Here is a 47,075-nt window from a genome sequence, read left to right as displayed (position 1 = left end):
CCGAGCGCCACACCCGAGCACTAATGCCCAGGTCAGAAGCTATTCGGCCCCTCAAGCGCCGTCGCTTCCCAAGCTGAGAGTGCGAGTTCGATTCTCGTCACCCGCTCCAGAATTCACCCCCAGGCCAGCGGCCTGGGGGTTGTTTGTTGTCTAGTCCAATTTGGAGGCGGCGTGCCCTCCGTGTGCCCTAAGAGGGCATCTGATCATTCTTCATGCGTAGGTGCCACCGGCGGCGTGCACTGTGTCGAGGACACCCAGGTCCTCGAAGATCTCCCGGGTGCGGGGCGGCAGGCCCGCGCCGCGGGAGCCCTGGAATCCGGGTGCGCTCCGCTCCACGATCCGGCAGTCGACACCGCGCCGTGCCAGGTCGCGGGCGAGTGCGAGGCCGGTGGGACCGGCTCCGGCGATTTAAGACGTCCGTGTCGGAACTGATCACCGAGGGTCCTTCCTCGAGGTCGCCGTGTCGGGTTGCTGACGCGGCCCGGCCCGGCAGGCCGGGGCCGCTCGCTTGGGTGCGTTCCGCCTACGCGGGCTGCACGTGCCGCCGGTGCGCGGTCAGGCGGTCGGGGCGATGTTCTTGTTGAAGCGGAGCAGGTTGTCCGGGTCCCAGGTGGCCTTGACCGCCTGCAGCCGCCGGTACTTGGCCTCGCTGCCGTGGACTCCGCGGCGCCACTCCTCGCCCTGGTCGTCGGTGAGGTTGGTGTAGCCGGCGGTCAGTGCGTGGGGCCGCATCGCCTCGGTGACGTGGTTCGCCGACTCCTCGTACTGCGAGTCGTGCTCGGGGGCGTCCCACATGCTGACGGCCTCCCACAGCCAGGCGGCTCCCTCGCGGGAGAAGGCGGTGGCGTCCTCGGCGACGTCCTCGGAGATCGCGCCGCCCATGCACCACAGGTTGATGACGGTGGCGGCGCCGGGGTTCGACAGCGCGGTGGCCGCGTGGTGCAGCAGAGTGTCGACGGCGTCGGCGGACAGCTCCGGCAGGTAGCCGCCGCGCAGGTTCATGCGCTTGCCGTACGGCGCTACGGCATCGAGCATGCTGTTGGCCTGCAGCCACGGCATCTTCGTGACCAGGTTGGTGACCGGCCGGCCGAGTGCGGCGAGCGGCTCGATGGCCTCGTCGGCGGTCGCGGGATCCCCGGTGAAGACGGGGACGAGGACAAGCACCGGCTTGCCGTGCGCCTCTGACGGCAGCGTCGGCAGGGCGGGGGCGGGAGCGATCGCGGCCAACAGGCCCAGCTCGCGGGGTGCGGTGGCCATATGCGCGGGGAGCTTGGCCAGCACGTCGGCGGCCTGGTCGAACGGGAAGATCAGCTGTCCGGCGATGACGTCGGGGCCGAGCGGGTGCGCGCGGTACTCGAAGGCGGTGACGACCCCGAAGTTGCCGCCTCCGCCGCGCAGCGCCCAGAACAGCTCAGGGTTCTCGACCTCGTCCGCGCGGACCTTGCGGCCGCCAACGGTGATCATCTCGCAGGCGAGCAGGTTGTCGACGGTCGCGCCGAAGCGGCGCATCAGGTGGCCGATACCGCCGCCCAGCGTCAGTCCGGCAACACCGGTGCTGCTGACCGTGCCGGCGGGCACGGCGAGCCCGTACTCCTGCGCGGCGGCGTCCAACTCGCCGAGCAGGACACCCGGTTGGGCCCGCACGACCCGCGTCTCGGGGTCGACGTCGATCGCCTTCATCGCCGAGAGGTCGACGACCAGCGCGCCGCCTGGCATGGCGTACCCGTCCGAGCCGTGCCCGCCGCCGCGCACGGCCACCGGGATGCCGTGAGCGGAGGCGTGCCGCAGGACGGCCGCGACGTCCTCCTCGTCGGCGCACTGCGCGATCAGCGCCGGGCCCTCGTCGGCAGCGCGCCCCTGGTACAGCACGCGGGCGGCGTCGTACCGGTCGTCGTCGGGCCGTAGCACGGCGCCACGGAAGTCGGTGGGGAAGTCGGCGAAGGGATCTGCAGAAACGGTCATGGTGGGGGGCCTCCTCAGGAGTCACACGGCTAACCGGAAATTCAATTTCCGGTTAGCTTGGAGGCTAACATCGGAGGCACATGAGCCCCTCCACACCCCCTGCCGACCGCCCGCTGCGCGCGGACGCCCGCCAGAACGTCGAGCAGATCCTCCAGGTTGCCCAGGACGTCTTCGCCGACCTCGGTTACCAGGCGTCGATCGCCGAGGTCGCCCGGCGGTCCGGCCTGGGCATGGGCACCATCTACCGGCACTTCCCGAACAAGACCGCCCTGGTGGAGCGCATCGCGATCAAGGTGATGCAGGAGAGCCTGGACGAGGTGCGGCGCGCCCTGGCCGAGGAACCGGCCACGTGGACCGCCTTCACCCGGGCGGTGCGCCACATGGTGCGCCTGCGCAGCAGCCAGCTCTTCCCCGTGTCCCGGGGGCGTGCCAGGGAACCGGGCCCTGAACTGGCCGGCATCCGCACACACCTCCTGACCGCCTTGGAGGATCTGGTGGCCCGGACCCAGGGTGCGGGGGCCATGCGTGATGACGTGACCGCCTACGACGTCGTACTGATGCTCAACTCGATCCCGCCACGCCTACCCGACGCGGGGGATGACAGCCCCACGGCGGACCTGACCGACCGCTATGTCGGCGTGCTCCTCGACGGGCTGCGCGCCCCCGGCTCCGAGACACTGGCTCAACCGGCCCCCGGCCGCCGAGAGATCGACCAGTTCTTCCAGACCGTGCACGGCCTGTGACGAACTTCCGCACCACGCCCGCCTCGGGGGAGGTGGGGACATTGGTCCTAGTGCTTTGTTCCGAGGCGCGTTGCGCCGAGAGACCGATTCCCGCCCCGCCGGCCGACAAATAGCGTGAAACTCATGAGCGATGGAGCGCAGAAGTCCCCCGGCCGCCGCGCGGTGGACGTCGTCCGCGGCTACGCGGACCGCGACGCCATCGCAGTGCAGGACGCGCTGGCCGGTCTGGACGCAGTCGCTTGGATGGAGATGTACGCCGTCCTGAGCGGCCTGCTGCGCTCCACCGTCAGCATCATCGAGGTGACCGGCGAGCGGTGGACGGCCGGCCAACTGGTCGAACATGCCGACGAAGCCGCCGCTGCGGCCCCACCCCACTACGAGTTCGCGATTGCCGAGGCAGCGCGGGCATGGTCCCGCGGGGACCAGTCGACACTGAGCACGCCGCCGGGACGGGACCCACTCGGGGCTGTGCACGTGACGGCCGTGTTCGTCGCCGCTCTGGGACTGGCGCTGTGGGGCAGAACCGGATTCCTCGGCGTTCTCACGGCGTACGACGACACCGTCACCGCGATCGTGAACGGTCAGTCGTCCGGTCTCTGACCACTACCCCGCCCGTCGGCACGCGACCAGGGCCCCTCAAAGGGAGCTCCGGTCCGCAAGGGGATCCAAGAGAGTCGCCCTGGATGTCACAGGAGTCAGGAAGCCTTGAGGGCCGCTGGGACGCGACAGGCGGCCGGGAATATGCGGCGGCCGCTCAGAGCGCAGACGAGGCCGTGCTTCGATCCACCTACGGCAGGTGCCTCTCCGCCCACGCGGCCAGCTCCTTCAGAGCCGGCTCGAGTGCCCCGCCGGTCTCCGTCAGGCGATACGAGACGCGCGGCGGCGGCCCCTCGGCCACCTCACGCACGACCAGCCCCGCCGCACCCAGCTCGGTCAGCCGGGCCGAGAGCATGCGCTCGCTGATGCCCGGGATGGCGCGGTGCAGGTCGGCGAAGTGCACCGGGTGCTCCATCAGAACGGCCACGATCGGGCCGGTCCAGCGCTTCCCCAGCAGCGCGAAGGCGCGCGTGATCGCGGCGTCGACCGTCTTACAGGGCTCTGCGACCGGTTCCGTGCCGTTTCGCTCTCCGGATCGAGGAGCGCCGGGTGGAATCTCGACGATTCGGATCTCCAAGGTTCACACTCCGTCGGCTCGGATCGTCCGGCGCACCAGGTCCACCCACGTGGCCTGGAGGCGTGCGACGGGGGTCCCGCACCCGACGTGCAGGTAGTCCGCCGTCTCGAAGTTCGCGAAGGCGAGCAGGGCGTGGGCGAGCATGTCGTGGTCCCCGTCAACTCCCGCTTCCCGCAGGAGAGTCGAGACGTGGCGGTGAAAGGCCCTGCCGGTGTCGGAGGCGTGGCGGCGTTCGTGGAGTACCTGGCGTCCCAGCGCGGCGCCCAGGTCCGCGTCGGCGGCGATGCGCTCGATCAGCGCACCGCCGAACGCCTCCAGCCGGTCCCGCGCGGGTGCGCCCGGTCCCAGCGGCGGGGGACCTTCCGTGTACGCCTCCTCGAACTCGGCCTCCGCCTCACCGAGGAGGGCAAGCAGGAGCCCGTCGCGGTCGCCGAACCGGCGAAAGAGCGTGCCTTTACCCACCCCGGCGACCCTCGCGACCTCGTGCATCGTCACGTGCTCGGCCCCACGCTCGGCCACCAGCCGGGCCGCCGCCTCCAGCAGCCGGGCACGGTTGCGGGCGGCATCGGCCCGCTCGGCGGCGGTGTCGTACGGTGCGTCCATCACGGTGTTCCTGTCACTTGTGCGTACACGCTTCCGTCCTCGACTCGGAGAGCGAGACGGCGCTGTGCGAGCACACGTCGTGGATCGCGAAGACCCCTCGCTCGGTCAGGACGAGCGAGACGGGCATGCCCTCCACCTCGAAGCGCCGCGGGACGCCCACCTCCAACGCGTCGGGCTTGCCGACGTACGTGTATCCGCTCCGGGACATCGCTCTCCTCGGGTGCGTCCATGGCGCCGGCGGTGTGCCATCCGGTTCACTGGGGTGCATCGGGCGGGCTACGGCTTCCGGCCCTGAGCGGCACGTGTGAGTGGGGCTGATCGCCGAGGCCGCCGAGGCGGGGGCGAGTCGGGACCCGGCCCCGGTCCGAAGCGACCTCGGCAGATGGGTCTGGGCCTCGTCAGGGGGTGAGCTGCTGGTGCCCTATGACCGAGAGCAGTTCCAGCTTGCTGTGGCTTTCCGTGCCGGGGCGGGTGGTGAGCACCACCAGGGTCTGGGCACGGTTCTCGGTGAACAGGACCTGGCCGTCGACGTCGATGCGGCCGAGTTCGGGATGGAGGATGGTCTTGCCCTCGTCGTAGCGCTGGGCGACCTCCTGGAGTTCCCACAGGCGGACGAACTCGGGACTGTGCTCCTGGAGTTCGGAGAGGATCCGGGAGGCCCGGGGGATGTCGCTGCCGGCTGTCAGCGCGACCCGCAAGCGCGCTGCCTGAGCGCGGCCGTGGCGTTCGTGGTCTTCCCCGGGGTACACCAGGCGCTCGGCGGGGTCCATGAACCAGCGGTAGTAGGCGCTGCGAGCCAGGCCGGTGTGGCGCGTCTGGTCGCCGAGCAGCGCGATGGCCAGCGGGTTCATCGCGAGGGTGTCGGCCATGTCGGTCAGCACCAGGGCCGGCGAGTCGTCCAGCCGGTCCAGGACCCGCATCAGCGTCGGGCTGACGTGCTCGGAGCGGTGGAAACGGGCCGGGGCGTTGTGGCCGATGAGGACGAAAAGATGGTCGCGCTCGTCCAGGGTCAGCCGCAGCGCCCGGGCGAGGGCAGTGGTGATCTGAACGGAGGGCTGCGGAGCGCGCTGCTGTTCCAGGCGGGCGTAGTAGTCGGTGGACATGCCGGCGAGCTGGGCGACCTCCTCGCGGCGCAGCCCCTGGGTACGCCTGCGCGCCCCCTCGACCAGCCCGACGTCACGCGGGCGCAGTGCCTCACGCCGGTGGCGCAGGAATTCGGCCAGTTCCTTCTTGTCCATGCCCACCATCCTCACCGCTTCCCGCCCGGCTATCCAGAGACCGCCAATCCATGGCTGAGCACCTGGCCCAGCGTGACCTCCGGAATGCCCAAGGCCGCAGGCACGGACCGTCGATCCATGGATGAACCGTCCTCTCCCACCCTCGCGAAGACGCTCATACGGTCGACGCCGAGGGCGTTCACAGCGGGACGAGCCACATCACGCCGCTGCTGACGAGCATGGCCACTCCTCGGTGTCTCCGTCACCGGAATCCACGACGAATCACAGCGGTCGAACGAAGCGTTGAAGTCCGAGCCGCCGGCCAGCTCGATGGAGTTCAGCCGTGAGCACCTCTTGCGGTTCATGTACGGACCTGAGGACACGTACGACCCGAGTGTGCTCGGCATCCGACCCGAGTGTGCTCGGCATCGCGAAGCACGCCGAATCGCCCGTTCCCATAGCGGAGCTGGTGGAGGTGGCGGGCCAGTGGTGCATGGATTTCGCAGGGATCGCCGCGAGGATCGAGGTACCCGTCCACTATGGGCTGGCCGAGCATGAAGGGTTCTGGCACAGCAGCGACGAATCGGTCGCCGCCTTCGGGAACGCTTTCACCGCCGCACCCTCGGTGACCGCTCGGCGCGTCCTGGGCGGTGGCCACAACATCGATCACGGCTGTCCTGAAGATCCACTCTCGGGTCGGCCACCATGTTGTGATGCCAGGCCGGGTGCTCGGGGACTCCTCCCGCGGAGGCGACCACGGCGTGGAGAGGCAGGCTGCCCGGACCCGTGCTGTCGGCTCGGTTCAGAACATGGTGTTGTCGTTCGCGGACGTCTCCGGGACGTCCTGGATGACGTCCCAGTGCTCGACGATCTTGCCCTTCTCGAACCGGAAGATGTCCATCACCGCGGCGCCACGGTCGGCCGAGTCGTAGGTTCTCTTGTAGTGCACCGCCACCAGGTCCTCCTCCCCGAGAACTCGCTTGAAGTCGAACTTCAGCTCCGGGGACAGGGCCGTCCGCCACGTCACATACGCGACGAACGGCCCCGTACCGTCGGCCGACAGCGGGTTGTGCTGGATGAACTGCGCGCCCACGTACCGGTCCGCGGCCGCCTGGGGTTGCTTCTTGTTGAAGGCCAGATCCAGGAAGGCGACGGCGACACGCTTGTTGTGCTGCACCTGGCTCTCCGACCGGTAGCTCCTGCCATGGGACTCCGGATGGGCGGAAGTGGTACCCGCAGTGGCGAGTGCGGCCGCGACAGACGCGCCGAGAGTCGCGACGACGGCGGAGCGGCGAGAAATAGGGGTCTTCATGGTCGTCTCCCGAGGTACGGACAAAATTGATTCGCGCGGGGGCGGCCAGTACGAGGCCACAAGGACACGCTCGGACGACGTTGTCGAGCACGGCCAGGCCGTCGTCACACGTGCCGTTGACCTACGCGAAGAAGGAGTCAGGGTCTCGGATCGGGGCCGCAGCAGACGACCCGAGGTCGTAGCAGGTGGCCCTGATGGTCACTTGACCTGTATGACCCGCTTGGAGATGCGCCAGCCGTCGGCCGTGCGGCGCAGCTCGTCGGCGTAGACGGCGCTGACGGCGGTGCCGCCGACGAGTCCCAACGCCTTGGACCGGACCCGGACCTCGTCGCCCGGCCCCTCCGACACGACGATGTTCGTCGTGTGATGAGCGCTCGCGTGCCCGTCGGCGCTGAGGACAGAAGTGATCGTCTCCAGCCCGACGACCGGGGCGAAGCCGAAGACGCTTCCGTCCCATTCCGCGTCTTCCGTGAGAACCTCGCCGAGACGGCCCAGCTCACGGTCGTCCATGAGGTGGCCCCACAGGGCCAGCACCCGTGCTGTCTCGACGGTGTCTTCATTGGTGGGTTGCATGCCGGATCTTCCTGTCTCCATCGCGCAGGGGGAAGCGAGTGACTGGGGAGCGACGTCACTCAGACGCCGCTGAGGATGGCGAGGACGTTGTCGTAGGAGCCGTTGGCCTCCGCGTCGCGCACGAACCGGGCGCGCTCCACAACAAGCTCCTTCGCGTCGGGCTTCTCGCGCAGCAGGTCGAGGGTCTCGGTGAGGAACTCGTCCAGCGGCATGGAGTTCTCGTCGTCCTGCTGGCCCAGCAGGGTCGTGCGGACGCCCGGCGGGGCCACCTCGATCACCTGGACGCCGGCGTCAGCCTGCGCGAGCTGCACGCGCAGGCTCTCGGAGAAGGAGTGCAGCGCGGCCTTGGTCGCGTTGTAGGTGGGAGTGATCGGCAGGGGCACGAACGCCAGCGCCGAGGTGACGTTCACGACGGCCGCGTCCTCCTTGCCCACGAGCAGCGGTAGGAAGGCATACGTCACCCGGATCGTACCGAGCAGGTTGACCGTGACGTGGTCCTCGGCGACCGGAAGCGAGGCCGGGTCGAGGAGGTTCTCCCGCAGCATGATGCCGGCGTTGTTGACCAGGATGTTCAGCTCGGGGTAGCTCGCCGCCACGGTCTCACGGACCCGGGCGATCGAGTCGGGGTCCGTGACGTCGAGGACGAGCGCGTCGATGCCCGGATGCTCGGCCGTGATCTCGTCGAGCAGCTCCTTGCGCCGGCCGGCGACGATCACCTTGTTGCCGGCCTGGTGCAGGCGCAGGGCCAGGCCGAGCCCAATTCCCGAGGTGCCGCCGGTGATCAGGATCGTGTTGCCGGTCATCTTCATGGGGGTCTCTCTCCTTCGCTGCGGCGGGCCGGTGAGCGCCCGCGGCTTCGACCGTAGGAGCGCCCGCGAAGGCGCGGGAGAGGAAGGCTTATCCATGGATCGGCGGTCTCTGCCTGGTGGAGGCCGTGTTACCGGCTGCCGCGCCGACCCAGAAGATGAGACGAGACCGCCGGCTCTTGCGAAACGGGCACACATGAACACCTCGACGCACATCGACATCGACATCGGCTCGACTTCGACATCGGCTTGGACGGCCAGGAGTTGAGCCCTCATCTGGACGGATGACCCATCGCACGGATCAGGGGCACAGGGGCACCGGTGCGTGACAGGCGCGGCTCCGTTTCCGGGGCGGCAGGCCCTACTCTGATCCCCGTGAGGCAGGCATGCGCTGGGAAGGATGATCGGCGATGACGCCCCTGAGCACCGGGGACCCGGAGTCCATAGGCGGGTACACCCTTCTCGGTCGGCTCGGGGCGGGCGGCATGGGAGTCGTCTATCTGGGAGTCTCCCCCTCGGGACGGCAGGTCGCGGTCAAGCTCGTGCGCGGGCCGTACGCCCAGGAGGAGGAGTTCCGGACGCGCTTCCGGCAGGAGATCGAGGCAGCGCGCAGAGTGAGCGGCGCCTTCACCGCGCCTGTCGTGGACGCCGACCCGGACGCCGACCGGCCGTGGATGGCGACGCTCTACGTGCCGGGGCTCAACCTTGCCGAAGTCGTGGAGAAAGACGGCCCGTTGAGCCAGCGGGAACTGCGCGCGCTGGGGCTGGGGCTCACCGAGGCGCTGCGCGACATCCAGCGGGCGGGCCTGGTGCACCGGGACCTCAAACCGCGCAACGTCCTGATGACCGCGGACGGGCCGCGCGTCATCGACTTCGGCATATCGCGCGCTTCTGACCACCAGAGCATCACCACGACCGGGCGGATGATCGGCACTCCGCCCTTCATGTCGCCGGAACAACTGGCCTCTCCCCGGGACGTCACCCCGGCCTCGGACGTGTTCTCGCTGGGGTCGCTGCTGGTGTTCGCGGCCGTCGGCACAGGGCCGTTCGACGCCGACAGCCCATATATAACCGGCTATCAGGTGGTGTTCGGGACCCCGGACCTCGGCGGCGTGCCCGAAGCGCTCCTGGGCATTGTCGAGCGCTGCCTGGACAAGGACCCGGCCGCACGGCCGGAACTGACGGACATACACCGCATGCTCCAGGCGCTGCCGGAATCCGACGCCACCGGGTCCCCGAAGACCGGGCAGTCCGCGAAACCCCGGCGCCGCCCCACTTCTCGGAGCGCGGCCACCACCTCCGCGGGCGCCGCGACCGGCATCCGTACCGGCAAGCGACGCCGAGCCCGGATGCTGCTGACCGGCCTCGGTGCGGTGCTGGCCATCACGGGGCTGTGTATCGGGGTGGGTGTCTTCGTGTCCGATTCGGACACCGCCACCGCCACCGCCACCGCCACCGCCCATGCCGCGTCACTGCCCGACGGCTGGCGGCCGTGGCAGACGAAGCTGCGGTACGACGTGAAGGGTGTCCCTCTCGACTACGACAGCCCTGGATGCGTGGCGGAGGGAAGCGCCCTGTTCTGTGGCGGTACGGGTTTCACGGCCGCCAGGATCGACGCGGCCTCCGGCCGCACCCTGTGGCGGACCGGCACCCGCCCTCAGGGGACGCAGCCGATCGGCGTTCGCGACGGGCTGGTCTACATGTACGAGGAACCGGACGACAAGACCAGGCGCCTGGTGGCCCTCGACGCCGGTACCGGGCACCGGCGGTGGCAACGCGACATCAACCCGTCCGAGGAGGCGGTCCTGTACGACGGCGGACTACTGACCCTGTCTCCCGACTACTCGTCGTTCGTGGCTTACGGGCCTTCCGGCAAGGAACTGTGGCGGGCGCCCTCGCTGGACGAGTACTGCACTCCGTCGGCGCTGGGAGGCGTCCCCTACGCCCTGTGCTCGGAGGGCAACGAGCCCGGCCAGGCCCCGGTCGAGCTGATGAAGCTCGGACCCGGCAGCCTGACCGAAACGGCCACACTGCCCAAGAAGGCGGAAGCGCTCGGCGCTGTCGGCGGGCAACCCCTGTTCCTCGCCCCCCAGACCGCGAAGGACGTGTACGAAGCCGGGTACGAACGGCCGTACAACGCGCTGCTGCGGGTGGCCTCGGAAACCGGGCAGGTCAGACGGATACCGCTGGCACATCCGCTGACCGGCGCGGCCACCCTTGTGGACGGCGTCGTCTACTTCGTCCGGTCCGACGGGTCGGTCACCGCGGTGTCGGCGGACAGCGGCAAACAACTCTGGCAGAAGATGACGGACGTGGAGAGTCTGTCCGCGCCCGCGGTGTCGGCAACGTACAAGCGGGTCTATTTCTCCAACCGCTTCGGCCGTCTGCTGGCACTGGACAGCCGCACCGGAGCGGAGGTTTGGCGCACCTCCGCACTGGACGACCCTGGGGACAAGGTGCAGAGCTACCCGCCGCGAGTGCTGCTCGTCAAGGACGCGATCGTGGCGATGGCCGGCGACACGGCCTTCTCCCGGAGCCCTGACGGGCCCACCTGACCGGCCGAGGCAATCACCGCGCACCGTGCGGATCATCCCTCAGACCGCCTACGCTGCCATAGGGGTGTGCATCTGCAAGCCGATGTAAACAGCGGCGCGAAACCAGCCCTTCGAACTGCACCCCCAGGCGGCGTACCCGCAGGTCAGAAGCTGTGCCGCCATCCAAGCGCCGTCGCTTCCCAAGCTGAGAGTGCGAGTTCGATTCTCGTCACCCCCTCCAGAATTCACCCCCAGGTCAGCGGCCTGGGGGCTGTTTGTTGTCTAGTCCAATTTGGAGGCGGCGTGCCTTCCGCGCGCCCTAAGCCCAGGTGGGACGCACCGCCAGAGTCTCCTTAGGGGCCGATGCCCAACGTGGTCCCCGTCAGCCGACAGCGACTGTCCGCCGGTGGAGCGGGCCCGTGCCCCGGGCGAGCGGCAGTCCCGTGCCCCGGTAGGCATGGGCGATGATCTCCGCGGTGATGGAGACGGCCGTCTCCTCGGGCCTACGCGCTCCGAGGTCCAGGCCGATCGGGGAGCGCGGCCGGGGCACTTGGCGTCGCGGGTGAGGACGCAGACAGCGGTACGCGCGTCCACCTCGGCGCGTTCCAGGTGGCGGTGGGGCCAGTCAACGACCACCTCGTTGGCGTACGGGAAAAAATGCGGGCGTGGCGAAGACGAGGCGGGCGTCGCACACGGTGACCCCGCGGCGTGGCACCGCGCGGGCCGGGACGCCGACCGCGATCACGTCGGTGGGGGCCATGGCCGCACCGAGCACCCAGGCCGGCTCCACGGCAGCCCGAGGGCGTGCCCCGCCGCCGCGACGGCCCACGCCGTGAGGATCACCAGCACGGTGCTCATCAGCACGATGCCTCGCAGGTTGGTGGGGTGATCTTTTAGTGCGGAACTGAGCCGGTATTACGGCGTAGGGGTGCGGGAAATCGCGTCGCGAAAACGGAAAGCCAAATTCTGAGCAGGCTCTGATGCGGGCTCTGAATCAGGTTCTGATTCAGGCGGCGAGCGCTGTCCGGGCGGCGTGAAAGACGGCGGCGGCCTGGCGGGCGACACGGGCGCCCAGGTGCTCCGCGGTGGCGACGTCCGACTTGGACGGCCTCGGGGCGGCGTCGGTCGGGCTCTGCGCGCCAGCGCCCAGGAAGGAGCGTGGAAGGCGGCGAAGGCGGTGCCCATGTAGGTGGGCGCGCCGAAGGTGATCGCGTCCGCGGCGTCCAGCTGGGCCCAATGCTCCTCGGTGATCGTGTCCACCGGAATGGAGATCACCTCGACACCCGCCTCCACCGCGCCGCGCGCCACGGCTTCGGCGATGACAGCGGTGTGGCCATAACCCGAATGAAAGGCGACGGCGACACTGGGGCGGTCGGAATGGGACATGATGACGGTGCTTCGGACGTACGGCTTCAGCGGTCGGCCGGCCGACTCGGCTCCGGGAGATGGGCCTTCGCCCACTCCGCAAGTTCTTTGAGCGCGGGCTCCAACGCCGCACCTTCTTCCGTCAGTTGGTAGGACACCCGCAGCGGCGGCCCCTCGTCCACCTCGCGCACGACGAGTTCCGTGGCGGCAAGCTCGGTCAGGCGGTTGGAGAGCATGCGCTCGCTGATTCCGGGGATCGCCCGGCGCAGGTCGGCGAAGTACGCCGGTCCCGTGATCAGCACCGACATGATGAGGCCGGTCCAGCGCTTTCCGAGGAGTTGGAAGACGCGTGTGATGCCCTCGTCGACCTGTGTACGGGTCTCCGCGTCGTGACGGGCTGCGCTCTCGTGGGCCCGGAGCGTCGGCCGATTCATACGCCGGGTGCGGCGTAGAGGTATCCATGGGCGGTGCACCGGCGGCGGCCCTCGCCAAGGCCGCGGCCCCAACTGGTCTGTGTGGCAACGCGGTTCCGCATACGAAATGCCTCCGCACCCGGCGTGCGCGGTGCTCGGACGGCGGAACGTGGCGTGCTCAGGAGCGGCGGAAGCCACGGTGTGATCTCGCGGTCGCACGCGTAGGTCATGGCGTCTCCTCGGCGGGCAGGTGCTGGGACGACTTGGGGTGTGGTGCTCCTGGCAGGACGATCAGTCGTGGGTCAGCCTCTGAAGATTCGCTCGGCCTGGTCGCGGTTGGTGATGTGCAGGTCCCAGTAGAGGAGGGAGAGTTGGCCGGCCGTGGCCTGTGGCTGGCCGTAGAAGGTGGGGGTGCCGATCGTCGCGTCGAGGCCGATGTGGGCGGCCTGGATGCCGGTGTCGGCCAGTTCCTTGTGCAGGTTGATCGTCCAGTTGCGCAGCGCGGCCATGGCAGTGCTGATGTGGGCGCTCGCCGGCTGGGGGTTGATGGAGCCGGCACTGGTGGTGAACAGCAGGGTGCCGGTTCCGGCTTCACGCATCGCGGGCAGCACCGCCTTGGTGGCGGCGATGGCGCCGTAGAGGTGGAACTCGATCTCGTGCTCCACGTGCGCGGGTTCGGTCCCGGCCGGGGTGGTCACTGCGCTGGTGCCGAGCCCGGCCGACGGGGAGTATTCCAGGACGTCGATCCCGCCGAATTGTGCGGCGGCGTCCTTGAGCGCCTGGATGAGGGCGTCGCGATCGAGTACGTCCGCGGAGAACGCGGCGGCGGTGATGCCCTCGGCGGTGAGGGTGCCGACGAGGTCGTCGAGCTTAGTGCGGTTGCGGGAGATCAGGGCGACGTCGTAGCCCTGGGAGCCGAAGGTACGGGCGATGGCCAGACCCAGCTGGGGGCCGGCTCCGACAATGGCGATGCTGGTCACAGCGATCCTTTCAAAGAGGGGTGGGGGCCTTTGCTGCCATACCGCCACCACCACCTGGGTTCCGGTTTCGTCAGGACGGATCGGCAGGTTGCCGGGCTGGACGTGAGAGGGAACGTTGGCTCTCCGAGGCGGCGCCGCCGTCCCGACCGCCCTGGAAGACCTCCCTGAACAGCGGCATGACTTCAGCCGCCAGAAAGTCGCCTTTGGTCGCCTGCACCATCTGCAGTAGATCGGCTGCCGTGTCGAGGTCCTCGACGGTCAGGTCCTCTCCGTCGCGCATGCGGACCAGAGCGTCTCTGAACGCCTCGACGAGACATGCCGAGTGGGGGTCGAACGACATCGCGTCAATGTCTGACAGGTCGGTGGCTGTGGTCATGTCTGTTTCCTTGTGAGTGGGGAAGAGCCGAAGGCGGGTATGGAGCCGGCATCTCATGGGGCTGTTGGCCACCAGCGCCCCGTGATGGGCCGGTCAGAAGGCGCGGGGTCCGAAGCGGCCCCACATGACGATGGCCGCGGGGATGAGCAGGATCGCGTTGAACGCGATACCCGAGGGCTTCTTGAGGCGGGCGTGGAAGCCCATGGCCAAGACCATGATGACCGCGATACCGGTGGCGGCCAGGGGTGTGAGCACGGCGGCGACATCGAGGGCGGCCGGGAGGATCAGCCTCAGGGCTGCGGTGAACTCAGCCAGGCCGATCAATCGCACCACCGCGGCCGGGACATCGCTCACCCACGGCAACTGTGAGCGGAGCTGCTCACGGAACTTGGTGGTCTTGACGACACCGGAGGCCGCGAAGGCCACGGCCAGCAGGCTCTGCACGATCCACAGGCACACGTGCATCAGAACGGAAGCCCTCTTCTGGGATCGCGACGCGGCGTGGCGGGCCGCGGCGCGATCAGAATTCGACGAGGGAGCTGGTGCGGTGTCAGCCGCGGGGGAAGCCCTCGGCATCGAGCTTGAAGACGAGCTCGTCCTCGTCGCGCTTGGTGGTGTGCAGCTCCCAGTACATCGGTGAGATCTGCTCGGGCCGGGCCGCCTCCACGCCAGGGAGGACGGAGACGCCGATCGACGAGTCGATGCCGACGTGGGCTGCCTGGATGCCGGTGCCGACCAGCTCCTTGTGCAGGTTCATCGCCCAGTTCCGCAGCGCCGCCGCGGCGGCGTTGACGTTGGCGACCCGCGGGTCAGGCCAGATCGAGCCAGCGCCGGTGGTGTAGAGCAAGGTGCCCGCACCAGCCTCGCGCATCGCGGGCAGCACTGCCTTGGTGGCAGCGATGGCCCCGTACAGCTGGAAGTTCATCTCGAACTCCACATGGGACGGTTCGGTCCCGGCCGGAGCAGTCAGCGTGGTGATGCCGAACGTGCCCACTGGGGAGTATTCCAGGACGTCGATCCCGCCGAATTGTGCGGCGGCGTCCTTGAGCGCCTGGGTGAGGGCGTCGCGATCGAGTACGTCCGCGGGGAACGCGGCGGCCGTGATGCCCTCGGCGGTGAGGGTGCCGACGAGGTCGTCGAGCTTAGTGCGGTTGCGGGAGATCAGAGCGACGTCGTAGCCCTGGGAGCCGAAGGTACGGGCGATGGCCAGACCCAGCTGGGGGCCGACTCCGACAATGGCGATGCTGGTCACAGCGATCCTTTCGTAGAAAGTCGTCGAGGAGGCACGAGCGGCGCCGAAGAGATGGTGGATTCGGAAAGGGTTATCCGTTTCGAGATCCGGATAACCCTTTCCGGTTCACTGCCACCACCGTAGCACGTGAAATGGATAGGCCTTTCCGATTGCTAGACTGCCCCCATGAACCCCGGCGACCAGCACTCCGACGCCCCCGCAGCCCAGCCTGTGCGCAGTGACGTCGAGCGCAACCGGGGGCGGATCCTCGCTGCCGCGCGCACCGTGTTCGGACGCGACGGACTGGGCGCCTCCATGGCCTCCGTGGCCCGCGAGACAGGCGTCGGGATCGCCACCGTCTTCCGTCACTTCCCCACGAAGGAGGCGCTGGTCGCAGCCGTCTTCTCCGACCGCATGGACGCCTACGCCGACGCGGTCGCCACCGCCCTCGAAGACCCCGACCCCTGGCACGGTTTCACCGGCTACATCGAGGCCGCCTGCGCGATGCAGGCCGCCGACAACGGCTTCGCCGACGTCCTGACCATGACCTTCCCCACCGCCAAGGCCATGGAGAAGCGCCGGAAGGAGGCATACGAGGGCATGGTGCGGCTCATCGGCCGCGCCAAGGCCACGGGCCGGCTGCGCGAGGACTTCGACCCCTCTGACCTGGTGCTGCTGCACATGGCCAACCTCGGCGTCGTCAACGCCTGCGGCGACGCCGCTCCCGACGCCTGGCGACGTGTCGTCGCCCTGATGATCCAGTCCTTCGAGGCCCCGGCCCGGGCCCCCCTTCCCGCCTCGCCCGAGCACGACGCCCTCTACAGAGCCATGCTCCGCGCCGTCCCGGCGGGCGACACCGCACGGAAGCCGGGGCAGAACAGCTGACCCGGAGGCGAGGATGGGCGGCCGGTCGTGGGTGGCGGAGCCCGGGCGCGGCGGTCCGGACGGTCAGGTTCTGGTCGGGGTCGGTGTTGGCGGTGAGGGTGTCCCAGTCCAGGACTAGCTCGCCGACCACAGGATGGTTGAGGGTCTTCGAGCCGACGGTGCGGCCGGCGAGCCGGTGATCGCCCCACCACTGGGCGAACTGCTCCTCCCGCATGAACAGTTCACGGACCAGCTCGTGATCAAGCGTAGCGATGCCTTTGAGAAGGCGGTACGCCTTGGCAGTGATCGTCTTGGCTCCGGTCACCCGCAGCCGTTCGGCCCGCCGCTCACGCACATGGGGTGCGGTGCTCTCGTCCAAGTCCAAGTCCAAGTCCACGAACGCAGTCAGGTGCTTGTCGAGGAGATAGCGATAAAGGTCCCGCGTCAGCGGTGCCAACTCCCGGTCCTCCACCCACTTGTCGGCGTAGGCGCGGAAGCTCACCGCCCCGGCCTCAGGGTCTCGCCACTCCCCCCGGCGGATCTCGATCTGCTTCTCCGCGAGCACCGTCCGGGAGGAGGGCGGAGTCGAGGCGGTGGAGGACGTGGCCGATCTCGCCGGTGCGCAGGCAGAGCCGAGCAGACGCGGCTCAGGGCGTCAAGGTCGTTCGTACAGTGGTGCGTTGAGGAGGTAGGTCAGCGAAGCACGCTGATCGCATAGAGGGTGCCGAGTCCGGCGGCCAGTGTGCCCAGGAGTAGACGGAGGAAGGTCTCGGGCATCCGCGGCCGGAGGCGTGCTCCGAGGTAGCCGCCGATGAGACCACCCAGGCCGCAGGCCAGGCCGAGGAAGGAGGTCGGGGGCGATGCCGCCTTCTCGGTCGGGGTCGTGGGTGGTATTTGCGGCATCGGTGCTGGTTGGCGCCTCGACATACGCCCTGCTGCCCCTGACCCACAGCTACAACGTGGTGGCGGGGCCCGGTGCCCTACTGCGTTACTGACGTGATGGCGCGCTGCGAGGACCGCTCGTGCGCCGTCTGGTGCTGGGCACCCTGCCCGGCGTGGTCCTCGGAGCGGTCATCCGCGTGTTCGCCGTTCCGGGCCCCAACGTCTTCCGGCTCCTGGTCGCCGCTCTGATGCTGCCGCTCGGCACCTGGCTCATCATCCGAACCCTCCGCTCGGAGCCTCCCGGGCCTCGACGCCCTGAGCCTGTACCCCGGACCGTGACTGTCCTGGCACTGCAACTCAGTGTCCTCGCCGTGCCGAATCCGTCCGTCACGCCCACGAACCTGCTCATCCCGACCGCGAGACCGGCCGCCCCAGCTCCCACTCCACCCGACGCCCCTGCCTCGCACAGGCCCGTCCCGCTCACCTTCCCGCGACAGACCAGATCGCGCCTGTACGTCGAGGCCGACGCTGAGTCCGTGCCCCATCCGTGCCCGACAGACCTGGGACTGTCCAGGCGTGCCACAGCAGGCCTCCCTCGTCGAATGCTCCCCGAATCACGATCACACAATGTCCTCGGAGCGGGTCACAGCCAGGTCAGGAGGGCGTAGCCGGCGGCTGCGGCGGCGAGGCCGAGCAGGAGGCTGCCCAGGGCGTTGAGTCCGGCTTCGGCGAGGGAACCGTCCTCAAGGAGGCGGACGGTCTCGAAGGAGAAAGTGCTGAAAGTGGTCAGTCCGCCGCACAGGCCGGTGCCGAGCAGCAGCATCACGGACGATGGCAGGCCGTGGGCTGCCGCAGCTCCGGCCAGTGCGCCGAGGATGAACGAGCCGACCACGTTGACGGTAAGCGTGCCGAGGGGAAAGACGCTGTCGTGGCGAGCCTGGACGGCTTTGTCGGTGAGATACCGCAGAGGGGCGCCGATCATGCCGCCCAGGAAGACCATGAGGACGGGCATCAGCTCATCTCCCCCTCGGCGAGCGGACGAGGCACGCCGGTGAGGTGGGCGACCACCTGCACCGGGTCCAGGGTCACCAGCGCATGGGGCACGACGTCGCGGACTTCCGAGAGGAAGGCACGCACACGGTCCTCCTCGTCGATGACCACGACGGTCAGGGGGAGGTCTTCGGCGAGGTCGAGCAGGCGAGTGGTGTGCACGAGCGAGGAGATGCCAAAGCCCTCGAAGCCACGGAAGACGCTGGCGCCGGCGAGTCCAGCGCGGTGCGCGCGGTGGACTATCTCGGTGTAGGCCGGCTTGTGGTGGTACTGGTCCCACTCACCGAGGTAGACGGTCATGCGCAGGCCCGGGCCTTTGAGGGGCGCGCGTGGCGCGCGAGAGGGAAGGCCATCATCCACCTGGTGGCGCCGAGGAAAGTGCGGGTTCATCGCGAACTTCCTTTACGGGGCGGATCGCCGGGTGAGGCGGGTAGCCGTGCCGGCGGGGGCGCGGAGGGTGTCTGGTCGCGGCGGCTGGGTCCGCGTCGCACTGGTAGCCCGGCGGCCCGGCGGGCCACCGCGATGCCTGTCCAGACCGCTACGAGTCCGGCGACAAGGCTGGTCAGCGCATAGGCGTCGGCCATCGACCAGTGGGTGGTGGCGAGCAGGTGGCGCATCTCCACGGTGAAGGTGGAGAAGGTCGTGTAGCCGCCGAGGACGCCGACACCCAGGAACGGGCGCACGTAGCGGGAGGGCGGCCACACCTCCAGGACGTAGACCATGAGGAGTCCCAGCGCGAGACTTCCGGAGATGTTGGTGACGAACGTCGCCCAGGGAAATCCCTGGTTCGGGGTCGGCCAGGCGTGGGCGATGCCGTAGCGTGCGACGCTGCCCAGTCCGCCGCCCAGCGCGATGACTGCCAGGACGTCCGCCTGCCGCGGCCGCCGGGTGCCGGGGGAAGGCTCCTGGGGTGGCGCCTGCGGTTCGGCGCTCACGGCGATGTCAGGGTCGACCGGCAGTGTCTCAGCTGGGGGCGGGTCGTCGCGGGGCTGGGCCTCGGGGCCCTCTCCGCCGGACATGCGGCACTTCCTTGTGCGGGCTGGGCTAGGGGTCCCACGGTGGCCCGCGCGGCGCAGCGGGCCACCCTCGTGGGTTGCACCGGCCGCTAGGGGTGGCCGCAGTTCCGTGCGGACTCCCGGTATTACGTCCCTGTTGCGGCGGGGGGCTGAATGGCCGGGGCATGATCTTCTCCTACCTGTGGAGATGCCTGCGTGGCAGGTATCAGGTAGGGACTGTTGTCGACCCAGTCGTAGCGGTCGCGGTTTCGGCGAGCCCCACCGCCCTCTTGTTGCACTTCCCAGCGTACGACGCAAATCGCCCGATATACGGCACGGAAACCCTTGGATCCCCACCAGCCACGTCCGCGCCCGGCGGCCGCCCGCCGGATCAGGGACTGGACAGGCGGCCGTTCACCACGCCTGGCAATCGCGGCCGGCCCCGGCGGGGTTGTCGACGACCTCGACGGGCTGGAGAGTCGCCAGAAGGACCCCCCGCATACGGACAAGCCGGGTCACGAACGCATGCAGGACGACCATGTCGTCGACGAGGACGATCTCGGCCGGAAGATGCTGAACAACCGGGAGCACACTCTCCCTGCGCACGGTGCCGGCATCGCCGAACCCCGCGATACCGCAGCGCACACTCGCCCCCCGCAGCTTTCCTTCCAGCGCACGGAGCACGATCTCCGTGACCAGCGACCGGCGCCGCCACTGCCGCGCGGCATCGAGGTAGATCGTCAGGCGGCCCCAGCCGGCCGATGAAGTCATGGCCCCTCCTTCCCTTCGGCAGGGCGGGAAACCCCTATGGCTCGCGGCGCGGTAAATGCCCCACTCCCAGGGTGCACCGGGTACGTCCACGGCGCTGTGCGGCGGGAGGAGATCAGGCGGCCGCAGGTCACGGCCGCCAATGATCAGTTGTGGCTGTCGCCGGGATAGCCGTCCAACGTCCCTCGGGTCGCGAAGAACCACCAGGCCAGCCACACCGTCGCAACAACCATCAGCAGCGTCGGCAGTGAGACGCGGACCGCCGCTGGCGCGCGGAGCGCCAGGCGTCGGCCGATGGCCCGCGCCACGAGCCCGACGAGTGCTTCGGCTCCCACGACCAGAGGGAGCAAGAAGTTGATCGATGACCCGGGGCCCGCGGCTACGTCGCGCTGCGCTCCTCGTCGGAGTGCTGATAGATCAGCGCGGCCTTCTCGGAGGACTGACCGGCCCGGCGTGTGTCCGGTGTGACGAAGGTCGTAGAAACGGAAGCCGTCCGGGAGGCCCACGGCTGCACGGGCCCGGCGCCACTTCCGGCCGAAGGAGGTGCGCCGGAAGGGAGCTCCCTTCTCACCGACGAAAAGCAGACCGTCCGGGCCCTTCTCGGCGAACCAGGCGAGGTGCTGCCTCACCTCCTTGTGGAGGAAGGCCGGAAGCAGTGCCGTACGCATCGGACGGGATGCCCCTGCACAGGTGCCGGAGGCGCCCTACGGCCCAGTTGTTGATTGTGTTGACGGTGATCGGTGCGGCGACCTGCGATTTCGGCCTGGAACGATCTCGTCAGCGGCCTGTCGGAGTGCACGGCGTCTGCCCCACGCAGGCGGGTTCAGTGCGTCGGCGCCCGTTCCTGACGTTTCTTCATCTCATTTGACCCGCTATTGCACAGCTGTGACGGCGAGCGCACAGCCCTGTCACCCCCTGTTGGAAGACTTTTCTCATCGCGAAGGGCAGCAAGCCGACGGACCGGTTCAGGTCCCGGGGACGGCAGGCGGTTCCCGCGAAACTCTCATCGCAGCGTCATTCACGTCCCTGGGGGAACCTCGATGTCCGCTCGTAACCGTCGGAACACCACCGCAGGTGCCGCCGCACTGCTCTCCCTGTGCGGCACGGCCGCAACCGCGATGGCCGCCCCGTCCTCCGGCGGCGACGCCAAGGGCAGCGCCGCGATGGTCGCCGCAGCCGCGTCCGCCCACACGGTCACCGTGCCCAGGGGACTCACCATCAGCGACGGCACCCGCCACGTCGTGGTCAACGGTAAGTCGATCGACTTCGGCACGGCCGTCCGTGACCTGGCCTGGAACCCCAACGGCAGCAAGGCCGCCTTCATCGACGGGCACGGCGACCTCGTCGTCTCCAACCCCGACGGCAGCCACCGCGTCACGGTCGCCGCCAACCCGGGCGGGCAGACCTGGTCCCACCCCACCTGGCAGGTGACCGCCGCCGACCGGACGAACCAGATCCCCGCGAAGAACAACCTCATCTTCTCGGCCAAGATCCACGGCAGCACTGTCCTGGAGGGCGTCAAGGCCACCAGCAACCACGGCAAGCCGACCAAGATCAGCCTGAACGGCGACCCGGGAGACGGCAACGTCCCCCAGACCAACAACACCTGGCCGAATGTCGGCGGCAGCTACGGCTCGGCCGTCTACGAGAACACCCACACCGGCGAGGTCTACATCCGCGACGACTACCTGCGGCAGCAGGGCGGCGCGCTGACCAAGGGTTCCGAGCCCGCTCTTTCCCCCGACAACGAGGAGGTCGTCTTCGTCCGCTCCGTCCACGGGCACGACCACCTCTTCGTCGAGGACTTCGGCGGCTCCACCAATGTCGTCAAGGACGTCACCCCCAACGCCACCGCCGACTACACCGAGCCCACCTGGGCGCCCAACGGCAAGACCATTGCCTTCCGCGCCCCGACCGGTACGTACACCATCACGAAGTCCGCCCACGGCTTCGGCAAGCCCGTCAAGGTCTCCAAGCACACCGGCCTGCCCGCCTACCGCGGCTGACCGCCACCCAACCGGCCGCCGGAGCGGGCGAGTTCAGCTTGGAGTTCGGGCAGGTGCTGGTCGGCCGTGTCATGCGGCAGGTACTCGACCACATCGAGAAAACGGAACAGAACCTGGGTCTTGGTGACGGCGAACTCGTAGTCGCCGTACCCCACCACGGCACCCATATCGCCACGAACAGCGCCCCGGACGACATGCGCGGTCATGTCGTCCGGGCTTTGTGCCGTCAGCCCCCGCCGCGCGTTGGGGCGCGCCAGATACGGGCAGACCATCGAGGCGTAGAGCATGCACGCGCGGTGCCCCGGGGCCTCCAGGGTCGCCGCCATGTTGCGATACGGCCGCCCGGCAGCAAGCGCCTCGCGGATCGCGGAACCCTCCGCGGCGCCGACCACCCGCCACACCGGACCCTTGGGTATCAGGGTGTTGCAGACGGAACACAGACGCTGTCGTGCGCACTCGGCGCTGCGCCCGTAGTCGGTGAGCGCGAACTGGGGCTCGTCGCCCTCCCACGGGGTGATGGCGGGTACGGGATAGCCACGGCTGTCACGAGGTCTGGCCTCGACGGTCGCCGGCATGGGAACGGAATCGAATCGCACACCCCATGGTGAACCAGATGGCCTCGCCACCGCGACGGTTGTCAGGCATGTACGAGCTCTGTGTCCACCTCGCACCAGATGAAGGACCCGTCCGTACCGGTGCTGTCGGCGACCTACGACGACCTCTGCTTCGCCAACCACCGCGGCCGCCCGCCCGCGCCGGATCGCGACACCGAAGTGGAGTGAGGGCGCACGGCCACGCCGGACGACCTGGGAAACTCGGCGGGGGAGACCAGTCCAGCCTGCTGCTCGTCAAGGACGCGGTCGTGGCGGTGGCGGGTGACACGGCCTTCTTCGTACGTACGGACCGTCCCCTGACCCGGACGATCCCATCAGCGCAGAACCCGATTTCGCGCCCGCGCTCTGCTCACCGTTCCTCGACGCCGTGCCCGCAGCGTGCCCGTAAGAGCAGACAAGCACGGTCAACGGCAAGCTGAGAGGGCGAGTTCGATTCTCGTCACCCACTCCAATTTTGAGGCCCAGGTCGGATAGGTCGGGTCGTCGGCGATGGGGGTGAGGGACGTCCTTCTCGCGGGCCGTCAGTTGGTCGAAGAGCGCGCCCGCGGTGTCGTTGTGGGGCAGGGGTGCGATCCGGCCGGTACGACGTCCTTGATCCGGCGCCGCTATCCGGGTCCCGTCATGGGAGGAATCGGCGAAGACGAACAGCCGCAGCACCAGGAAACGTCCGGTTCCGGCAAGCCCGGCGGCGCTGAGGTAGACGGCCTGCTCGGAAAAGATCCCCGGCGACGGCCGCACCGTGTGCAGAACGGCCATCGCGGCGCAGGTCACCGCGTAGGCGGCAGCGGCCGACCCCGCGGACTGCCAGTGCCGGCGCCATCCGGCACGCTGCCCGGCCCCGAAGGTGAAGCGCGCGTGGAGCTCCGTACAGAGGACGGTGGAGGTGGCGGTTATCAGCGCGTTCGCCACCATCCAGGGCATCAGAGCGGCGCACAGTGATACAGCGGCACTGGACGCGACCCCGACACCGCCGCCACACAGGACGAAACGGGCGAAGGCGGTGGTGGGACCGGGAACGACCGGGATCCACCATGCGTCGTTCTGGTCGGTCGCCATCCGCACCGTACGTGGCGTGACCCGTGTGCCACACCGTGTTTCGCGCGCCGTCTCCGGCTTCGACGCGAGCGGCGACTTCATGGGTTTCCTTCCGGACGAGGTAGCTGTGAACCGCTGGGGCGGGCTGGGTCGGACCATGCCGCTGCGGGCTCACGGCGCCGAGGCGGTGCACCCCCGAGCCGAGGGTGGGCCGCGCCGCACCCTCGGCTCGGGGGCCTGGGCCGTCAGTTCGTCGTGTCCGAGGTGGCCGGCGCGACGGTGTTGCCGGTCACCGTGCCGGTGGCACCGTCGATGGTGACCAGGTGCAGGACGCCGTCGGTGCCCAGCACCTCGACCTCCCACGCGCTTCCGCCACCCTGCTCGGCGACCACGCGCAGCGCCTCCGTCTTGCCATCGGAAACCGCCTTGCCGGCCGCCTCGATCGCCGCCGCGGCCGAAACTGCCGGAAGCGGCGCGGGCGCGAGGGTCCCTGCAGCGCTCTGACCGTCCTGATCGCTCTGGCTGTTCTGGGTGCCCTGGCTGTTGCCGCCGAGCCTGGATTCGTCGTTCTGGCCGCCGCGACCGCCTCGTGCCTGCCCGTATGCGCCCTGCCGGTCGTCGCGGCCGTCCGCCCGCCTGTGCTCTGCCGCAAACCGGCCGTGGTCGCCCTTTTCACCGTGGTCGTGGTGGACGACCACAGCGGCGCCGGCCGCGGCCGCGGCCGCCAGGAGAACCGCGGCGCCGAGGACGGTCCCACGGCGACGGCTCACCCGGGGGAGGCGCGCCCGGAAGGTCTTGGCCGACTTGGCCGACTTCGGCAGCGCGACCGGTGAGTCCGGCGTCGACTCGGGCTGCTGCGGCGGTTCGGGTTGGGACATGCTCGGGCTCCTGATCGCCTCGACCGGCCCGGTGCCGGCGGCTGCGATCAGCTTGGAATGCCGTTGCTGAAGCCAGGCTGAAGGTGGCTGAAGGCGTCTTCAGGCACCTTCAGCCTGGCGTGCGAGGCTGTATGCCGTGCGCGTACTGGTGGTCGAGGACGAGAAGCGGCTGGCCGCCGCTCTGCAGCGAGGGCTCAGGGCCGAGGGGTTCACCGTCGATGTCGCCCACGACGGGAACCAGGGACTGTGGCTCGCCCTGGAGCACAGCTACGACGTGGTCGTGCTCGACATCATGCTGCCCGGCCTCAACGGCTACCGGGTCTGCGCCAGGCTGCGCTCGGCCGGGAGCGTCACACCGATCCTGATGCTCACTGCCAAGGACGGGGAGTACGACGAGGCCGAGGCGCTGGACACCGGTGCCGACGACTTCCTGTCCAAGCCGTTCTCCTACGTCGTCCTGGTCGCCCGGCTCCGCGCGCTCCACCGTCGTACCGGCCACCGGGTCCCTCCGACCATCCGGCTCGGTGACCTGGCGATCGATCCGGCCCGCCACACATGCGTCCGTGGCGGCACCGAAGTCCGGCTCACCGCACGGGAGTTCGCCATTCTGGAGTACCTGGCCCGCCGGTCCGGCGAGGTGGTGTCCAAGCGCGAGATCCTCGAACACGTCTGGGACTCGGCCTTCGAGGCGGACCCCAATCTCGTCGAGGTCCACGTCAGCGCCGTGCGCCGCAAGATCGACACCGCCTTCGGGCGCTGCGCCCTGGAGACCATCCGCGGCGCCGGATACCGGCTGGCGGCCGACGGTGGCTAGACGACTCGTCCCCAGCGCCGGCGAGATACCGGCAGCGATCCGGCGCCTGCGCTTCGCCGCCGTGAGGCTCGTACGACATCCGTGGCCGGGATCGGTGCGGGCCCGGGCGACGCTCGGGGCGACCGCGGTCGTCGCCCTCGCACTGACCGCAGCCTCCTTCGCGCTGTTCGCCATGCTGCACGCCGACCTCCAGCGCAATGCCAACGACGCAGCCACCGCGCAGGCGGACACTGTCGGTCAGCTGGCCGCCGAGGGCAAGCTGCCCGACCTGCTGCCTCTCACCCACGGCGCCGACTTCATCCAGGTCGTCGACAGCAGTGGGCGCGTGGTGGCCGCCAGCCAGAACCTCGTCGGCCGTCCGGCCGTCGCCGACCTGCGCCCCCATGAGGGCAGGCTGCGCGCCACCTGGTCCGGCGAACCATTCGGCGAAGGGCACCGCCAGCGGATCGTCGCCGTCACCGCCCAGACCCCCGGCGGCGCTGTCACCGTGTACGCGGGCACGTCGCTGCGGGACGCGGACGCGGCCGACGAGATCACCAAGGTCGCGCTGGGCATCGGCACACCGCTGCTGCTGGCCACGGTCGCCCTGGTCACCTGGTGGGTGACCGGCCGGGCCCTGCGTCCGGTGGAAGCCATCCGCTCCGAGGTCGCCGAGATCACCGGACGCGCTCTGCACCGCCGCGTCCCGGTACCGGCCGCCCAGGACGAAGTCGCCCGCCTCGCCCGCACCATGAACGCCACCCTCGACCGCCTGGAGGACGCCGTCGTCCGCCAGCGCCGGTTCATCGCCGACGCCTCGCACGAACTGCGCAGCCCCATCACCGTCCTGCGCACCCAGTTGGAGGTCGCCCTCGCCCATCCGGACCCGGCCCTGTGGCCTGACCTGGTCAGTGACGCCCTGGAGGACACCGTCCGGCTCCAGGACCTCGCCTCCGACCTGCTGCTCCTCGCCCGTCTGGATGCGGCCGAGCCGGTCAGCCGCATCCCTCTGGACATGGCCGAACTCTGCCGTACGACCGTTGCCGCGCGTCACGGCGACCGGCTCCCCATCGACACAAGGCTGCAACCCGGCCTCACCGTAGAGGGCAACCGCGGCTGGCTGGTCAGACTCCTCACCAACCTCCTCGACAACGCCCAACGGCATGCCGATCGCCGCATCGAACTGGTGCTGACCGCCGACCCGGACGCCGGCCTGGCCGTACTGGAGGTGACCGACGACGGACCCGGCATTCCCGATGCCGACCGTGAGCGGATCTTCGAGCGCTTCACCCGCCTGGACGACGCCCGCAGCCGGGACCTGGGCGGAGCCGGCCTCGGGCTGGCCATCGCCCGCGACATCGCCCATCAGCACCAGGGCACTCTCCGCGTCGAACCCCACCCGTACGGCGCCGGCATCGTCGCCCGCCTCCCGCTGTCGCCATCCGGGCCCTGAAGCGGACGCTCGGGTCCGACGGCGATCGCCGCATCCGCCCCGCGACTTCGGGTGCATCGCCGCCGTGACCGGACAGGCGCTCCAGTGGTAGGGGCCCGAAGCAGGTAAGTGACACCGGGATTCACGGCAGGCTCTGCGCTCACGCGAAGGCTCTTCCGAGGCCGTCCGCCCGATTCCGGTCAAGCGCGATGCTCCTGCGTGCCCGTCCTACGTCCACCGGTCTTCGCTCCTCGTGCCCAGAGCGTGCCCCAAGGTCGAATGGCGTTTTCGTCAGCCGCGGAGCAGTGGTCGTACGGCGCGGAAGTCGCGTCGATCGCGGGTGAGGATCGCGTCGGTGTCGTAGTCGGCGACCAGTGCCGCGGTCACCGCGCCGGATGTCGCCGACCGCACTGAGGGCGGCCTCTCCGGCCGAGCTCGCGCATGGCGACGTGATCGAGTTCGGCAGGCAGGAGTGGCGACATGACCCGGAGCCCCGCAGCCGTGATCGCCTCGTTCGCCGCCACGTGCTCCGGTGGGCGGAGTGAGGGCGCCAGGAGACCGGACGTGTCGGCGATGACGATGATCACGCGGCGGCTCCGGTATCCGTCTCGCGGCCGACCGCGTCCCGGACCTGTCTTCGACGGACGCGCGGCACGCCTATGCCTATGGCTCGGTCACGGTCAACATCACCTCTGACTGAGTCCTTCCACGTCCCGCCGAAGGGTTTCCGGGTCCTCGCGTCGCAGTGATCAGGCCAATGAACTGCAGCGGGCCGGCCCTCGACGCACGGGGTGGACTGCCTCAGTGGCAGGCTCGTCCGTCCGCCCGTGCCGCCCACGGCGTTGTTCGGTCCTCACCGTGAAGTCGGCCTTCACGACCGCGTATGCCGGATCGTGAAGGCCGATTTCGTGCTGGGAGACCGCATGCGCCGGTCAGCGTGGCGCGCTGCGTCTTCGCGGGGCTGGGGCTACTTGATGTAGACGAGGCTGTCGGTGGTGACGGTGGGACGGCCGCTGGTGCCGACCACGACGATCTTGATGGTGTGCTTGGCGCTGCTGGACCAGGTCTTGGTCCAGATCGCCTGCCGGTACAGGGTGGTGGAGGACTTCAGGTCGACGGTGGAGATCTTGGTGCCGTCGACGTAGATGTACGCCTGGCCGGAGCTGGCGGCGCGGGAGACCACCCAGGCGGCGGAGCGGCCGGTGAAGGTCCAGGTGAGGCTGGCGCCCTTGGAACCGCTGGAGTAGGACTGGCCGCCGAGGTAGCTGGTGGAGGAGCGGGTGGTCCAGCTGCCGGACTTCGTGGCGGCGGTCTCCTGCAGGATCACCGGGGTGTACGAGGGGGACGACGTGCGGTAGTTACCGGCGTAGTCGTAGGCCCGCATCGACCAGACGGTGGCGGCGCCGGACTTGGCGGTGCGGTTGGAGGTGGTGGTGGTCGGGCCGAAGGTGGCGGTGGTGGGGGACAGCAGCTTCACCTCGCGCAGGGCCTTGTCGTCGGTGGCCTTCCAGCCGAGCGTGACCGGGATGGCGCTGGTGCTGACGGTGCCGGAGCGCAGGGAAAGCTTCGGGTTGGTGGTGAAGGTCGGTGCGGTCGTCTCCGCGACGACCGTCAGCGCGGCACTGGTCGCGGTCTTGCCGGACTGGTGCACGGCCCGCACGGCGACGGTGTGGCTGCCCAGGGCCAGGGTGGCGCCGACGGAGGTGGCGGTACCGGAGGTGGTGGCGACGCTCTTGCCGTCGACCAGCAACTCGAACTTGGAGATCAACGACGCCGGTGTGGTGGCCGTCCAACGGACGGTGATGCCGCCCTTGGTGTAGTACGTCGAGCCCGAAAGGCCCGCGCCGTCGACCGAACTGACCTTCAGGCCCTGCACCGGGCCGGATGCCCAGGTGCGGATGGTCGGCAGCTGGTCGTAGAGCAGGCCGCCGGGGCACTCTGTGTTGTAGCCGTCCCGGTGGCCGGAGATCCGCTGGAAGGTGTACTTGCTGCCCGCGGTGAAGTCGGTGCTGAAGTAGTTGTGCTGGCTCGCGCCCGCGGTGAGCTGGGTGGTTCCGGCGGGATCGGCGCCGTACTGGCCGAGCTTCCAGGCCGCCAGGCGGGCGACTGATGCCAGCGTGGCGTTGGTGGCGCTGGTGGTGGTGTAGTCACCGAGCACCGCGACGCCCGCGGCCTCCCGGTTCCAGCCGTAGGTGTGTGCGCCGAACACCGGAAGGTCCACGCCGCCCTTGCGGCCCTCGAAGATGGTGCCGCATTTGTCGACGAGGAAGTTGTAGCCGATGTCCTTCCAGCCGCTGACCTGGACGTGGTACGCGTAGATGCTCCGGATGATCGACGGAGAGTCGGCGCAGGAGTAGTCGTTGGCCCCGTCGGTGTGGTGGACGAAGATCGCCTTCACGTCCGCGTTGTACTCCGGCGCCTCGGGGCTGATCGACTCGTCGGCGCCCCAGTCGGCGCGCGAGACGATCGGCGGTTCGGGCACGGTGGACGGCGGCGCCGAGGGCGGCGCGCTGGAGGACGTGCTCGGCGACGGCGACACGGAGTCCGTGGGGGACGCCGAGTCGGAGGGCGGGACGGAGTCCGTGGGGGACGCCGACGCGGAGGGCGGGACGGAGTCGGTGGCCGCCGGCGTGGTGTCCGTCGCAGCCGGGGACGTGGTGGTCTGGCCGTCCGTCGGCGCGGCGGTGGTGCCGTCGCTGGGCGCGGCGGAGTCGGTGGGCGCGGATGCCGTGGCGCCGGGACTCTCATCGGCGACGAACGCGGCGGGCTCGGCCGCGGTACCGCCGGCCTTGGTCTCGGCGTCGGTCACCACCCCCGGGTCGACCAGGTTGACCTCAAGGCCCTTGGGCAGAGCGGAGCTGCTGGTGCCGTTCTTGCGGATGACCTGCACCTGCATGCCGTCGGACGGGCCGACCCACAACGGCTCGGACGCTCCGCGCACTCCGACGCCGGGGTTCTCCAGCGGGTCGACGTTCAGTTCGAGGTCCTGCCAGGCGCTCCACTGGCCGGTGTCGAGGCTGCGGGTGCGTACCTGCGCCGTGCCGTCGAGCCGCTTGGCCGCCCCCGTCCAGGAGACGCCGAGCATCGAGAACTGCTCGGTGTCCGTGCGCGGCAGCTCCCGCTTGTCGCCTGTGCCGCCTTTCAGTGCGAGGTCGTACACCTTCGCCGGCCGCTTGGCCCGGCCGGCCGCGCCGGGATCGGAGGACGGGCTGGCGACGGCGTAGGTCACCACGCCCCCACCTCCGAGGACCACCGCACCGAGCGTCAGCCACGCCCGTCGTTTCATGCTCAGCGGTCTGTACACATGCGACGTACGACGACCCACCACGTATCCACCCCTAGAAGGCCCGGAAAGGCCACAGAAAAAAGTCACACGAGGCACACCTGTCACACAGGCGCCCGCCCTCTACAGCGCGCCGCGTCCGACGAACATCACGGGGCGACAGACCTCGGTGATGCAGATCACTGCGATGGCGATGTGTCATGCGTGGACGTTGGCCATCCCCTTGGCTGTCCGGCGCCGGAAGCGCGGGCGATCGGCTGATGCCTCCTGCCGTGGCCGGTGTTGTCGCGGTCAACGGCACTTGTGGCGGTGGCACTTGGAACCGGTTGCTGGGGCGCCCGGTGTGGGGGCGGCAGTGGTGGTCGTCCTCTTGCCGGTCTTGCCGGTCTTGCCGCCCCGCTTGGTGGGGGCCGCGGACGGGGAGGGCGTGGGAGCGCCGGGCTCGTCGGTGCCGCGGCCGAGGGGGGCGGGCGCGGGGAAAGGGGCGTCGGGCAGGCCGGCGAGGGCGTCGCGCATGTACTGGGTCCAGATCTCGGTGGGGATGTCGCCGCCGAACACCTTCTGGAGGCCACCGACGCCTGCCAGGGACTGCAGCTGTGGGTGGTTCGAGTCCTCTCGGAAGAGGACGACAGAGGTGGCGAGTTGCGGGGTGTAGCCGATGAACCAGGCGGAACGGTAGTCGTCGGTGGTTCCGGTCTTGCCCGCCGCGGTCCTGCCGAGAGCCTGGGCCTTGGTGCCGGTGCCCCGGGCGATGACGCCCCGGAGCACGTCGGTCACGTTGCCGGCGACCGCCGCCGGCAGGGCCCGCACGGGGGCGGGGGCGGAGAAGCCGGCCAGTGCCGAGCCGTTGTGGGTGACCTTCGTCACCGAGTACGGGGTGGCCTGCATCCCGTCGGCGGCAAAAGTCGCGTACACGCCTGCCATGCGAATGGCGCTCGGTGTGGAGGTGCCGATGTAGAAGCCGGCGCTGGGGGCGGCGAGGCTGCCCGGGCGCAGGCCGAGAGTTTGTGCCGTCCTCGCCACGTTCCCGTAGCCGACGTCCTCTCCCAGTTGCACGTACGGCGTGTTGACCGACTGCTCCATGGCCTTGCGCAGAGAGATGTAGCCCCAGCGCTGGGGGGTGTCGTTGTGCTGGTGGAGGAGCCCGGTGGGGTCCTTGGGATCGGCGACGTCGTTGCCCTGCTGGTCCTTGATCTTGATGCCGTCGTCACCGTTGAACCTGCCGGCCGGGGTGATCGGCTCCGGTGACTTGCCGGGCTGCAGTACCGCTCCGTGCTGGAGTGCGGCGGCGAGGACGATGGGCTTGAAGGTCGATCCCACCGGGACGCCGGAGGTGTCGGCGTTGTCCGAGTAGTGGGCGTGGTCGAAGCCGGGGCCGCCGTAGACGGCGAGGATCCTGCCGGTCGTGGGTTCCACCGAGGCGGCTCCGACCTGGACGTCCCGGTCGACCGGCCGGTGGGCGGGGTCGAGGCGTTGCCCCCGCACCGTGGCGACAGCCCTCGTCAGTTCCGCCGTCTTCTTCCTGTCGAAGGTGGTGTGGATCTGGTAGCCGCCCCTGCTCAGGCCGCTGTCGGTGATGGTCGGGTCGTGTGTCTCGGCATACGACCTGGCGAGTTGGACCAGGTAGCCGGTCTCGCCCGTGAGCCCTGAACCGCGGGTCCACTTCCTGGGTGTGGGGAAACCGGCGGCCGCGTACCGTGCCCGCTGCCCGGGTGTCAGCTTGCCGGTCTTCACCATCCGGTCGAGCACCCAGGACCAGCGTGCTTCCGCCTTTGCCCTGGCCGCGGGATCGGAGTCCGCGTACTGGAAGAGGCTCGGCTCGTTGACCGCCGCGGCGAGGAAGGCTCCCTGGCTCGCGTCGAGCCTCTCCACCGGGAGGCCGTAGTACATACGCGCCGCGGCCTGGATGCCGTTGGCCTGACGACCGAAGAAGCAGGTGTTCAGATACCCCTGGAGGATCTGCTCCTTGGTCATCCCGGCGCCGATCTTGGTGGAGATCAGCAGTTCCTTGAACTTGCGTGAGACCGTCTGCGACTGGTCCAGGTAGGTGTTCTTGACGAACTGCTGGGTGATCGTCGAGCCGGACTGGACGGAGCCGCCCGCGGCCATGTGGACGACGGCGCGGAGGATTCCCTTCGGGTCGATGCCCGGGTCGGTGTAGAAGGAGGCGTTCTCCGCGGCGATGAAGTCCCACCGCACGTCGGCGGGTACCTGTGAGAGCGACACGTTCTGCCGGTTGACGCTGCCGTCGGTCGCCAGGACCGTGCCGTCCGACCAGTAGTAGACGTTGTTCTGCAGCAGTGTCGTGGGATTGGGGTCGGGGATGGTGACCGTGGCGTAGGCATAGCCGACGGCCGCTGCCGTGCCGCCGAAGAAGAACAGGAAGAGCGCCAGCAGGTGGCGCACCGACGGCAGCCAGCGGCGCGGGCCCGTCCTGCCTCGGCGCGGGTAGTCGATCCAGCCTTTCTTCTGTGGCGCCCTTCTCCGGGCACGGCGTGGCATGTCCGGTCGGGGGGCCTGGTCACGATGTGCGGCCCGGTGGCCCGTGGCGCGGTCACCTTCGGCACGCGTGCCGCCGACGGAGCGCTGCGGCGGTCGGCGCCTGTGTCCGCTCATGGGCTCTGATCACTGTCCTCTCAGTACAACTGCGGTGTCTTGGACGGTCCGGGCTGCCGGAAACCGGGGTAGGGGGAGGGCTGCGGGAGGCCGTCGTACAGTGCCGGCTGCCGGAGGTCATCAGCGGCAGGCTCCACAGCGGGCCGGGGCGTTCTCCGTCCGGGCGGAACGCGCACGCTCAGCAGCAGCCAGTGGGTTCGGGGCGTGATCCGGCAGGTGCGGTTGCGGCGGCGAGCAGGAGCGTTGCGGCGTCGGCGATCGGTCACATCAAGGCCTTGGATCACTTCACGGGATGGTGGGACGAGCCGTTGGCACGACCCTTGCGGGTGAGGGTGGAGATGGGGGCGGGAGCGGCGGTCGAGGTCGGGGACGTGATCCTGGTGGGCGCTGCGGTGGGCCCGGACGTGGCCGCGGGAGCGGTGGAGGCGGCCGACCGGTCGGTGGGACCGGGGGTCTTCTGCACCGCGGGGCCGGAGTTCCGCTGCCCTGCGGTGGGACTCGCGGTCCCTGCGGAGCGGCCCGTGCCGGGCGGGGCGTCGGGCGCGGTCGCGCGGGGCGTGGTCGGGTGCGTGGAGTCCGGCTGCGGGACGAACGGAGAACTGATGCCGGGTCCGCCCAGCATCGTGCTGATCAGCAGGGCGACGTAGCCGCCGGCGGGGATCACCAGCAGCCGGGCGGCGCGGAGCACGCGGCGCCGGCGTCGCCCCGAGGAGTCGACGAAGACGGGCCGCACCGACTCGTTCGCCGGCGTCTCCGGTTCCGGTACGGGGGCGCCGGTGTCGAACTCCGGGGGCGGCACGGTGAGGACGTCACCGTGGGGAGAGTCCCACGCCGTCGTGGCGGGGTACGGTCCGGCCACGTAGGGATGTGTTCCGGTGGCGTGGGGGTCCGTCCCCGTCGCATGGGTGCTGTACTCCGAGTGCGTCCACTGCGCGAGTTCCACCGAGTCCCAGGACATCGTGCCCGTGTCCGTGCCGACGCTGCCGCCGTACTCGTAGCCGTAGGCATACGCGTGCCCGGCATCGCCGTACGGATCCTCGCCGTACGCCCCGCGGCTTTCGTCCGTCCGCTGCACGAGTCGTGCCCCCTGTCCTGGCCGACCGACGCGGTCGTCCGCATGGAAAGAGCGCACTCGGCCGGAAGTGTTACACCTCGGCCTCGCCGTACGTACCTGCTCGACCGCAAGGAACGAGCCGGACGAAGGGTGAGCAACCATGACGATGGCTTGCCTGGGGCCCGCGTGCGGGAGAACGGCCGGCGGGGAGCAAGCGTGCCGTTCGCCCTCAACGAGGCGGACACGCGGCGCCTCTGTCGGCCGCAGATTCCTGACCCGCGCCCTACGCGCGCCTCAGGTCGGCAGCCACTTCACCACCGCGTCCCCGCACTCGGCCGTCTGTGCGTAGAACGCCCTCAACTCCTGGTGCGCCACCGCGAACGCGTACCACGTCTCGCGCTCCGCGGTCACGCCGCCGTAGCGCGGCAGCAGTTCGGCGCGGGCGAAATCCCACAGCGCGTCGAAGTCGGCCATCGCCAGGAACCTGGCCACCCGGCGGGCCTGGGCCGCCGTCAGCACCAGGAACGGCGGCTTGTGCCGGTCGGCGCGGAACACCGGCCGGCCACCGAGCACCACCTGGGTCTGTGGCCGGTCTTCGGCACGACGCGGGGAAGCGCCGGCGTAGATGCGTTCCTGGTCCAGATAACGCTTGTCCAGCTCCTCTTCACGGTGCCGGCCGACCCGGCGTCGGACGGTCTCCGAGTCATCCTCGAAGAGCCGTTCGAGCCAGGTCGTACTGTTGCGCAACGCGGGGGGCGGCACCGCTCGCAGACGGAGGTACGTACTCATGCCAGAGGGAGCGCACGGGGACGCCGAAGCATTACGCGACCCGACGGACCCCGTTCGGGGGAAGACACCTCGACCGTCGTGCGCGCGGGGGTGGGGCGGCACCGCGCCGGTTGCCGGGTCCCCCGGAACCGCGTAACAGATCGACCGCCGACCTCGCTCTCTTCGTATGTGACGACAGATCAGGAAACGAGACCCCATGCGGCGGCCAGGCCCGTGCGGTGGGCGGCGGACACGGTGGCGACGATGCGGGAGGGGGCACGGCTGCGCCTCGACTACTCGGCATCCAGCCTGTGGCGCGTCGACCGGATGATCGACGACCTGCAGCGGGAGGACACACCGTACGCCGCCGTGGAGAGCGTGCTGCGCGGCTTCGGGGCGTATACGGGTGAGGTCATCGTCCGCCAAACGGGCGCAGAGTGGTGGGAGGCGGACGGCCACCACTGGATCCGCACGGCCGAGGGACGGCTGTGGGATCCCATCGACGAGGCCCGCCGCCGCTTCGCCGGACACGGCTCACTGCGGCTGCTGTGCCGCGACGCGACGGCGGGCACACCCGGACCCCGGGATCGGCGGCCGCGGCAAGGTCCGTCCGGGGATGCGGCGCCGGCGACGACGTGAAGGGGCGCCCAGGCGTTGTGACACTTCTGTGAGGACAGACGCTGATCACCATGGGGCCGTCGATGCGACCGGAGCACGGCGGACGGCACGCACTCGCCATGAACCCGGTACGAACGAGGACAGCCTTGGGCCAGGTACGGCAACCCCGACGCGTACAGGCGTACGACGGGGAACTGGGCGCGGCGGTCGCGCAGGCCCAGGACGGCGACGAGGCCGCCTTCGCGGTCGCGTACCGGATCGTGCAGCCGGGCCTGCTCGGCTATCTGCGCGGCCTGGTCGGCGACGACGCGGAGGACGTGGCCTCCGACGCCTGGCTGGAGATCGCCCGTGACCTCGGCCGTTTCAAGGGGGACGGGGCCGGGTTCCGCGGCTGGACCTCGACCATCGCCCGGCACCGGGCGCTGGACCATCTGCGCCGCCAGCGCGTACGGCCCCGGGCAGGAGGGACCGAACAGGACGTACTGGACCTGCCCAGTCGGCACAGCACCCATGAAGAGGCCCTGGAGTCCCTGTCCACCGAGCGGGCGCTGGAACTGGTCCGCGGGCTGCCGCGAGACCAGGCCGAGGCCGTGCTCCTGCGGGTCGTCGTCGGCCTGGACGGTCCCGCCGCCGCACGCGTCCTCGGCAAGCGCCCGGGAGCGGTGCGCACTGCCGCCCACCGGGGCCTGAAACGCCTCGCCCGCCAGCTGGGCGTCGTCGGTGAATCGGACAGGGGTGTGACGAATGAGGCTTCCCCAACGCTGGGGGAGTCGAAATGAACGACGCCGGCGACAGTGACCGACTGACAGGCATCAGGACCGGAACGCCGAACGAATCGAAACGGTCGAACAGGAACGGAAGCGGACATGGGTGAACGGCTGGGCGGCGACGGAGTTCCGGGCCGTCGACGTGTGCACCCTGGCGGCGCCGCGTCCGACCTGTGGGAGGTGCGTGACGCCGCCACGCTGGAAACGGAGCTGGGCGCCGTCCTACGCGGAGGCCATCTCGACCCCGAGGCCGAGCAGCGGGCCCTGACCGCCTTCCGGGCCGCCCATGACGCAGGCGCGCACCGGGCGCGTACCCGGCGCCGGGACGACTGGCGGCTGCCCGCGGAGCGGCGTGCCAGGCGTCCTGTGAAGATGACGCTCGGCATAGTGTTCGCGAGCCTCACGCTGGGTGGCGTCGCGGTCGCGGCCATCGGTTCCGTCGGCTCGTCCACGGACGGTGACGGTGCCGGGCGGGGGACCGCGCACCCGTCGGCGGTCGCCCCGGACCAGCCGGGCGGTGAGGCCTCGTCGGCGTCCTCCGGCGTCCCCGGACCGACGGACGGCCCGGCCACCGCCCAGGACACCGAAGCCCACTGCCGCGCCTATGAGCAGGTCAAGGATCGCGGCAAGGCGCTCGACTCGCGGGCCTGGCAGCGACTCGTCACGGCCGCCGGCGGGAAGGACAAGGTCGCCGCGTACTGCTCCGAGCAGCTGGCGCGGGCGACAGCCGCGCCGAGCAGGACCGCCGGCAACGGCAAGGCGGGGAGCGCCGGCGCCTCCGGCAACAACTCCGGCGGCACGGGCAACGCGGCCGGCAACGGCCAGGGAAGCGGCACGAAGGGCAGCGGGAAGCACAAGTAGCCCCCGCCGTGCCCCATCCGCGCCCGTAAGGGCGGACAACCACGGTCACCAGCGGTGCGATCAGGCCGGCGCAACGGCGTCGGCACAACGAACACACGCTGGTCCGCCGCCGAGCAGCCGGCAAGCGCCGTCGCTTCTCAAGCCGAACGTGCGAGTTCGAACAATCGTCGTGGTCCGCCAGTTGAGGCCCGGAGCCGCCGCCGTCGATGCTTTGGCCCAGAACATGTCCTCGGTGTCGGGACCCTGGAGATCAGTTCTCCGCCACGCTGTACCACTCGGTGCCGCCGACCAGGTACTCGTAGACGGGACGGCCCCGACTGCCGCTGGTGCGGAACGGTATTCCGTGGTCGTCGATCCGTGTGGTTCCCTGACGGCCGCCGCTGGACCACTGCAGCTCCACGTACCAGTTCACATCGTGGGCACTGGCATGGGCGGTGATGTACAGCACCTCGGGATCGGACTGGCTGACCTTGTAGGGGAGACCGCGCTGGCCGGCCTTCGGCACGATGGTGGGGTGACCGGCGTCGAGGTCCGTGTCGAACGACCTCGTCTCCACGCCTCCGCCGCAGCCCGACGACCCCAGGTACGCGTTCCAGGCCGGGGGCGTGCTCGAGTTGACCACGCGGACGTGCAGGGACTCGATGACGACGGTTTCGTCCCCGGTGCCCTGGACGGTCAGCGCCACCCGCTGCCCGTCGGCGGCGATGGCGCCGTGCGCCTTCACCCAGCCCGGCACGTCCTGCCCCATCACTGGTGGCGAGACTTCGCCGGGAGGCCGGTTGATCAGGTACTTCGCCTCGCACTGCGGGTCGTCCCAGGCATAGGTGCGGGTGCTCACCGTGAGCGGGACCTCATCGCCGTCCTGGGCGCGGCCCGTGTCAGTGCTGTGTGCCGACGGCTCGGCGTCGGGCGTTCTGGGGGTTGGGGCCGAGGAGCGGCTCGGACGCGCGGAGGGGGACATGGACGCCGATGGGTGCAGCGTGGAGCGGCGGAGGTGGGCTGTCCGGAGGAGGTCACGGTGTCGGCCGGCCGGCCGTTCTCCGCCAGGTCCGTCCCCCCGCCCTTCAGGTCGGCCGTGAGCGCGGTGGACACGGCGACAACGACGGCGGTACTCGCCGCGACAAGGGCCCACCGCCTGCGGGCGGTCCGGAGGAGCGTCGGCGTGCGGCGAGCGAGGACAGCCGTCCCCGGCGACGGTTCGACGACGGACCCGGGAGGGTCCCCCGGCTCGCTCATGGATGTGGGCGCAGTTGCGGACGCGGTCGGCTGCGCGGGTGCGGGCGGGGGCGCGGTGTCCGACACGGCCTCCGGCTGGGGTTGGTCTGTGCGTCCCTGCGCGGAGCACGGCTCCTGGCCCGGGCCGGACGTGGACGCTCCGGCCCGGTCCGCGCGGTCCGGTTCCGAATCCGCTGCGGCCCGCCGGGCGCGTTCCCGCGCTGCGTCCGCCAGGACCCAGCGCCGGTGTAACTCGACCAGTTCCTCGGGAGTCGCCTTGCACACCCGGGCGAAGCGGGAGACGGCCGCGTGGTCGGCCGGCACTCCTTCCCCCTTGCAGTACCGGTGCAGCGTCGAGGTGCTCATGTGCGCCCGCTTCGCCAGAGCCTCGTAACTCAGCCCGGATCGCTGCTTCAACTCGCGCAGCAGCGCCGCGAAATCAGCAGTCTCCTCAGCCGCCCCCACCGGTACTCCATTCCGTTCGGCTTCCCAGGAAGGTCACGTTTCTCCAGTTCAGAGCCGGTACGCGCATCCCAGCGTCCCGAAATTCCCGATGGAACGGCGGATGGGACGCCGCAGGGCACAGGCTTGGGCCATCCAAGCACGGCGCCTCGCCGGACACGGTGATCGGCCCTGCTCAACTCCGCTTTCACGGCCCGCGCTTCCGGCGCGCCCACCCGCACCCCACGCAGCACGACCAAGACAAGACCGCCTCCGCCGCCGGCACGAAGGCGTCCTCGGTCGTCACCTGCACGACGGCGAACACCAAGCTGACCGTCACCGAGGTGTCCCGCCCGATCAACCACCTGCTGCTCAAGGCCACCAACACCGGCAGCAAGCCCTGCTACGCCTACAGTGCCCCCTTCCTGAGGGCCGGCGCCGACGCCCAGGCCCCGCTGCCGTGGGCTGAGGAGACCATTCCGCAGGCCGTGCTGGTGCTCGAGCCCGGCCGGTCCGCGTACGCGGGCATCACGACGTACTCCCCCGACGGCGAAGGGGGCGGCGAGGAGAAGACCCTGGGCGTGTTCTTCACCGACAAGAAGGGCAGCGCGACCAACAAGGAGAAGACTCTGAAGCTGCCGAACGGCGGTGTCTTCTTCAACAGCGCTGCCACCGTCACCTACTGGCAGGACAACGCGGCGGACGCCCTCTCCTGGTAGCCGCCCTGGCGTCCCACGACACAGCCTCTGTCCGGCCGCACCGGGCCTCCCGTCTTCACCGGGGGGCGCGGTGCCGTCGGTGGCGGTACCGCGGGCGTCACCGACGCCGTGGCCCTGGGAGCGGAGCCGGATGCATTCGCGTGTCCGGATCGTACGAAGGCGACCGCGGCACGTGCACGCACGGTGCGGTGCTCACCGGGTTCGGATCTCTGCGAGGTTGAACTCCCAAATACCTTGCGGTGCAAGGGACATGCGCACGCCACCACGCCTCGATACCGTCCACATGCTGGGAATGGGCCATTTCAGCCGTCCGTCGCGCCGGGCGAGGACTAGGCTGCTCCACAGACGTCCCAGACCCCGGCGGCATGTCGTTGCCGAGCACAGATCGCCGCGGGGAGCGGGCCCTTCGCCCGTCGCCCGGCGCATCCCTGGAGGGAACCGGGTGGGTCCGCAGTCCTGCCGCGCAGGCCGGCCAGTCGGCCGTTGCCCGACCTCCGCCGAATGTTCTCCGCTGCCGGAAGTGGGCCGACGGTGCCGGGATCCCGGCACCACCGAGTCCCCTGCCGGGCGGTCTTCCGAACCGAGGCGTCATGCCCCTTCCGCCGCTCACCATCTACCGTCACGACCGAAGAAAACGGGCACTGATCACGCCGGCCGGTGAGATCGACCTGGACACGGTGCCCCTGGTGCGCGCTTCACTGGAACGGTGTCTGCGCGACGGCATCCGCACCATCGACGTCGACCTCACCCTCGTCACCTTCTGCGACTGCAGCGGCCTCAACGCCTTCCTCCACGCCTCACAGCGCATCACCGCGGCCGGGGGGACGCTGCGACTGCACCATCCGCCGCGGACACTGGCCCTCATGCTCGACATCGCCGGCTGCGAATTCCTGTTCCTGGGGGTCCCGTTCGGGCAACTGTCGCCACCTCCCGGGTACGCCCCGGTCACGACCGCTCCCGTCCCGCCGCATCGGTCTGTTCCGTCTGTGCCTCCTGTACCGGTCCTGTCGGGCGGTGCGGTGTGATGAATCGGCCCCATCAGAGACGGTCACGGCAGCCCCGTGGAAACGAGAAGCCCGGCGTGAACTCCGGAGCGGACCTCGGAGCGGACCCGGGAGCGGCCGCGGTGCGGATGCGCCGGGTGAACCGATGGCTCGTGGAGGACATCCGCGAGGATCTGGGGAATCTGTACGAGGACTCCTGCGCGACGGGATCCGGAAAGGCATACCGTCGTCCCAGCCGCCAGGACTTCCTGAACCAACTGACGGGCCACATCCGCCGACCGGGATTCGCCATGGTGATCGCGGAGACGGACAGTCTGACGGGGTGCGCCTTCGGGTACCCCGTACTCAGCGACGGCCGCTGGTGGCTCGGTTTCGACGGCGCGCTGCCACGCACCATTGAGCGGATCACCAGGTCCAGCAGTGTCTTCGCGATCAGCGACACCCTGGTCCGCCCGCACCCGCAGGACCAGAAACTGGCCCACCGTCTGCAGGAGAAGCTGCTGACCGACCACCAGGCGACCCTCGGCGCCACCTTGGTGGATCAGGCCGACCGCCCGACTCTCGACTCGCTCCACTCCTCGGGATGGCTGGACATCGGAGGGGTTCGGAGGCCGACGAGCCCCACCACGTTCCGTGCGCTGGTGCTCCCCCTCGGGGAACGGACCACGGCAAGGCTGGAGGGTCTTGCGCACGAAGCCTGGATACGGTGGCCCAGGTGAGGTCCGACAACCGGTCGGCCCGGATCCAGGTACTGGTCGCCGAGCAGGCGGCCCGGCGGGGTGCCCGGGTCGGCGTGGTGGACGTGTGCACCGCGGCCGTGGCCGCACTGCCGGTCGGCGGGGCCGGACTTTCCGCGATGTCCAGATCTGCGGCCAGCCATCCCTTGTGCAGCACCGACGACGTCAGCGAGCAGTTGGAGGAGCTCCAGCTCACCTTGGGCGAGGGGCCTTGCGTGGATGCCTTCACACAGGGTTCGGCCGTACTGACGCCCGATCTGCTCGCCGCCGAAGTGCAGGACCGCTGGGCCGTGTTCGCCGACGCGGCCCTGGAAGCCGGGGCACGCGCCGTCTACGCCTTCCCTCTGCAAATGGGTGCGATCAGCCCCGGAGTTCTGGACCTGTACTCCCAAGTCCCGGGCAGGTTGAGCGCGGAGGAGCTGGCCGACGCGTTGGCTTTCGCCGACACCGCCACTCTGGTCCTGCTCGACTCCCGGATCGACGGGGAAGAGGACCTGGCCGGCGGATGGTCGGCGGACGGACGATACGAGGACCTGGGCGCGTACCGGACGGAGATCGACCAGGCCACGGGCATGCTCACGGCCCAGCTCGGAGTCGGTGCCGAAGAAGCCTTCGTCCGGCTGCGCGCCCACGCCTACGCCAGAGGACGCCGCCTCGCCGCGGTGGCCGCCGACGTGGTCGCCCACCGGCTCACGTTCCCCCCAGGCGCGGACACGGATCGGACCGACGATGAAGCCTGACACCTTTGCCGGGCCAAGAAGCGAACCAAGAAACCGAACGAAGAGAGCCGGACCAAGAAACCGGACAAGGACATGAGTTGCGCTTCCCGCCCCTTCATCCGGGCCGGGATCAGTCCCGACGGAGGGTGTGCACGATGAATCAGCGACTCCTGGCCAAGACCTTCGTCGAGCTGGCGGACAACCTGGTCGCCGACTTCGACCTGATCGATTTCCTGCGCCTGCTGACCGACCGCTGTGTGGGCATGCTCGGCGCGAGTGCGGCAGGCGTGCTGCTCGCGGACCGCGACGGCGAACTCCGCGTCATGGCCGCCTCCGACGAACAGGTGCGCCTGCTGGAACTCTTCCAGCTGCAGAACGACGAAGGGCCCTGCCTGGACTGCTTCCGCACCGGCGCACCGGTGATCGTCGCCAACCTGAGCGGGGAGGCCGACCGCTGGCCACGCTTTGTCGCGGCAGCCCACCGCAGCGGGTTCGGGGCGGTCCAGGCCCTGCCGATGCGTCTACGGGACGAGGTCGTCGGAGCCCTCAACCTCTTCCACGCCACCCCGGGCCCCTTCGATCCGGACGCCACGCCGCTCGCCCAGGCCCTGGCCGACGTCGCCACCATCAGCCTGCTGCAACAACGCACCGCGCACCGCAGCACCGTCCTCAACGAGCAACTGCAGAGCGCGCTGAACAGCCGCGTCCTGATCGAACAGGCCAAGGGAAAGCTCGCCGAACGCCGGGGCATCGACATGGAACAGGCCTTCACCACACTGCGCGGCTACGCCCGTGCTCACAACCGGCGCCTGTCCGACCTGGCCCGCGCGTTCATCGACGACTCCGAAGCCCTCCCCGGCCTGAGGTCCTGACCAAGGCCACGACCGGTCAGCGGCAGCTCCCGGACTGTGGTTCACGGGCTTGTGGTCCGCAGACTCCGCTTTCCGGTCCGGACGGCCGCCGCCGATGGTGTTCGGCGGCGGCCGTGGTCGCGAGGACGCGAGGCCCCCCGGCCATCGTGTCCTCGCGCACTGCCCTCCGCGGCGGCGGGGTGGCGGGAGCACCCCGAGTGGAAAACGCCAGGAGGACGGAAGCTGGAGCCGCCTGCTCTGGCGATGCGGCTCCGGCCGGCCTGGATTGCGACTCGGGGGCTGGGAGCCTGGGTGGGGGACTTGCCGGTTCCGTCGATTCCTGACACGGACGAAGTCCCGCCTGCCTTGCTCTGACCGTAGAGCACATGCACGACGAGCGGAACAGGCATGACGTACGCGTTCTGGCCTCGATGCCGCTTCGGAACGGACCTGGCAGGAGCAGCCGGCCACCGTTCGCAGGCGACGCCGGCGGCACTTCATCGGTCACCCCCGGCGCTCGCGGTCCCGCCGGTCCTCACGGTTCCAGCGCGCTCGGTGCTGACGGCTGTAGCGGCGATCCCAGCGGTCCTGACGCTCCCGGCGGTCCCGATAGTCCTGGTACTCACCGAAGTCGGACCCGCCGCCGCGGCCCCGGCGGCCGTAACGGGTGGCTCCGAAGACCAACACAGCCGCGGCGACCCACCAGATGGGATTGAGGAAACCGAAGCCGAACAAGACCACGATCAGGACGAGAAGCAGAACGAACACAGCGGGCCTCCCCGGGAGCAAAACACAGCATCGGTACCGGGGACTGGGGCCTCACCCCACAGCGTAGTCCTGCCCGAAGACTGCCGATAGTGCGCAACAGATGCATCTACTACCGGACATCGATGGCTACTTGGCACCTATTGAGGAATTGCCGGGAACAATCACCGAGCGCAGTATCATTGGTTTTGGGCCGGTTCACTCTCACGTGCAACCGCCCGGAAGGGCGGCTCCGGCGTGTTTGCGCCGGAGCCGTTGAATCATGCCTCGTGAGGGTGCCGAGCCCGGAAGGGAGAGGGCATGATCCAGGCAGCCGATATCCGTGAGTGGCGCGATCACAATGTCGTGGACCCGAAGGGGCGCAAGATCGGCGTGCTCGAAGCGATCTATGTGGACACCACCACCGACGAACCCGCCGTGGCCACCGTGCGAACCGGACTGCCCACCCGCCAGCGCCTGGTTTTCGTCCCCCTCGACGAGGCGATCCTCGGTCCGGACTACCTCAAGGTCTCCTACGCCAAGAGCCTGGTGAAAAAGGCTCCTTCGATCGGCACGGACGACATCCTGCCCGCCGAACAGGAGAAGGGGATCTTCCAGCACTACGGCATGACCTACCAGCCAGGCGTGAAGGGCGAACGCCAACTCGCGCGCCGCTGAGCGACCGCGCCCCGTCCCACTCAGTCCGGTCTGGTCCAGCCCAGTCGGGTCCAGCCCAGTCGGGTCCAGCCCAGTCGGGTCCGGTCCAAGGAAGGCGTTCAGGCGATGGTGCTCTTCCTTCTCCTCGTCCTCGTGGCCGTTGTCCTCGGAATCATCGGAGTGGCAGCCGAGGGCCTGGGATATCTGCTGATCATCGGCATCGTGCTGCTCGCGGCCGATGTGGCCATCGCCTACGCCCGATGGTCCCGGCGCGCCGACCGTCGCCCCATCCGCTGACGGCGGGCAACGGGCGACCGCACGTCCGGCACGCCGTGGAATTCGCGCCACCGTAACCGTCCATCGGACCCCGGCCAGGAGTATCCTGACGATACCGAGGGTACTTCGTACACCGGCTTCGATGCCCGTGCCGTCCCCGGCGATTCACGACACCGGGCCGGTTCTGGCCGGCCCGGGGCAGGGTTCGCGTGATGGCCGCAACCACGTTCGACAAGCCCGCGGTCGAAGACCGGACCACCTCCTCGTCACCGCCACCTCTCCGGCTGCGGCTGGCGCCGCCCGGCACGGCCCCCGCCCTGATCGACGGCGCATGGTGGCCACGCTCCCGCGACCTGACGGCCGAACTTTTCGCGCTCACCGCCGTCCTGGACCCGCTGTGGGGGCGGATCACCCACGTCACCGTGAACCCCACGTTCTGGCCGGTCATCCCCCGCAGGGTTCCCGTCCAGGGCCATGTGGTGAAGGTCGGCTGGTTCGAGGCCGAGCAGGACCCGAACAAACTGCTGCTGCTGTCCTACACCGCGGGTCGCTGGGACCTCCTGGTGATCCCACCCGAGACCGACGACGTCACGGCCGCCCGGCTGATGACCGCCGCCGCGGATCCCGCACGCAGCCTCACGGCAAGCGGCCTGATCCAGGAGGCCGAGCTCTTCCGCATCGCCGCCGAGGCCGAGGCCGCCGCATGGGACTCGGCCCGGGAAACGGTCTGGGACTCCGAAGGCGGACACGACGCCCGCCGCACCTCCTCGCACCGCCCCGCGGGGGCCGCCGACGACCGCGTGGCGATTCCGACGGCAGGCATGTGACGGGCATGACGGACGGACCTGCCCGGTGCGTGATGGCGCGGTGCGCGGTGCCTGATGGCGCGATGCGTGATGGCGCGATGCGTGATGGGCGGCGTTCGGAACCGGTGCCTCGTCGCGGCCCGTTCGACGTACCGCGGGAGTAGCGTGGAGCCATCGAGAGTATTTCGCACACCGGCCGCCATGCCGGCGTCGTTCTCGGCGAGTGACGACACCGGGCCGCCGCCCCAAGCAGCGGCCGGGAGACAGGTGCGCGCGATGTCCGCGACCACCGACCGACCCCCGCTGCGGATCGTGCCCTTCAGGGCTCCGACCGCTCGCCTCGCGCTGAAAACCGTGAGCACGTCCCGAGGACTTCTCGACGGTGCCTGGTGGCCCCGCTCCCGGGACCTGACAGACGAACTCTCCGCCCTGGCCGACGTACTGGACCCCCTGTCCGGACGGATCACCCGGATCGCCGTCAACGCGACGTACTGGCCTGCCATCCCGAGCAGGGTTCCCGTCAACGGATACGTGGTGAAGGTCGGTTGGTTCACGACAGAGCTGGACCCCCACAAGATCATGCTGCTGTCCCACACCACGGGCAGCTGGAACCTGCTGGTGATACCACCGGAGACCGCCGCCCCGGCAGCCGTTCGCCTGATGGCCGCCGCGAGCGACAGCGCCGGCCCTCCGACGACCGCGAGCGCGCTCATGGCAGCGGAACACGCCCTCCACGGCAGTTCCATGACCGTCCTGGACCAGGGTTCCGAGGAAACCTGGGAGAACGGGGATGACACCTCCCCCTACCGGGCAGCTGCCGCCCGGCCGTGCCGCCTGATCACGGCGAACGCAGGTTCTCCTGACAAGGCCCGGAGTAGAGTGAGATGACAGGCACGAGTGGCGGCAATCATGGCAACACTGCGCGAGCGGAAGAACTACCGCGAAGCGATCATGAAAACGCTGTACGAGGCCACGGAAGGCAATCGCCTCCTCGGCGTCAGCGGGGCGAGGCTGCGTGACGACCTCCAGGTCCCTGAGCAGGATCTGGCCGCGGCGTGCGCATATCTGGTGGGCGAAGAGCTCATCACCGTCGACTGGGCGCAGGGAAACACACCCGCGATGGTTATGTTGACGCATCGAGGGATCCGGCTCATGGAGGCCGAGGAGGAGGAACGCGGCTGACGCGATCCGGGGCCGGTGCACTCTTATGGTGTGGAAGGCCCGTTGGATTCAGGGCCGGCGGATGCCGATGCCGGCCACGTTCGACTGTCGGCTCAGTCCAGGACGGCGAGGTGATCAGCCGCGCCCCCGCGCCATTCGATCAGGAAGAGGGTCGCGTCGTCGCTGGTGCGGCCACCCCGTTGCCGCTTCAGGGCGTGGGAGATTGCGCGCACCACCGCTCGTACGCCCTTCTCTCCGTGTTCGATGCGGTTGACCCAATGGATGAGCTGTTCCTCGCCGAACTGTTCTTCGCCGGCCTCGTGCTCCTCGATCAGGCCGTCGGTGAAGCACAGCACTCGGTCGCCGCGTTGGAGCATCTGCTCACTGATCTGGGGATCTTCACCGCCGAAGCCGACCGGCAAGGTGGTCGGGCCTGCCAGTTGCCGGACGACCCGGTGGTCGCGGATCAGCAGCGGTGCGGGGTGGCCGGCGTTGACCCACTGCAGGTGACCCGTCGCGGTGTTCAGACGCATCATCTGCGCGGTGACGAAGTGGTCGGGCCCGAACTGCCCGGCGATCGCCCGGTCCATGAACGCGTAGATCTCGGACAGGCCGATATCGGATCGCCGGGCGTGCCGGTAGGCCCCGACGGCGACGGTCGCCATCGTGGCGGCGTCCAGACCGTGGCCCATCGCATCGACCATGGCGACGTGCAGGATGTCTTCGTTGAGGGCGTAGTCGAAGCTGTCGCCCGCGACGTTGTAGGCGGGCTCCAGGATTCCGGCGACCGCCACCTGCGGGATGGACATCGCCAACGGCGGCAGCAGGGACCACTGGATCTCCGCGGCCACGCTCATCGGTTCACGGCGCCGGGCGAGGAAGAACTGGTCGGTGTAGCTGTGCTTGGTGACCAGCATGTCGGCGACCAGGCCGGCGAGCCTGCGCAGCAGCCGCCGGTCGTCGTCATCGACGGTGTCCAGGGTGAGGGCCATCACGCCCACCTGGTCGCTGCCGTCCAGCAACGGCAGGTACATCCGGACGCCGTCGGCCTGCGGCACCTCGGCGATGGTCGCGTACAGGAAGGCCGTGCCGGCGGGAGAGTCGTCGATCGGCTCGGGCTCGCCGACCATCAGCCGCCGACCCGGTAGTGGCACCAGCACCTGCTGGCCGTA

At 69.7% G+C, this 47,075-nt stretch carries 49 protein-coding genes and 10 pseudogenes (1 of these 59 cut by a window edge); 22 read left to right on the top strand and 37 right to left on the bottom strand.

The features are described 5' to 3' along the window. Nucleotides 1-216 precede the first annotated feature (216 nt). Together KVT44_RS30580 and KVT44_RS30575 are read right to left on the bottom strand one after the other, a co-directional pair. Nucleotides 217-433 (bottom strand): annotated as a pseudogene (locus tag KVT44_RS30580) (FAD-dependent oxidoreductase); the annotation flags it as partial. 122 nt (nucleotides 434-555) lie between these two features. Then, nucleotides 556-1,962 carry an FAD-binding oxidoreductase gene (locus KVT44_RS30575; RefSeq protein WP_217570124.1) on the bottom strand — a complete coding sequence of 469 codons (1,407 nt, stop codon included), beginning with the start codon at nucleotides 1,960-1,962 and terminating at the stop codon, nucleotides 556-558. Nucleotides 1,963-2,042: 80 nt separating this feature from the next. Between KVT44_RS30575 and KVT44_RS30570 the strand changes: the two genes are divergently transcribed. Together KVT44_RS30570 and KVT44_RS30565 are read left to right on the top strand one after the other, a co-directional pair. Next, on the top strand, nucleotides 2,043-2,705 hold the full coding sequence (locus tag KVT44_RS30570; protein ID WP_190171345.1) for a TetR/AcrR family transcriptional regulator: 663 nt from the start codon (nucleotides 2,043-2,045) through the stop codon (nucleotides 2,703-2,705). A 123-nt stretch (nucleotides 2,706-2,828) separates the two neighbouring features. Beyond that, the gene (locus KVT44_RS30565; RefSeq protein WP_217570122.1) at nucleotides 2,829-3,305 is read left to right on the top strand and encodes a hypothetical protein; all 477 of its coding nucleotides are present in this window, start codon (nucleotides 2,829-2,831) and stop codon (nucleotides 3,303-3,305) included. A gap of 187 nt (nucleotides 3,306-3,492) precedes the next feature. Here KVT44_RS30565 and KVT44_RS30560 read toward each other — a convergent pair whose 3' ends face one another. The 8 genes and pseudogenes from KVT44_RS30560 to KVT44_RS30525 form a co-directional block, all read right to left on the bottom strand. Beyond that, complete coding sequence (locus KVT44_RS30560) at nucleotides 3,493-3,858, bottom strand: helix-turn-helix domain-containing protein (protein ID WP_229889157.1); 366 nt, start codon at nucleotides 3,856-3,858, stop codon at nucleotides 3,493-3,495. Nucleotides 3,859-3,882: 24 nt separating this feature from the next. Continuing rightward, entirely contained in the window at nucleotides 3,883-4,482 is a 600-nt protein-coding gene (locus KVT44_RS30555) for a TetR/AcrR family transcriptional regulator (RefSeq protein WP_217570119.1), read from the bottom strand. A gap of 43 nt (nucleotides 4,483-4,525) precedes the next feature. Then, a pseudogene (locus tag KVT44_RS30550) lies at nucleotides 4,526-4,690 on the bottom strand (Rieske 2Fe-2S domain-containing protein); the annotation flags it as partial. Nucleotides 4,691-4,880: 190 nt separating this feature from the next. Continuing rightward, nucleotides 4,881-5,720 carry a helix-turn-helix transcriptional regulator gene (locus tag KVT44_RS30545; RefSeq protein ID WP_217570115.1) on the bottom strand — a complete coding sequence of 280 codons (840 nt, stop codon included), beginning with the start codon at nucleotides 5,718-5,720 and terminating at the stop codon, nucleotides 4,881-4,883. A gap of 653 nt (nucleotides 5,721-6,373) precedes the next feature. Then, nucleotides 6,374-6,463: pseudogene (locus KVT44_RS58475) on the bottom strand (nitroreductase/quinone reductase family protein); the annotation flags it as partial. Between the two features lie 38 nt (nucleotides 6,464-6,501). Then, nucleotides 6,502-7,011, bottom strand: coding sequence for a nuclear transport factor 2 family protein (locus tag KVT44_RS30535; RefSeq protein WP_217570113.1), 510 nt, complete (start codon nucleotides 7,009-7,011; stop codon nucleotides 6,502-6,504). Between the two features lie 198 nt (nucleotides 7,012-7,209). After that, nucleotides 7,210-7,584 (bottom strand): nuclear transport factor 2 family protein, encoded by a 375-nt coding sequence (locus tag KVT44_RS30530; protein ID WP_217570111.1) that lies wholly within the window; start codon nucleotides 7,582-7,584, stop codon nucleotides 7,210-7,212. Between the two features lie 59 nt (nucleotides 7,585-7,643). After that, nucleotides 7,644-8,393, bottom strand: a complete 750-nt coding sequence (locus KVT44_RS30525; RefSeq protein WP_190171358.1) for an SDR family oxidoreductase — start codon at nucleotides 8,391-8,393, stop codon at nucleotides 7,644-7,646. 407 nt (nucleotides 8,394-8,800) lie between these two features. Between KVT44_RS30525 and KVT44_RS30520 the strand changes: the two genes are divergently transcribed. Further along, nucleotides 8,801-10,945 carry a PQQ-binding-like beta-propeller repeat protein gene (locus KVT44_RS30520; protein ID WP_217570109.1) on the top strand — a complete coding sequence of 715 codons (2,145 nt, stop codon included), beginning with the start codon at nucleotides 8,801-8,803 and terminating at the stop codon, nucleotides 10,943-10,945. Nucleotides 10,946-11,306: 361 nt separating this feature from the next. Here KVT44_RS30520 and KVT44_RS30515 read toward each other — a convergent pair. From KVT44_RS30515 to KVT44_RS30485, 7 genes and pseudogenes are all read right to left on the bottom strand, one after another. Next, nucleotides 11,307-11,624: pseudogene (locus KVT44_RS30515) on the bottom strand (xanthine dehydrogenase); the annotation flags it as partial. A gap of 306 nt (nucleotides 11,625-11,930) precedes the next feature. Beyond that, nucleotides 11,931-12,310: pseudogene (locus tag KVT44_RS30510) on the bottom strand (flavodoxin domain-containing protein). Nucleotides 12,311-12,336: 26 nt separating this feature from the next. Continuing rightward, nucleotides 12,337-12,723 carry a helix-turn-helix domain-containing protein gene (locus KVT44_RS30505; protein ID WP_217570107.1) on the bottom strand — a complete coding sequence of 129 codons (387 nt, stop codon included), beginning with the start codon at nucleotides 12,721-12,723 and terminating at the stop codon, nucleotides 12,337-12,339. Nucleotides 12,724-13,004: 281 nt separating this feature from the next. Next, complete coding sequence (locus KVT44_RS30500) at nucleotides 13,005-13,682, bottom strand: SDR family oxidoreductase (protein WP_217570105.1); 678 nt, start codon at nucleotides 13,680-13,682, stop codon at nucleotides 13,005-13,007. A gap of 70 nt (nucleotides 13,683-13,752) precedes the next feature. Next, nucleotides 13,753-14,058 carry a hypothetical protein gene (locus KVT44_RS30495; protein WP_217570103.1) on the bottom strand — a complete coding sequence of 102 codons (306 nt, stop codon included), beginning with the start codon at nucleotides 14,056-14,058 and terminating at the stop codon, nucleotides 13,753-13,755. Between the two features lie 93 nt (nucleotides 14,059-14,151). Then, nucleotides 14,152-14,523, bottom strand: coding sequence for a DoxX family protein (locus KVT44_RS30490; RefSeq protein WP_217570101.1), 372 nt, complete (start codon nucleotides 14,521-14,523; stop codon nucleotides 14,152-14,154). An 85-nt stretch (nucleotides 14,524-14,608) separates the two neighbouring features. Further along, entirely contained in the window at nucleotides 14,609-15,310 is a 702-nt protein-coding gene (locus KVT44_RS30485; RefSeq protein ID WP_217570099.1) for an SDR family oxidoreductase, read from the bottom strand. Nucleotides 15,311-15,475: 165 nt separating this feature from the next. Between KVT44_RS30485 and KVT44_RS30480 the strand changes: the two genes are divergently transcribed. Next, entirely contained in the window at nucleotides 15,476-16,174 is a 699-nt protein-coding gene (locus tag KVT44_RS30480; protein WP_217570097.1) for a TetR/AcrR family transcriptional regulator, read from the top strand. Nucleotides 16,175-16,214: 40 nt separating this feature from the next. Here the strand turns inward: KVT44_RS30480 and KVT44_RS30475 are convergent. Beyond that, nucleotides 16,215-16,409, bottom strand: a pseudogene (locus KVT44_RS30475) (transcriptional regulator); the annotation flags it as partial. Nucleotides 16,410-16,846: 437 nt separating this feature from the next. Continuing rightward, nucleotides 16,847-17,056, bottom strand: a complete 210-nt coding sequence (locus KVT44_RS30470; protein ID WP_302832120.1) for a hypothetical protein — start codon at nucleotides 17,054-17,056, stop codon at nucleotides 16,847-16,849. Nucleotides 17,057-17,106: 50 nt separating this feature from the next. Here KVT44_RS30470 and KVT44_RS58470 point away from each other — a divergent pair. Further along, nucleotides 17,107-17,403, top strand: a pseudogene (locus tag KVT44_RS58470) (TSUP family transporter); the annotation flags it as partial. Nucleotides 17,404-17,678: 275 nt separating this feature from the next. Here KVT44_RS58470 and crcB (KVT44_RS30465) read toward each other — a convergent pair. The 6 genes and pseudogenes from crcB (KVT44_RS30465) to KVT44_RS58465 all read right to left on the bottom strand — a co-directional run. Beyond that, on the bottom strand, nucleotides 17,679-18,047 hold the full coding sequence (gene crcB / locus KVT44_RS30465; RefSeq protein WP_099921533.1) for a fluoride efflux transporter CrcB: 369 nt from the start codon (nucleotides 18,045-18,047) through the stop codon (nucleotides 17,679-17,681). Continuing rightward, complete coding sequence (locus tag KVT44_RS30460; protein ID WP_229889672.1) at nucleotides 18,047-18,385, bottom strand: DUF190 domain-containing protein; 339 nt, start codon at nucleotides 18,383-18,385, stop codon at nucleotides 18,047-18,049. The genes crcB (KVT44_RS30465) and KVT44_RS30460 overlap by 1 nt, the downstream gene beginning before the upstream one ends. A gap of 86 nt (nucleotides 18,386-18,471) precedes the next feature. Then, a complete protein-coding gene (gene crcB, locus KVT44_RS30455) occupies nucleotides 18,472-19,104 on the bottom strand; it encodes a fluoride efflux transporter CrcB (RefSeq protein ID WP_217570095.1) in 633 nt (210 codons plus the stop codon). A 390-nt stretch (nucleotides 19,105-19,494) separates the two neighbouring features. Beyond that, nucleotides 19,495-19,851 carry a DUF190 domain-containing protein gene (locus KVT44_RS30450; RefSeq protein WP_217570093.1) on the bottom strand — a complete coding sequence of 119 codons (357 nt, stop codon included), beginning with the start codon at nucleotides 19,849-19,851 and terminating at the stop codon, nucleotides 19,495-19,497. A gap of 143 nt (nucleotides 19,852-19,994) precedes the next feature. After that, complete coding sequence (locus KVT44_RS30445; protein ID WP_099925506.1) at nucleotides 19,995-20,183, bottom strand: hypothetical protein; 189 nt, start codon at nucleotides 20,181-20,183, stop codon at nucleotides 19,995-19,997. Nucleotides 20,184-20,239: 56 nt separating this feature from the next. Beyond that, nucleotides 20,240-20,504: pseudogene (locus KVT44_RS58465) on the bottom strand (site-specific integrase); the annotation flags it as partial. 384 nt (nucleotides 20,505-20,888) lie between these two features. On the opposite strand from KVT44_RS58465, the gene KVT44_RS30440 reads away from it, so the two are divergent. Continuing rightward, on the top strand, nucleotides 20,889-21,854 hold the full coding sequence (locus KVT44_RS30440; protein ID WP_217570091.1) for a hypothetical protein: 966 nt from the start codon (nucleotides 20,889-20,891) through the stop codon (nucleotides 21,852-21,854). Here KVT44_RS30440 and KVT44_RS30435 read toward each other — a convergent pair. After that, nucleotides 21,842-22,429, bottom strand: coding sequence for a hypothetical protein (locus KVT44_RS30435; RefSeq protein ID WP_168509811.1), 588 nt, complete (start codon nucleotides 22,427-22,429; stop codon nucleotides 21,842-21,844). The genes KVT44_RS30440 and KVT44_RS30435 overlap by 13 nt on opposite strands. Nucleotides 22,430-22,510: 81 nt before the next feature. Between KVT44_RS30435 and KVT44_RS60135 the strand changes: the two genes are divergently transcribed. After that, on the top strand, nucleotides 22,511-22,636 hold the full coding sequence (locus KVT44_RS60135) for a hypothetical protein (RefSeq protein WP_302832119.1): 126 nt from the start codon (nucleotides 22,511-22,513) through the stop codon (nucleotides 22,634-22,636). Between the two features lie 465 nt (nucleotides 22,637-23,101). Here the strand turns inward: KVT44_RS60135 and KVT44_RS30430 are convergent. Further along, nucleotides 23,102-23,524, bottom strand: a pseudogene (locus KVT44_RS30430) (GtrA family protein); the annotation flags it as partial. A 224-nt stretch (nucleotides 23,525-23,748) separates the two neighbouring features. After that, complete coding sequence (locus KVT44_RS30425) at nucleotides 23,749-24,381, bottom strand: PepSY domain-containing protein (RefSeq protein WP_217570089.1); 633 nt, start codon at nucleotides 24,379-24,381, stop codon at nucleotides 23,749-23,751. Nucleotides 24,382-24,517: 136 nt separating this feature from the next. Between KVT44_RS30425 and KVT44_RS30420 the strand changes: the two genes are divergently transcribed. After that, entirely contained in the window at nucleotides 24,518-25,195 is a 678-nt protein-coding gene (locus tag KVT44_RS30420; RefSeq protein WP_190174861.1) for a response regulator transcription factor, read from the top strand. Next, a complete protein-coding gene (locus KVT44_RS30415) occupies nucleotides 25,188-26,627 on the top strand; it encodes an ATP-binding protein (protein WP_308314154.1) in 1,440 nt (479 codons plus the stop codon). Before KVT44_RS30420 ends, KVT44_RS30415 begins: the two co-directional genes overlap by 8 nt. Before the next feature lie 270 nt (nucleotides 26,628-26,897). Here the strand turns inward: KVT44_RS30415 and KVT44_RS60640 are convergent. The 5 genes and pseudogenes from KVT44_RS60640 to KVT44_RS30390 all read right to left on the bottom strand — a co-directional run bounded on the left by KVT44_RS60640 (nucleotide 26,898) and on the right by KVT44_RS30390 (nucleotide 34,348). Beyond that, nucleotides 26,898-27,193 (bottom strand): annotated as a pseudogene (locus tag KVT44_RS60640) (hypothetical protein). Between the two features lie 380 nt (nucleotides 27,194-27,573). Beyond that, nucleotides 27,574-29,892, bottom strand: coding sequence for a peptidoglycan recognition protein (locus KVT44_RS30405; RefSeq protein ID WP_217570087.1), 2,319 nt, complete (start codon nucleotides 29,890-29,892; stop codon nucleotides 27,574-27,576). 288 nt (nucleotides 29,893-30,180) lie between these two features. Continuing rightward, nucleotides 30,181-32,295 (bottom strand): transglycosylase domain-containing protein, encoded by a 2,115-nt coding sequence (locus KVT44_RS30400; RefSeq protein ID WP_217570085.1) that lies wholly within the window; start codon nucleotides 32,293-32,295, stop codon nucleotides 30,181-30,183. Between the two features lie 490 nt (nucleotides 32,296-32,785). Continuing rightward, nucleotides 32,786-33,580, bottom strand: coding sequence for a hypothetical protein (locus KVT44_RS30395; RefSeq protein ID WP_217570083.1), 795 nt, complete (start codon nucleotides 33,578-33,580; stop codon nucleotides 32,786-32,788). A 273-nt stretch (nucleotides 33,581-33,853) separates the two neighbouring features. Continuing rightward, nucleotides 33,854-34,348, bottom strand: a complete 495-nt coding sequence (locus KVT44_RS30390; protein WP_190174865.1) for a DUF1877 family protein — start codon at nucleotides 34,346-34,348, stop codon at nucleotides 33,854-33,856. Nucleotides 34,349-34,516: 168 nt separating this feature from the next. On the opposite strand from KVT44_RS30390, the gene KVT44_RS30385 reads away from it, so the two are divergent. From KVT44_RS30385 to KVT44_RS30375, 3 genes are all read left to right on the top strand, one after another. Further along, complete coding sequence (locus tag KVT44_RS30385) at nucleotides 34,517-34,966, top strand: hypothetical protein (protein ID WP_217570081.1); 450 nt, start codon at nucleotides 34,517-34,519, stop codon at nucleotides 34,964-34,966. Nucleotides 34,967-35,091: 125 nt separating this feature from the next. After that, entirely contained in the window at nucleotides 35,092-35,724 is a 633-nt protein-coding gene (locus tag KVT44_RS30380; protein WP_217570152.1) for an RNA polymerase sigma factor, read from the top strand. Nucleotides 35,725-35,811: 87 nt separating this feature from the next. Further along, nucleotides 35,812-36,573 (top strand): hypothetical protein, encoded by a 762-nt coding sequence (locus KVT44_RS30375; protein ID WP_254650058.1) that lies wholly within the window; start codon nucleotides 35,812-35,814, stop codon nucleotides 36,571-36,573. Nucleotides 36,574-36,823: 250 nt separating this feature from the next. Here the strand turns inward: KVT44_RS30375 and KVT44_RS30370 are convergent, their stop codons facing one another. Beyond that, entirely contained in the window at nucleotides 36,824-37,411 is a 588-nt protein-coding gene (locus KVT44_RS30370) for a hypothetical protein (RefSeq protein WP_217570079.1), read from the bottom strand. Beyond that, complete coding sequence (locus KVT44_RS30365; protein WP_217570077.1) at nucleotides 37,408-38,253, bottom strand: helix-turn-helix transcriptional regulator; 846 nt, start codon at nucleotides 38,251-38,253, stop codon at nucleotides 37,408-37,410. Before KVT44_RS30365 ends, KVT44_RS30370 begins: the two co-directional genes overlap by 4 nt. A 158-nt stretch (nucleotides 38,254-38,411) precedes the next feature. Here KVT44_RS30365 and KVT44_RS30360 point away from each other — a divergent pair, with 158 nt between their 5' ends. The 5 genes from KVT44_RS30360 (at nucleotide 38,412) to KVT44_RS30345 (ending at nucleotide 42,280) form a co-directional block, all read left to right on the top strand. Continuing rightward, nucleotides 38,412-38,948, top strand: coding sequence for a DUF4232 domain-containing protein (locus KVT44_RS30360; protein ID WP_308314153.1), 537 nt, complete (start codon nucleotides 38,412-38,414; stop codon nucleotides 38,946-38,948). 590 nt (nucleotides 38,949-39,538) lie between these two features. Then, nucleotides 39,539-39,973 carry an STAS domain-containing protein gene (locus KVT44_RS30355; protein WP_217570075.1) on the top strand — a complete coding sequence of 145 codons (435 nt, stop codon included), beginning with the start codon at nucleotides 39,539-39,541 and terminating at the stop codon, nucleotides 39,971-39,973. Nucleotides 39,974-40,029: 56 nt separating this feature from the next. Beyond that, entirely contained in the window at nucleotides 40,030-40,671 is a 642-nt protein-coding gene (locus KVT44_RS58460; protein ID WP_308314152.1) for a hypothetical protein, read from the top strand. Then, on the top strand, nucleotides 40,668-41,429 hold the full coding sequence (locus KVT44_RS30350) for a GAF and ANTAR domain-containing protein (RefSeq protein WP_229889349.1): 762 nt from the start codon (nucleotides 40,668-40,670) through the stop codon (nucleotides 41,427-41,429). The genes KVT44_RS58460 and KVT44_RS30350 overlap by 4 nt, the downstream gene beginning before the upstream one ends. Nucleotides 41,430-41,563: 134 nt before the next feature. Further along, nucleotides 41,564-42,280, top strand: a complete 717-nt coding sequence (locus KVT44_RS30345; protein WP_099921549.1) for a GAF and ANTAR domain-containing protein — start codon at nucleotides 41,564-41,566, stop codon at nucleotides 42,278-42,280. Between the two features lie 483 nt (nucleotides 42,281-42,763). Here KVT44_RS30345 and KVT44_RS30340 read toward each other — a convergent pair whose 3' ends face one another. Then, a complete protein-coding gene (locus KVT44_RS30340) occupies nucleotides 42,764-43,027 on the bottom strand; it encodes a hypothetical protein (protein ID WP_190172579.1) in 264 nt (87 codons plus the stop codon). Between the two features lie 297 nt (nucleotides 43,028-43,324). Here KVT44_RS30340 and KVT44_RS30335 point away from each other — a divergent pair, with 297 nt between their 5' ends. The 5 genes from KVT44_RS30335 to KVT44_RS30315 all read left to right on the top strand — a co-directional run bounded on the left by KVT44_RS30335 (nucleotide 43,325) and on the right by KVT44_RS30315 (nucleotide 45,924). Then, nucleotides 43,325-43,681 carry a PRC-barrel domain-containing protein gene (locus KVT44_RS30335; protein WP_075031744.1) on the top strand — a complete coding sequence of 119 codons (357 nt, stop codon included), beginning with the start codon at nucleotides 43,325-43,327 and terminating at the stop codon, nucleotides 43,679-43,681. A 105-nt stretch (nucleotides 43,682-43,786) separates the two neighbouring features. Next, nucleotides 43,787-43,957 (top strand): hypothetical protein, encoded by a 171-nt coding sequence (locus tag KVT44_RS30330; protein ID WP_180292923.1) that lies wholly within the window; start codon nucleotides 43,787-43,789, stop codon nucleotides 43,955-43,957. A gap of 191 nt (nucleotides 43,958-44,148) precedes the next feature. Beyond that, nucleotides 44,149-44,763: a DUF5994 family protein gene (locus tag KVT44_RS30325; RefSeq protein WP_217570073.1), complete on the top strand. Its 615-nt coding sequence runs from the start codon at nucleotides 44,149-44,151 to the stop codon at nucleotides 44,761-44,763. Between the two features lie 255 nt (nucleotides 44,764-45,018). Then, entirely contained in the window at nucleotides 45,019-45,630 is a 612-nt protein-coding gene (locus KVT44_RS30320; protein ID WP_217570071.1) for a DUF5994 family protein, read from the top strand. Between the two features lie 21 nt (nucleotides 45,631-45,651). Next, complete coding sequence (locus KVT44_RS30315) at nucleotides 45,652-45,924, top strand: hypothetical protein (RefSeq protein WP_217570069.1); 273 nt, start codon at nucleotides 45,652-45,654, stop codon at nucleotides 45,922-45,924. A gap of 92 nt (nucleotides 45,925-46,016) precedes the next feature. On the opposite strand, the gene KVT44_RS30310 is transcribed toward KVT44_RS30315, so the two are convergent. Next, nucleotides 46,017-47,075: the 3' portion of a PP2C family protein-serine/threonine phosphatase gene (locus KVT44_RS30310; RefSeq protein ID WP_217570067.1), read on the bottom strand. It continues 183 nt past the right edge of the window; 1,059 of the gene's 1,242 nt are visible here — the last part of the coding sequence; its start codon lies off the right edge, out of view — the gene reads right to left on this strand; it ends in the stop codon at nucleotides 46,017-46,019.

Source organism: Streptomyces sp. GbtcB7, assembly GCF_019091445.1.
Lineage (GTDB): Bacteria > Actinomycetota > Actinomycetes > Streptomycetales > Streptomycetaceae > Streptomyces > Streptomyces mirabilis.
The sequence above is the reverse complement of the archived record's forward strand: the minus strand, read 5'-3'. Positions and strand labels throughout refer to the sequence as shown.

What these genes read in the sequence shown, in the direction of transcription:
- KVT44_RS30575 (WP_217570124.1), bottom strand. Translation starts at nt 1,962, where the DNA reads ATGACCGTTTCTGCAGATCCCTTCGCCGACTTCCCCACCGACTTCCGT.
- KVT44_RS30570 (WP_190171345.1), top strand. Translation starts at nt 2,043, where the DNA reads ATGAGCCCCTCCACACCCCCTGCCGACCGCCCGCTGCGCGCGGACGCC.
- KVT44_RS30565 (WP_217570122.1), top strand. Translation starts at nt 2,829, where the DNA reads ATGAGCGATGGAGCGCAGAAGTCCCCCGGCCGCCGCGCGGTGGACGTC.
- KVT44_RS30555 (WP_217570119.1), bottom strand. Translation starts at nt 4,482, where the DNA reads ATGGACGCACCGTACGACACCGCCGCCGAGCGGGCCGATGCCGCCCGC.
- KVT44_RS30545 (WP_217570115.1), bottom strand. Translation starts at nt 5,720, where the DNA reads ATGGACAAGAAGGAACTGGCCGAATTCCTGCGCCACCGGCGTGAGGCA.
- KVT44_RS30535 (WP_217570113.1), bottom strand. Translation starts at nt 7,011, where the DNA reads ATGAAGACCCCTATTTCTCGCCGCTCCGCCGTCGTCGCGACTCTCGGC.
- KVT44_RS30530 (WP_217570111.1), bottom strand. Translation starts at nt 7,584, where the DNA reads ATGCAACCCACCAATGAAGACACCGTCGAGACAGCACGGGTGCTGGCC.
- KVT44_RS30525 (WP_190171358.1), bottom strand. Translation starts at nt 8,393, where the DNA reads ATGAAGATGACCGGCAACACGATCCTGATCACCGGCGGCACCTCGGGA.
- KVT44_RS30520 (WP_217570109.1), top strand. Translation starts at nt 8,801, where the DNA reads ATGACGCCCCTGAGCACCGGGGACCCGGAGTCCATAGGCGGGTACACC.
- KVT44_RS30505 (WP_217570107.1), bottom strand. Translation starts at nt 12,723, where the DNA reads ATGAATCGGCCGACGCTCCGGGCCCACGAGAGCGCAGCCCGTCACGAC.
- KVT44_RS30495 (WP_217570103.1), bottom strand. Translation starts at nt 14,058, where the DNA reads ATGACCACAGCCACCGACCTGTCAGACATTGACGCGATGTCGTTCGAC.
- KVT44_RS30490 (WP_217570101.1), bottom strand. Translation starts at nt 14,523, where the DNA reads ATGCACGTGTGCCTGTGGATCGTGCAGAGCCTGCTGGCCGTGGCCTTC.
- KVT44_RS30480 (WP_217570097.1), top strand. Translation starts at nt 15,476, where the DNA reads ATGAACCCCGGCGACCAGCACTCCGACGCCCCCGCAGCCCAGCCTGTG.
- KVT44_RS30470 (WP_302832120.1), bottom strand. Translation starts at nt 17,056, where the DNA reads ATGCCGCAAATACCACCCACGACCCCGACCGAGAAGGCGGCATCGCCC.
- crcB (WP_099921533.1), bottom strand. Translation starts at nt 18,047, where the DNA reads ATGCCCGTCCTCATGGTCTTCCTGGGCGGCATGATCGGCGCCCCTCTG.
- KVT44_RS30460 (WP_229889672.1), bottom strand. Translation starts at nt 18,385, where the DNA reads ATGACCGTCTACCTCGGTGAGTGGGACCAGTACCACCACAAGCCGGCC.
- crcB (WP_217570095.1), bottom strand. Translation starts at nt 19,104, where the DNA reads ATGTCCGGCGGAGAGGGCCCCGAGGCCCAGCCCCGCGACGACCCGCCC.
- KVT44_RS30450 (WP_217570093.1), bottom strand. Translation starts at nt 19,851, where the DNA reads ATGACTTCATCGGCCGGCTGGGGCCGCCTGACGATCTACCTCGATGCC.
- KVT44_RS30440 (WP_217570091.1), top strand. Translation starts at nt 20,889, where the DNA reads ATGTCCGCTCGTAACCGTCGGAACACCACCGCAGGTGCCGCCGCACTG.
- KVT44_RS30435 (WP_168509811.1), bottom strand. Translation starts at nt 22,429, where the DNA reads ATGCCGGCGACCGTCGAGGCCAGACCTCGTGACAGCCGTGGCTATCCC.
- KVT44_RS30425 (WP_217570089.1), bottom strand. Translation starts at nt 24,381, where the DNA reads ATGTCCCAACCCGAACCGCCGCAGCAGCCCGAGTCGACGCCGGACTCA.
- KVT44_RS30405 (WP_217570087.1), bottom strand. Translation starts at nt 29,892, where the DNA reads ATGAAACGACGGGCGTGGCTGACGCTCGGTGCGGTGGTCCTCGGAGGT.
- KVT44_RS30390 (WP_190174865.1), bottom strand. Translation starts at nt 34,348, where the DNA reads ATGAGTACGTACCTCCGTCTGCGAGCGGTGCCGCCCCCCGCGTTGCGC.
- KVT44_RS30375 (WP_254650058.1), top strand. Translation starts at nt 35,812, where the DNA reads ATGGGTGAACGGCTGGGCGGCGACGGAGTTCCGGGCCGTCGACGTGTG.
- KVT44_RS30355 (WP_217570075.1), top strand. Translation starts at nt 39,539, where the DNA reads ATGCCCCTTCCGCCGCTCACCATCTACCGTCACGACCGAAGAAAACGG.
- KVT44_RS30345 (WP_099921549.1), top strand. Translation starts at nt 41,564, where the DNA reads ATGAATCAGCGACTCCTGGCCAAGACCTTCGTCGAGCTGGCGGACAAC.
- KVT44_RS30335 (WP_075031744.1), top strand. Translation starts at nt 43,325, where the DNA reads ATGATCCAGGCAGCCGATATCCGTGAGTGGCGCGATCACAATGTCGTG.
- KVT44_RS30330 (WP_180292923.1), top strand. Translation starts at nt 43,787, where the DNA reads ATGGTGCTCTTCCTTCTCCTCGTCCTCGTGGCCGTTGTCCTCGGAATC.
- KVT44_RS30325 (WP_217570073.1), top strand. Translation starts at nt 44,149, where the DNA reads ATGGCCGCAACCACGTTCGACAAGCCCGCGGTCGAAGACCGGACCACC.
- KVT44_RS30320 (WP_217570071.1), top strand. Translation starts at nt 45,019, where the DNA reads ATGTCCGCGACCACCGACCGACCCCCGCTGCGGATCGTGCCCTTCAGG.
- KVT44_RS30315 (WP_217570069.1), top strand. Translation starts at nt 45,652, where the DNA reads ATGGCAACACTGCGCGAGCGGAAGAACTACCGCGAAGCGATCATGAAA.